This window comes from Fibrobacter sp. UBA2449 (assembly GCF_002342555.1).
Lineage (GTDB): Bacteria > Fibrobacterota > Fibrobacteria > Fibrobacterales > Fibrobacteraceae > Fibrobacter.
Map to the genome: position 1 here is coordinate 1 of NZ_DDQF01000017.1, position 50,552 is coordinate 50,552.

The 50,552-nt window shown below is 49.1% G+C and carries 48 protein-coding genes; 20 read left to right on the top strand and 28 right to left on the bottom strand.

What is annotated here, in order from left to right; translation table 11 throughout:
* Window positions 1–573 precede the first annotated feature (573 nt).
* Together B4B27_RS11010 and B4B27_RS11015 are read left to right on the top strand one after the other, a co-directional pair.
* Window positions 574–2,034, top strand: a complete 1,461-nt coding sequence (locus B4B27_RS11010) for a glycosyl hydrolase family 5 (RefSeq protein WP_290726445.1) — start codon at window positions 574–576, stop codon at window positions 2,032–2,034.
* A gap of 133 nt (window positions 2,035–2,167) precedes the next feature.
* Window positions 2,168–3,085 carry a D-alanyl-lipoteichoic acid biosynthesis protein DltD gene (locus tag B4B27_RS11015; protein WP_290726447.1) on the top strand — a complete coding sequence of 306 codons (918 nt, stop codon included), beginning with the start codon at window positions 2,168–2,170 and terminating at the stop codon, window positions 3,083–3,085.
* Window positions 3,086–3,093: 8 nt separating this feature from the next.
* On the opposite strand, the gene B4B27_RS11020 is transcribed toward B4B27_RS11015, so the two are convergent.
* The 3 genes from B4B27_RS11020 to B4B27_RS11030 form a co-directional block, all read right to left on the bottom strand.
* Window positions 3,094–3,249, bottom strand: coding sequence for a hypothetical protein (locus B4B27_RS11020; RefSeq protein WP_173366476.1), 156 nt, complete (start codon window positions 3,247–3,249; stop codon window positions 3,094–3,096).
* A 105-nt stretch (window positions 3,250–3,354) separates the two neighbouring features.
* On the bottom strand, window positions 3,355–4,377 hold the full coding sequence (locus B4B27_RS11025; protein ID WP_290726450.1) for a M48 family metallopeptidase: 1,023 nt from the start codon (window positions 4,375–4,377) through the stop codon (window positions 3,355–3,357).
* A 100-nt stretch (window positions 4,378–4,477) separates the two neighbouring features.
* Window positions 4,478–5,038, bottom strand: coding sequence for a LemA family protein (locus B4B27_RS11030; RefSeq protein WP_290726452.1), 561 nt, complete (start codon window positions 5,036–5,038; stop codon window positions 4,478–4,480).
* Window positions 5,039–5,126: 88 nt separating this feature from the next.
* On the opposite strand from B4B27_RS11030, the gene B4B27_RS11035 reads away from it, so the two are divergent.
* The 3 genes from B4B27_RS11035 to B4B27_RS11045 are packed head-to-tail and all read left to right on the top strand — an operon-like array spanning window position 5,127 to window position 7,198.
* Window positions 5,127–5,684, top strand: a complete 558-nt coding sequence (locus B4B27_RS11035) for a flavin reductase family protein (protein WP_290726454.1) — start codon at window positions 5,127–5,129, stop codon at window positions 5,682–5,684.
* 16 nt (window positions 5,685–5,700) lie between these two features.
* Window positions 5,701–6,345 (top strand): hypothetical protein, encoded by a 645-nt coding sequence (locus B4B27_RS11040; protein WP_290726456.1) that lies wholly within the window; start codon window positions 5,701–5,703, stop codon window positions 6,343–6,345.
* Window positions 6,346–6,358: 13 nt separating this feature from the next.
* Window positions 6,359–7,198 carry an MBL fold metallo-hydrolase gene (locus B4B27_RS11045; RefSeq protein ID WP_290726458.1) on the top strand — a complete coding sequence of 280 codons (840 nt, stop codon included), beginning with the start codon at window positions 6,359–6,361 and terminating at the stop codon, window positions 7,196–7,198.
* 56 nt (window positions 7,199–7,254) lie between these two features.
* Here B4B27_RS11045 and B4B27_RS11050 read toward each other — a convergent pair whose 3' ends face one another.
* Complete coding sequence (locus B4B27_RS11050) at window positions 7,255–8,235, bottom strand: hypothetical protein (RefSeq protein ID WP_290726460.1); 981 nt, start codon at window positions 8,233–8,235, stop codon at window positions 7,255–7,257.
* Between the two features lie 96 nt (window positions 8,236–8,331).
* On the opposite strand from B4B27_RS11050, the gene B4B27_RS11055 reads away from it, so the two are divergent.
* The gene (locus B4B27_RS11055) at window positions 8,332–9,693 is read left to right on the top strand and encodes a sodium:solute symporter family protein (RefSeq protein ID WP_290726462.1); all 1,362 of its coding nucleotides are present in this window, start codon (window positions 8,332–8,334) and stop codon (window positions 9,691–9,693) included.
* A 31-nt stretch (window positions 9,694–9,724) separates the two neighbouring features.
* Complete coding sequence (locus tag B4B27_RS11060; RefSeq protein WP_290726464.1) at window positions 9,725–10,534, top strand: hypothetical protein; 810 nt, start codon at window positions 9,725–9,727, stop codon at window positions 10,532–10,534.
* Window positions 10,535–10,574: 40 nt separating this feature from the next.
* Here B4B27_RS11060 and B4B27_RS11065 read toward each other — a convergent pair whose 3' ends face one another.
* Complete coding sequence (locus B4B27_RS11065; protein ID WP_290726466.1) at window positions 10,575–11,123, bottom strand: M48 family metalloprotease; 549 nt, start codon at window positions 11,121–11,123, stop codon at window positions 10,575–10,577.
* 7 nt (window positions 11,124–11,130) lie between these two features.
* Window positions 11,131–13,002 carry a DUF4954 family protein gene (locus tag B4B27_RS11070; RefSeq protein ID WP_290726468.1) on the bottom strand — a complete coding sequence of 624 codons (1,872 nt, stop codon included), beginning with the start codon at window positions 13,000–13,002 and terminating at the stop codon, window positions 11,131–11,133.
* A gap of 30 nt (window positions 13,003–13,032) precedes the next feature.
* On the opposite strand from B4B27_RS11070, the gene B4B27_RS11075 reads away from it, so the two are divergent.
* The 3 genes from B4B27_RS11075 (at window position 13,033) to B4B27_RS11085 (ending at window position 16,298) form a co-directional block, all read left to right on the top strand.
* Window positions 13,033–13,545, top strand: coding sequence for a hypothetical protein (locus B4B27_RS11075; protein ID WP_173381377.1), 513 nt, complete (start codon window positions 13,033–13,035; stop codon window positions 13,543–13,545).
* Between the two features lies 1 nt (window position 13,546).
* Window positions 13,547–14,752 carry a glycosyltransferase gene (locus B4B27_RS11080; RefSeq protein ID WP_290726471.1) on the top strand — a complete coding sequence of 402 codons (1,206 nt, stop codon included), beginning with the start codon at window positions 13,547–13,549 and terminating at the stop codon, window positions 14,750–14,752.
* 139 nt (window positions 14,753–14,891) lie between these two features.
* On the top strand, window positions 14,892–16,298 hold the full coding sequence (locus B4B27_RS11085; RefSeq protein WP_290726473.1) for a transglutaminase family protein: 1,407 nt from the start codon (window positions 14,892–14,894) through the stop codon (window positions 16,296–16,298).
* 10 nt (window positions 16,299–16,308) lie between these two features.
* Here the strand turns inward: B4B27_RS11085 and B4B27_RS11090 are convergent, their stop codons facing one another.
* Window positions 16,309–17,421, bottom strand: a complete 1,113-nt coding sequence (locus B4B27_RS11090) for a metallophosphoesterase (protein WP_290726474.1) — start codon at window positions 17,419–17,421, stop codon at window positions 16,309–16,311.
* A gap of 75 nt (window positions 17,422–17,496) precedes the next feature.
* Here B4B27_RS11090 and B4B27_RS11095 point away from each other — a divergent pair, with 75 nt between their 5' ends.
* From B4B27_RS11095 to ahcY, 3 genes are read left to right on the top strand one after another with little or no spacing between them, the layout of a single operon-like run.
* The gene (locus tag B4B27_RS11095) at window positions 17,497–19,356 is read left to right on the top strand and encodes a DUF4153 domain-containing protein (protein ID WP_290726476.1); all 1,860 of its coding nucleotides are present in this window, start codon (window positions 17,497–17,499) and stop codon (window positions 19,354–19,356) included.
* A gap of 34 nt (window positions 19,357–19,390) precedes the next feature.
* On the top strand, window positions 19,391–21,205 hold the full coding sequence (locus tag B4B27_RS11100; RefSeq protein WP_290726478.1) for a DUF4153 domain-containing protein: 1,815 nt from the start codon (window positions 19,391–19,393) through the stop codon (window positions 21,203–21,205).
* Between the two features lie 56 nt (window positions 21,206–21,261).
* Window positions 21,262–22,722, top strand: a complete 1,461-nt coding sequence (gene ahcY / locus B4B27_RS11105) for an adenosylhomocysteinase (RefSeq protein WP_290726480.1) — start codon at window positions 21,262–21,264, stop codon at window positions 22,720–22,722.
* A gap of 94 nt (window positions 22,723–22,816) precedes the next feature.
* Here the strand turns inward: ahcY and B4B27_RS11110 are convergent, their stop codons facing one another.
* Both B4B27_RS11110 and B4B27_RS11115 read right to left on the bottom strand, forming a co-directional pair.
* Window positions 22,817–24,046 (bottom strand): TonB family protein, encoded by a 1,230-nt coding sequence (locus tag B4B27_RS11110; RefSeq protein WP_290726482.1) that lies wholly within the window; start codon window positions 24,044–24,046, stop codon window positions 22,817–22,819.
* An 80-nt stretch (window positions 24,047–24,126) separates the two neighbouring features.
* The gene (locus B4B27_RS11115; RefSeq protein WP_290726484.1) at window positions 24,127–24,363 is read right to left on the bottom strand and encodes a hypothetical protein; all 237 of its coding nucleotides are present in this window, start codon (window positions 24,361–24,363) and stop codon (window positions 24,127–24,129) included.
* Between the two features lie 61 nt (window positions 24,364–24,424).
* Here B4B27_RS11115 and B4B27_RS11120 point away from each other — a divergent pair, with 61 nt between their 5' ends.
* Window positions 24,425–24,943 carry a hypothetical protein gene (locus tag B4B27_RS11120; protein ID WP_290726486.1) on the top strand — a complete coding sequence of 173 codons (519 nt, stop codon included), beginning with the start codon at window positions 24,425–24,427 and terminating at the stop codon, window positions 24,941–24,943.
* Between the two features lie 14 nt (window positions 24,944–24,957).
* Here the strand turns inward: B4B27_RS11120 and B4B27_RS11125 are convergent, their stop codons facing one another.
* Both B4B27_RS11125 and B4B27_RS11130 read right to left on the bottom strand, forming a co-directional pair.
* Window positions 24,958–26,265: a hypothetical protein gene (locus B4B27_RS11125; protein ID WP_290726488.1), complete on the bottom strand. Its 1,308-nt coding sequence runs from the start codon at window positions 26,263–26,265 to the stop codon at window positions 24,958–24,960.
* A gap of 14 nt (window positions 26,266–26,279) precedes the next feature.
* The gene (locus tag B4B27_RS11130) at window positions 26,280–26,453 is read right to left on the bottom strand and encodes a hypothetical protein (RefSeq protein WP_290726490.1); all 174 of its coding nucleotides are present in this window, start codon (window positions 26,451–26,453) and stop codon (window positions 26,280–26,282) included.
* Between the two features lie 49 nt (window positions 26,454–26,502).
* On the opposite strand from B4B27_RS11130, the gene B4B27_RS11135 reads away from it, so the two are divergent.
* The 4 genes from B4B27_RS11135 to B4B27_RS11150 all read left to right on the top strand — a co-directional run bounded on the left by B4B27_RS11135 (window position 26,503) and on the right by B4B27_RS11150 (window position 29,431).
* Window positions 26,503–27,591 (top strand): polysaccharide lyase, encoded by a 1,089-nt coding sequence (locus B4B27_RS11135; protein ID WP_290726492.1) that lies wholly within the window; start codon window positions 26,503–26,505, stop codon window positions 27,589–27,591.
* A gap of 87 nt (window positions 27,592–27,678) precedes the next feature.
* A complete protein-coding gene (locus tag B4B27_RS11140) occupies window positions 27,679–28,734 on the top strand; it encodes a helix-turn-helix domain-containing protein (RefSeq protein ID WP_290726494.1) in 1,056 nt (351 codons plus the stop codon).
* Entirely contained in the window at window positions 28,731–29,249 is a 519-nt protein-coding gene (locus tag B4B27_RS11145; RefSeq protein WP_290726496.1) for a hypothetical protein, read from the top strand. Before B4B27_RS11140 ends, B4B27_RS11145 begins: the two co-directional genes overlap by 4 nt.
* On the top strand, window positions 29,246–29,431 hold the full coding sequence (locus B4B27_RS11150; RefSeq protein ID WP_290726498.1) for a hypothetical protein: 186 nt from the start codon (window positions 29,246–29,248) through the stop codon (window positions 29,429–29,431). Before B4B27_RS11145 ends, B4B27_RS11150 begins: the two co-directional genes overlap by 4 nt.
* 2 nt (window positions 29,432–29,433) lie before the next feature.
* Here the strand turns inward: B4B27_RS11150 and B4B27_RS11155 are convergent, their stop codons facing one another.
* Entirely contained in the window at window positions 29,434–32,481 is a 3,048-nt protein-coding gene (locus tag B4B27_RS11155; RefSeq protein WP_290726500.1) for a type III restriction-modification system endonuclease, read from the bottom strand.
* Between the two features lie 15 nt (window positions 32,482–32,496).
* Between B4B27_RS11155 and B4B27_RS11160 the strand changes: the two genes are divergently transcribed.
* Window positions 32,497–32,703 carry a hypothetical protein gene (locus tag B4B27_RS11160; RefSeq protein WP_290726502.1) on the top strand — a complete coding sequence of 69 codons (207 nt, stop codon included), beginning with the start codon at window positions 32,497–32,499 and terminating at the stop codon, window positions 32,701–32,703.
* An 18-nt stretch (window positions 32,704–32,721) separates the two neighbouring features.
* Here B4B27_RS11160 and B4B27_RS11165 read toward each other — a convergent pair whose 3' ends face one another.
* The 11 genes from B4B27_RS11165 to B4B27_RS11215 all read right to left on the bottom strand — a co-directional run bounded on the left by B4B27_RS11165 (window position 32,722) and on the right by B4B27_RS11215 (window position 43,628).
* Window positions 32,722–33,201: a DUF3990 domain-containing protein gene (locus B4B27_RS11165; RefSeq protein ID WP_290726504.1), complete on the bottom strand. Its 480-nt coding sequence runs from the start codon at window positions 33,199–33,201 to the stop codon at window positions 32,722–32,724.
* A complete protein-coding gene (locus tag B4B27_RS11170; protein ID WP_095879321.1) occupies window positions 33,198–33,413 on the bottom strand; it encodes a DUF3791 domain-containing protein in 216 nt (71 codons plus the stop codon). The genes B4B27_RS11165 and B4B27_RS11170 overlap by 4 nt, the downstream gene beginning before the upstream one ends.
* A gap of 154 nt (window positions 33,414–33,567) precedes the next feature.
* The gene (locus B4B27_RS11175; protein WP_290726509.1) at window positions 33,568–34,113 is read right to left on the bottom strand and encodes a Panacea domain-containing protein; all 546 of its coding nucleotides are present in this window, start codon (window positions 34,111–34,113) and stop codon (window positions 33,568–33,570) included.
* A 458-nt stretch (window positions 34,114–34,571) separates the two neighbouring features.
* Window positions 34,572–36,899, bottom strand: a complete 2,328-nt coding sequence (locus B4B27_RS11180; RefSeq protein ID WP_290726511.1) for a DUF262 domain-containing protein — start codon at window positions 36,897–36,899, stop codon at window positions 34,572–34,574.
* Window positions 36,896–38,197, bottom strand: coding sequence for a putative phage abortive infection protein (locus B4B27_RS11185; protein WP_290726513.1), 1,302 nt, complete (start codon window positions 38,195–38,197; stop codon window positions 36,896–36,898). Before B4B27_RS11185 ends, B4B27_RS11180 begins: the two co-directional genes overlap by 4 nt.
* Before the next feature lie 202 nt (window positions 38,198–38,399).
* Window positions 38,400–39,152: a PIN domain-containing protein gene (locus B4B27_RS11190; protein WP_290726515.1), complete on the bottom strand. Its 753-nt coding sequence runs from the start codon at window positions 39,150–39,152 to the stop codon at window positions 38,400–38,402.
* 3 nt (window positions 39,153–39,155) lie between these two features.
* The gene (locus tag B4B27_RS11195) at window positions 39,156–39,890 is read right to left on the bottom strand and encodes a hypothetical protein (RefSeq protein WP_290726518.1); all 735 of its coding nucleotides are present in this window, start codon (window positions 39,888–39,890) and stop codon (window positions 39,156–39,158) included.
* A 33-nt stretch (window positions 39,891–39,923) separates the two neighbouring features.
* Window positions 39,924–40,745, bottom strand: coding sequence for a hypothetical protein (locus B4B27_RS11200; protein WP_290726521.1), 822 nt, complete (start codon window positions 40,743–40,745; stop codon window positions 39,924–39,926).
* Window positions 40,746–40,749: 4 nt separating this feature from the next.
* Window positions 40,750–41,043, bottom strand: coding sequence for a hypothetical protein (locus B4B27_RS11205; RefSeq protein ID WP_290726523.1), 294 nt, complete (start codon window positions 41,041–41,043; stop codon window positions 40,750–40,752).
* A 12-nt stretch (window positions 41,044–41,055) separates the two neighbouring features.
* Window positions 41,056–43,131, bottom strand: coding sequence for a site-specific DNA-methyltransferase (locus tag B4B27_RS11210; RefSeq protein WP_290726525.1), 2,076 nt, complete (start codon window positions 43,129–43,131; stop codon window positions 41,056–41,058).
* A 71-nt stretch (window positions 43,132–43,202) separates the two neighbouring features.
* Complete coding sequence (locus B4B27_RS11215) at window positions 43,203–43,628, bottom strand: hypothetical protein (RefSeq protein WP_290726527.1); 426 nt, start codon at window positions 43,626–43,628, stop codon at window positions 43,203–43,205.
* A gap of 69 nt (window positions 43,629–43,697) precedes the next feature.
* On the opposite strand from B4B27_RS11215, the gene B4B27_RS11220 reads away from it, so the two are divergent.
* On the top strand, window positions 43,698–43,856 hold the full coding sequence (locus tag B4B27_RS11220) for a hypothetical protein (RefSeq protein WP_290726529.1): 159 nt from the start codon (window positions 43,698–43,700) through the stop codon (window positions 43,854–43,856).
* A 58-nt stretch (window positions 43,857–43,914) separates the two neighbouring features.
* Here the strand turns inward: B4B27_RS11220 and B4B27_RS11225 are convergent, their stop codons facing one another.
* The 5 genes from B4B27_RS11225 to B4B27_RS11245 form a co-directional block, all read right to left on the bottom strand.
* Window positions 43,915–44,799, bottom strand: a complete 885-nt coding sequence (locus tag B4B27_RS11225) for a hypothetical protein (RefSeq protein ID WP_290726531.1) — start codon at window positions 44,797–44,799, stop codon at window positions 43,915–43,917.
* A gap of 5 nt (window positions 44,800–44,804) precedes the next feature.
* Window positions 44,805–45,317 (bottom strand): ImmA/IrrE family metallo-endopeptidase, encoded by a 513-nt coding sequence (locus B4B27_RS11230; protein WP_290726533.1) that lies wholly within the window; start codon window positions 45,315–45,317, stop codon window positions 44,805–44,807.
* 139 nt (window positions 45,318–45,456) lie between these two features.
* Window positions 45,457–46,314, bottom strand: coding sequence for an HAD family hydrolase (locus tag B4B27_RS11235; RefSeq protein ID WP_290726536.1), 858 nt, complete (start codon window positions 46,312–46,314; stop codon window positions 45,457–45,459).
* Window positions 46,315–46,317: 3 nt separating this feature from the next.
* A complete protein-coding gene (locus B4B27_RS11240; RefSeq protein WP_290726538.1) occupies window positions 46,318–46,992 on the bottom strand; it encodes a DUF4391 domain-containing protein in 675 nt (224 codons plus the stop codon).
* Entirely contained in the window at window positions 46,989–50,291 is a 3,303-nt protein-coding gene (locus B4B27_RS11245; RefSeq protein ID WP_349678250.1) for a helicase-related protein, read from the bottom strand. Before B4B27_RS11245 ends, B4B27_RS11240 begins: the two co-directional genes overlap by 4 nt.
* Window positions 50,292–50,552 lie beyond the last annotated feature (261 nt).

Below are 50,552 nucleotides of genomic sequence, written 5' to 3' on the forward strand. Positions count from 1 at the left end.
CTGTCAAAATGTTCTTTTGCCATTTTATTCCTCTTCTTCAGCAGAAGGTTTATCGCTTCAAGTCAAGAAGTCCCAATGACTTCCGTTACATCGGAAAGCATAGGAAGCGGTACTCTCCGAAATTGAGCCACAAATTTAGTAAATGCCAATAATTTTGCAAGTTTTTTTCTTTGATTTTTTGCGAAAATCACAAAAAAGAGGGAGTTATCAACAGCCCGCGCGGCTTTCGCGAACCGAAAAGCGGAGTCATCAGGAGCCCGTTTCGAAAGTGGCGAAATTCGCCGAATTTCAAAGTTTCAATGTTTTTAAACAAAGGATACCTTCAACTTATCAACAAACAATTCACCATTGTGGTAAGAACCACAAAGCCCGCAACGCAAGCAAGCACTAATTTTGTAATTTTATTTTTACAATAAATAATTTTACATTCAGTTTACATTTCAGTCCGAGCATTGCGAACGAGAACAATGCAGGAACGCCTAAATTGTTGTTACTCCATTTTTTACAAGCATTATTCGGTCACATAAACTATTTTTTGTCTCGGTGTGGAATAGGGATAAGAAAGGAAAACCCATGAAGAATCTAATTTTTAAGTCCCTCATGCTGGCCGGCGCCCTCACACTTGCCTGGAACTGCTCCGACGAACCCCCTTCCGGCCCCAAGCAGCCAGAATACCTAGTCACCTCGGAAGCCTGGCTCCTGCAGACGGATGCCGACTATATTATTTACCCTGACGGACGCGTGACGAACGCGCAGGGCGACCTCATCGGCACAATCAGCTTTCTCGAGGGGACCTCCATCGGCGTGATTTCCGACCTGCAGGGGACGCCCATTTCCGGCAATGTCGATGTCGCCACGCTCGCCAAGCTCGAAAAGAACACGACGATCTACACCATCGCGGGCCCCGTCTGGCACCTGATCGACAACACCGGCGACTACCTCATCTACCCCGCCGCCGAAGGCGCCACCTCCTGCGTAGTCACCGACCCGGACGGCAACTATATCGCAAACCTGGATCTCGCCACCATGAACATCATCTCCCTGGACGGCGTCACGGTGCTTACGGCCGGCGGCGACATCGGAGCCCTCCCGGTCCTGAACCCGGGAGACAAGTTCACGAAACAGCCCGATCCCGTCATCGTGTCCAGTTCCAGCGAAGCACCCATCATCGAGTCGAGTTCAGCGCTTCCGCCCTCCTCGAGCAGCGTAGCCTCTTCCAGTTCCGTGCAGTCGTCGAGCAGCGCGAAATCCTCCTCGAGCAGCGCAAAGTCCTCCAGCTCCGTACAGAGCAGCTCCTCTTCCAAGCCCGCCGGCGGATGCCCGAATATCCAGAAAAAGAACGGCGCCAAGGGTGAGGGCTGGGCAACCCGCTACTGGGACTGCTGCAAGCCCCACTGCTCCTGGCCGGAACACGCACACGGCAACTACTCCAAGCAGTGCACCAACAAGGGCAAGACCGAAAGCACCGACTGGGGTGGCGGAAGCGTATGCAGCGGCGGAGGACTCATGACCTGCACGAGCCAGGTTCCGTTCACTGTCGACGGCTGCGACGAAATGGGCTTCGCCTTCGCGGCAGTGCCCGCAAGCAACGGCGGTGACTGTGGTAAATGCTTCCAGCTCACCTTCACCGGCAAAGGCAAATATTCCACCGATGCAAACCACAGGGCCATCAAGGACAAGAAGCTCATCATCATGGTGACCAACATCGGTGGCGACGTGAACCAAGGCCAGTTCGACATCATGATCCCGGGCGGCGGTTTCGGCGCGTTCAACGGTTGTGGCCAAATGGGCTGGAACATACCGGGCAACTCCGAACAGTATGGCGGCCTGCTTTCCGACTGCGAAAAGGAAACCAAGTACAACGCCTCGAAGACCCTCACCTGCCTCCAGGAAAAATGCAACAGCGCATTCAGCAACGACAGCCAGGCCAAGGAAGGCTGCCTGTTCCTCGCCGGATTCATGCATGCGGCGGGCAACCCCCTGCACAACTACGAAGAAGTGGAATGTCCGCAGGTCCTGAAGGATAAATACTAATCGCCACCACGGCCTAGACCTTTACGAAGGGCTCCGCGATGCGCGGGGCCCTTGTTGTACATGGCACACCGGCGATTTGCGGGCCGCATCGTTCGCCGTGGCATTCCCGCCTTCGCAATATTATATTATGGACATGATGTTTGGAAAGAATTATAGGGCCATGATGGTCGCGCTCGCGGCAATCGCGGGATTCACGTGCACCGCAAGCGCGCAAACGCGCGTGGCGTGCGTCGGCAACAGCATTACCGAGGGATACGGAATCTGGGACCAGAAAAAGTACCCCGACCACCTGCAAGAAATGCTGGGCGATAGCTACAAGGTGCAGAACTTCGGCGTTTCTTCCATGACGTTCGCGAACAAGGGCCCAAGCGACAACATGAGCTACTGGAACACCGACAAGTTCAAGGCGGCCCTCGAGTTTAACCCCGAGATAGTCGTGATAGAGCTCGGGACAAACGACAGCAAGTTCTTCACGAATAACTGCATCGAGAACGGACAGCCCCGATACAACTACAACTACGGGCAGTACGAGAAGGAACAACTCTACAAGGATTACGAGGCGCTGCTCGACACCTTCATGCACCTTACGACAAGCCCGAGGGTCATTGCGACGCTGCAGCCCTATTCCAACAACTGCGAGTGGGGCATCATGGACACCGCAATCGTGAACCAGATCAACCCCATCATCGAGGAAGTCGCGACCCGGAAGGGCGTGGAGATTATCGACCTGCATTCGCAATTCAATACGCCCGAATGGTTCCTTGCCGACAGCGTGCACCCGAATGCGACCGGCGCGAAAGAACTCGCGAAGATTATAAAGGAAGGCATCTTGAAGGTGCCCGAGGCAAGCGATTCCACAACGGCTATTCGCGGGAAGGGATTCGTGCGGAGTGCCGGCAGTTCTCGGGAACAGGATGCGCGCGATTTCGCGGGGCAAGATGCGCAGGGTTTGGAACAGCAAGATGCCTGCCGGTTCGACGTGCAGGGCCGAAAGCTAAATGCCAAACCGAAGCGGTTCACACCCGCGATAAGGCAAGTCAAGAAGCGCTAAGCCCTGGGTCAGATGCGGGCGACCTCGTACACGTAGAATGCGCTCGCGAGGATGCCGAAAATCGCACTCTCGAAAGCGACATTCGCGGCAATGAAGACGAACGACGCAAGCGCAATCAGTGCGACACGGAAAATACCATCGGTCAACTTTTTTTCTTTAAACATAATGAACCTCTCTTTTCACGCAAAGAAAGATACATTTATTATGTGTCAGAAAATGACAATTTTAAAGATAACCCAAAAAATTTTTTAGCCATCCCGACAGCAGCACTAGAACTGTTCCAGAAGCTTGATGCGCTCCGGAGTGTCGGGGTGCGTGCAGAACAATATGTTCGCCTTCGCGACGAGACCCTTGAGGCCCATCTCGTTGTCGAATTCCTCGTCCGGGTGAATCACGTAGAGCTGCGCGATATCGTCGCGTTTTACATCGGCAAGGCCCGGATCCGCAGAAATCTTCCTTAGGGCAGAAGCGAGCGCGAGCGGGTCGCCACAAAGTTCGGCGCCACCCGCATCGGCGACGTACTCACGCTTGCGCGAGATGGCAAGGCGCGTCATGGTGCTGAAAAAATAGCCTATAACCGACCACACCAGGACGACAAGCAAAACGATAATAATGCCTCCCCCGCCATTCTTGCGACTACTCCTGCTACGCGGGGCGCGCATGGCACTGCTCAGGAGCCGCAGGGAGACATTCATGAGCATCGAGAAAATGCCCACGAAAACAATGCACACCACCATCAGGCGCGTATCGCGATTCTTGATGTGCGTGAGCTCGTGCCCCACGACCGCCGAGAGTTCCGCATCGTCCAGCTTGTCTATGATGCCCGTGGTCAGCGTGATGGTATACGACTTTATATCGATACCGCTCGCAAACGCGTTGAGGCTCGAATCCTCGACGATGTTTATTCGCGGCATCTCGATGCCACCCGCGATGCAGAGGTTTTCCACGATGTTGTAGACGCGCACGTTCTCCTTGCGTTCCAGCGGGCGCGCATGCGTCGCATGCCGGATAATGAAGGTGTTCGTGAAATACGCGATAACAAACCACGTTCCCGTCACCGCAAGCGTGTACGGCACCGCATCGAGGAAATACTGCCAGACGACATCCCAGTGGAACTCGGTCGCCTGCAGGCCCTCGGGACAAACGCCGTTCCAGCAGAAGAACCCGAGCCAGTCGAGCACCATGATGGTCGCAAAGACCATCCCCAGGAGGAGCAGCGGGAACATGAAAAGCAGGATAACCGTATTGCGGTTATTCCGCCAAATCTGGGTCTGGATACCGACGTACTTCATAGCTTAGACGATAGGCGAAAGACGATAGACGAAAGACAAAGGCTTTTTTACATCGTTCCTTTCGTCTTTAGTCTATAGGACCGTAAGTCCGTTCTTTCGTCTAAAATTTCACCTCGGGAGCCTTGTTGAGGGTCTCGCGGCCTTCGGACGCCTCGTACATGGGAGCACGCCTGAAGTTGAACATGCCGGCGATGATGTTGCTCGGGAACACCTCGCAGGCGTTGTTGAACTCGCGGGTGGCGGAGTTGAAGAAGCGGCGTGCGGCAGAAAGCTTGTTCTCGATATCGGAAAGTTCCGTCTGCAGCTGCAAGAAGTTCTGGTTCGCCTTGAGTTCCGGGTATGCCTCGAGGGAGACGCGGAGCCCGGCGAGCGCACCGGTAAGGGCCTTGTCGGCGGCAACCTTCTCGTCGACCGTGGTGGCACCCATCGCGGCGGCACGGGCGGATGTCACCTTATCGAGAGTTTCCTTCTCGTGGGCGGCATAGCCCTTCACGGTGCTCACGAGTTGCGGCACCAGGTCAAAGCGCTGCTTGAGCTGCACGTCGATATTCGCGAAGGCATTTTCGCGGTTGTTGCGGAGTTTCACGAGGCCATTGTAGATGGAGATGAAACACACGACGAGAATGACCACGATGACGGCGATGACAATTCCGATAGTCATAAGAACTCCTTTGAAAATCGTTTTAAGAAAAAAGTATATAATTTTTTCGCAGATAGTTTTATATCTTGTAAAAAAAAGGAGTTTTCAAATGCGCAAAGATCTCGGAGTAAAAACCTACCTGTACCCGCAACCCACGCTCGTCATCGCGACCTACAACGAAGACGGCTCGCCGAACGCGATGGTCGCCGCATGGGGCTCGGTGAGCGACTCGAACCAGGTGGCCATCTACGTGGCCGCATCGCACAAGACCGTGCCGAACATCAAGGCGCGCAAGGCATTCACCGTGAGCATGGCGACCGCGAAAGACATCAAGGCCATCGACTACCTGGGCATAACCAGCGGGAACAAGGTTGCCGACAAGTTCGCCAAGTCGGGACTCACCGCCATCAAGAGTGCTCACGTGGACGCCCCGCTCATCGCGGAACTCCCGCTCGCGCTCGAATGCAAGATGGTGAGCTACGACGACGATTCGGAACTCCTGCTCGGCGAAATCGTGAACGTGACCGCCGACGAATCCGTGCTGGACGCTGACGGCAAGCTCTCCGTAGAAAAACTCGCGCCGGTGTGCTACGATTCCGCAGGCCACGGCTACTACGTGATGGAACGCCGCGTCGGGAACGCCTTCAGCGACGGGAAGACGCTTTAAGGAGGCGGGAGTGCTTGTGAAGAAGTTTCTGCACGGCATGAACCCTGCCGCTTTTACGGGTTTCGCGCTTGCGGGCTTGCTCGCGGGCATGTTCGCCGCCTGCGGTGACGACAGTTCCAGCAGTTCCCCCACACCGGAAAGTTCCAGCGCAGCCATCGAATCGAGCGACGCGCTTCTGCCGGAATCCAGCGAAAGCGGGCCCGTTCCGGAATCCAGCAATGCGGCCTTGCTCGCATCGAGCTCCTCGGCGGAAGCGGTTCCTGGCGATACCGTATGGAACAAGGCAAACCTCACGTGGTACACCTCGTGGCCGGAGCCCGGCAGCGAGGAATGCGAGGACTACAACGGATGTACGTGGGCGGGCTGGTTCGCAGGTCTCGAAGACCAGCAGACAGAGGAATGGGTCAGCGAGCACAACATCATCGCCATCCACGAGAAGGACTGGGACACCTACAAGCTCAAGACATTCAGGCTGCGCAAGAACGGCTACACCATCGACGCCGTCGTCTACGACATGTGCGCCGACAGCGACTGTGACGGTTGCTGCACCAAGAATGCGGGCAAGGTCGGGTTCCTCATCGACATCGAGAGCTACACGCGCGCACGCTTCAACAACTACGGCTCGGGCACGGTGGAATGGACTTGCCTCGACTGCGAATAGGGCGCAAACGGCAATGAAGGTCCAGATTCTCATCGATAACATCGCAGGAACGTGCGGCCCGCGCAAGTTATTCGGCGAATGGGGACTTTCCGTGTACGTGGAATATGACGGCCACAAGGTGCTGCTCGATACGGGTGCATCGCACCTGTTCACAAAAAACGCGAAAGTGATGGGCATCGACCTCTCGCAGGTGGATATCGGCGTGTTGAGCCACGCGCATTACGACCACGCAAACGGCATGGCGAAATTCTTTGCGCTCAATAAGACCGCACCCTTCTACCTGCGGAAGGGCGCAGGCGAAAACTGCTACCACACGCACAAGCTTTTCGGGCGATTTACCTACCACGAATACATCGGCATTCACAAAGGATGGCTCGAGCGATTCGCGGGCCGCATCCGCTATGCGGAAGGCAATGCCGAAATTGCGCCGGGAATAACGCTCGTGCCGCATTCTACCACGGGGCTCGAACGCATCGGCGAGATGGCGCACCTGAGCGTCAAAGAAAACGGCAAATACCGCTACGACAGTTTCGCGCACGAGCAGAGCCTGGTGTTCGATACCCCGCAGGGGCTGTTCGTCATGAACAGCTGCAGCCACGCGGGAGCAGACAACATCGTGAAAGAAATCGGGGATGCCTTCCCCGGGAAAATGATTTACGCACTGCTCGGCGGGTTCCACCTCTTCCGATACCCGGATGCACGCGTGCGCGCCTTCGCCGAAAGGCTACGCGAACTCGACGTGCAGAAGATTTACACAGGGCACTGCACCGGCGACCGCGCCTACGGAATATTGCGGGAAGTTCTCGGCGAGCGTGCAGAGCAAATGCACACCGGAATGACGGTGGAGATTTAGGGGCAGCGGATGCTCGGCATGGCGCGCTATTTTTTCGCTGCGCTTTCCGGATTGTCTTACTTGCGCTGGGCGCGAACGGCATCAACAGCGGCTTTGAGCTCTTCCTTCTTGGCCTGTTCCTCTTCAGGCGTGGGCTTCGTTTCTTCGAGCAGGCGGTCGGCCCATTCGTCCCAGAACTTGCAGCGCTCGCCTTCGAGCTTCATTTTCGCAAACTTCACCGGCTCGGTCTCGACGGCGAGTGTCACGACCGATTCCTTGTAGGCCTGCGGGAGGCCCGCAACATGCGACATGCGCTGCTTGAGCTCGGCGACGGTCGCATCCAGGATATCCACGTCGAAACGGCGTTCAATGTAACGGCGGGCAATGAACCCGAGCGCCATGAAGTAGTCGCCCTGGTTGCCTTCGGCGAGGTAGTTCTTCTGCCTGAGTTCCTTGAGAGCGAGTACCGCCTCCTCGTACGGCGGGAGTCGCGGAGCCTCGCCCTTCTTCGCGAATTTCTTGTGCAGGAACCACCCGAGGAACACGAGCAGCACCACCCCCAGCACGATCAGCACGATGTAGAGCCACTGCGGCAGGCGCGGGTCATCGAGCGGGTCTTCCGCTTCCAGGATATCCGTCTCCTCGCCCGTAGTGCGCATGGAAACCTTCACTGCCACCGGGTCGGTATTCACCTTCACGGTATCGCTACCCACCACGGCGTTCACCTGCTGCGGCGCGATGAGAAAATCTCCGCTCACGAAGGTGTTGAGCGTCGCGAGCCATACGAATTTCGCGGTGCCCTTGGGCATGCCCTCGGTCACCTTCTCGTTCTTCATCTCCTTGACTTCAAAGCTGCCAAGGTTCCCGACAAAGCTAGGCAAGTCCACGATGGCGTTCTCAGGTGCCGTCACCTGGATTTCGTAATTGAACATGTCGCCCACGAACACCTGGGCGTTATCCACGTTCGCCTTGACACTCACATCGAAGGCGAAAGACGGAACGGCACATAATGCGAGAATAGCTATAACGGAAACGAAGGAACTATAAAGTCGCAACATATAAACCTCTATGGCGAAGAATATACAAAAAATGGAAATCGTAGAACAATCGACAGGGGCAAGGCGCCGAAGCAAAAATCTATCTTTGCCTGCGACATGACCACCGCCCTCGTCATCTACCTCGTCATCCTCGTGCTTATTGCGGCCCGCAGCGCGCGCAAGGTCAAGGACATTCCCGACTTTTTCGTTGCCCGCAAGGGTGCCTCCGCATTGGCGGTTGCCGGGAGCCTGGTGGCAACGATTCTCGGCGGGTCGGCCGTTATCGGCGCCATTGATTCCGGGATGAAACTCGGCGCTGCCGCGAGCTGGTTCATGCTTACGGGAGCGATCGGGCTATTCGCGCTCATCCCGTTTGCAGCACGCGCCTACAAGCACGGGAAATACACGCTCCCCGACCTGGTGGAGAACCTGTACGGAAAGGGGCCGCGGACTGTCGCCTCCATCGTGATTCCCATTGCATGGACAGGAATCGTCGCGGCGCAGATTATCGCGGCGGCGAAACTCCTGATGACGTTCACCCCGATGGAATACACCACGGCCGCAATCGTATCGGCAGCAGTGTTCACGGGCTACACGCTCGCGGGCGGGCAGCTTTCGATTTTGCGCACGGACTTTTTCCAGGCATGCCTGATTGTCGCGGGGCTCGTGCTTGTCGCGGGCTTCGCGCTCGTTAACGGCGCGGGCGATGCGGGCGTGCTCCCGAGTAGAGACCTTCCTTTCCCGTTCAACGAGGGTTTTTCGCCCTTCGACCTCTTCCTGCTCATCCTCACCTACGGAACAACGTACACGGCAGGCCCCGACATCTTCAGCCGCGTGTTCTGCGCGAAGGACGTACATAGCGCGAAAAAGGCCATAGCGGTTGCCGCCTGCGTGCTCATCCCCGTCGCATTCGTCATCGGGATCCTCGCTCTATTCGGCACAAGCCTCGGTGATATACAGGGAGCCCGAATCACGGCCATTGCGAATGCAGTCTTGCCACCGCCGCTCGTCCCGCTGGTGGCACTTGCGCTCCTGAGCGTCGTCCTCAGCAGCGCCGACACCACATTGCTGAGTAGCTCGGTCATCATCTGCAGACTGTTCAATATAGGCGGCGAACCGCAAGCCGCCGCAGGGTCTGCAAACAAGGCGCTCCTCAAGGCGCGCATCATCATTTTCCTGAACGGCATCGTGGCCCTGCTGCTCGCGCTCATGTTCACCGACATCATCGGCACGCTGTTGCTTGCACTTGCCGTCTATGCGGGAGCCTTCACCGTACCCGTGTTGTGGGGACTTCTCGGACTCAAGGCAAAACCGAAGTTCGTCGCCGCGGCAATCGTCGCGGGCGGCGCGCTCGCACTCGCAGGCAAGCTCTGCCCTCCTCTGCCTGGTACGCTCGGCACGCACACGGGCGACTTCCTGATGATCGCCGCTTTCATCGTAAATGCAACATTCCTTGCCATCGGGCGCATCAAGAAATAAACGGACCGGACAAAAAAAGTATCTTTCCAGCATGGGATTTTTGAAAAAGCTTCTGATGATTCTGTCCGTCACAAGTGCGGCAATCGCCCTGAGCGCCTGCGCGAGCACCAAGATGGAATATGCGGAATCGGCAACCATCGACATCTACCCCGGCCCGAGCATGCAGGGAATCAGCCGCCCCCTCCCCGAAAACACCATCGGGTCGCGCCTGCGCGGCGGTGTCGCCATCGGGGCATCCGAAAAAATCGGGCTCGACAGCGTCTACAATAAAGGCGACTGGGACAGTGTCGAGGTCGATGCGCGCTACAAGATAAAGTATCTCCCCGTGTGGGGATCCATCGACAAGTTTGTCAAGGGCAAGCTCTTTACCATGAACATCGGGTTCGGAATCTATCACGGCATCTACGCCTCCACCGGTTTCGGAATCAACACGAAGTATTTCGAGCTCGGCGTGCAATCGTTCCAGAGGTTCACCTACGAATCCTTCAACTACCATGCCTACGAAAAAACAGAGGACGAAAGCCTCGAAAAAATAGAGGACACCAATAACAACGACAAGCTCGTGTTCCAATACGGCGCGGGTGCCTATGCAAGCCTGTTCATCAAGAGCGTGACACTCAGCTACAACGGCAACGTCTACAGGCCTAACAAGTCCATCGTCATCAACGACCCGATTCCGAAAATCAGCTTCGCGACCCCGTACGTGTTCACGAACAACTTCCTCATATCGTACTGGTATTCGGACACGATAGAATTCCAGCTCGGAATCACGAACCTGCTCGTAGATTTCAACGGCGGGAACTGGTCCCTGATGGCGGGAGTTTCGCTCTGGACGTTCTAGCGGCCAACACCCGGAAAATTCAGGCTTCGAAATCCTTGTCCTACTTGTTCAGGAGGCGCTTGCGGCGCAATGCCACCGGCGGGTGTTCCCTGTAGATTAGCGCAAACAGCAGCGTGCGGGGAATTTCACACAGCGAGAGGTCGCGCATGGCCGCCTTCGCCATCTTGCGGTCGGTCTTGGAAAGCGCATACCTGTCAGCTTCGCATTCCTGGTTCCAGCAGTAGTAATGGAAAAAAGTGCGGAACGGGATAGCCGCCAGATGCAGCCACAGGATCGCCTGCCAAATCGGCATCTGCATGCGCACCAGGAGTGACGCGAGGAACCATACGGCGCACATCAAAAAAACAATCTTCACCAGGTTACGGAGGACCGCATGATGCAGGGCCCTGTGCGCTTCCTCGTGAAAATTCACAAACCGCGATTGCGGCACCTCCGCGCGGCTCTCGGGCAGGGGCACGATATCGTTCACGAGCGGGAGCAGGCGCAACACGGCAAAAAAGCCGAACCGGCAACCCGTCAGCCTGCACTCGCGCACTTCGAGAACGACGCGTGCGACAATTTCAATACAAAGTAATGCGTAGAGCAGCAAGCGGCACCTAGTCGATATTCTTGAGGACGTTGTTGAGCCGCTTCACGGATTCCTCGAAACGGGCACGTTCCCACTCCAGGAATCCCTTGTCTACAGGGTGCGCGCTGTCGTAGTCATCGAAAATCTTGCGGCCGCGTTCGTTGTCGCGGTCAAGGCCGTGGAACACGTTCTCGAACCAGTCCTTTTCGAGCTGGCGGAAACGCTTGACCAATTCGTCCAGCGTTTCGGGCATGCGGACCATCCTCGAAATTTCCTTGTTCAGGTCTCCCGTCAGGAGCTTGCGGATTTCGCGGGGAGACTGCAATTTCAAAGCCGAGTCGCTTTCCACAAGCAAAATCATCTGGTCGAGGATGTAACGCTCCAGGTAATCTTCGTAAGCGGCAATCGCACTCTGGCGCACACGTTCGCGCATGAAGTTTTCGCCAAGCCCGTCGATATGTTCCTGCGTGTACACGTCGCGCACCTGTTCCACCTGCAGGCGGCTGCGGGCATCAAAAACCTGACGCACCGTCTCCACGCTGAAAATGCCGAAGAACGAGCAAGGCACGAGTCCCTTGCCGCGCGAGGAATACTTGTAGAGGTTGCGGTCGAGCGCGTAGGCATTGCGCGAATAGTTCCAGCCGGGAACAATCTCGTTCAGGCGTGCAGGGACACCCATGAGCTGCGGGTCGCCCGGACGGATCAGCGAGAACGGGAACTTGAGACGCTGCGGAAGCGTCGTCACTCCGCTTGCGACAATCGTGAACGGGGACTCGCGGTAGTTCGCCGGGAACTTGACGTTCACGCCGAGGCCAAAGAACATTCCCTGGCCGGGCATCACTTCCTGGTCGGGCATGCGGCCGGTGTGGTTGCTGCCCACATTTGCGCCGTAACCGATATTGCCGCAACCTTCGGGCCAAAGTGCCGCAATCAAAAGCGAATGGTGGTGCATCTGCGTGAGCGGGCCCATGTACGAGCTGTTGACCTCGCCTTCCTCAATATGGCAGCAGGGCGCAACGATCGACGACTTTACGATTGCCTTGCTCCCCACCTTCACGCGGCCCATGAGCACGCTGCCCTGCACCTCGGCACCGGTATGCACCTTCACGCCCATCTGCAAATTCGAATTTTCAAGAATCACGGAATCGTACACGTGCGTCGATTCCTCGAGCGAACTGAGGATGACGGAATTGCGCACCTTCGAGGCGCCCTCGATTCGCGCATGCGCGCCGATCCAGCTGTTGCGAACGATGTTCGTATTGCTCACCACGGCTCCCTTCCCCACCACGGCGAACGGAAGCGCGGTCTCCTCGCGGAACTGCCGCAACTGCTCGTCGAACGCGGCTTCAACATCGGGTTCACCCTTGTGGAACAGCTGCACGTCCACAAGGTCTGTCGTGATGTCGGGGAACACGCGCACCTGGCGCGCACCCATCTCGTTACCCACCGTGACTGTCGAGCCGATCATGTAGTTGATCTTGCCGCTGCTCACCAGCGATCCCACGTTGTGCACCACGGCACTGCTGCGGACCAGCACGTTCGAAAGCATCGCCACCTTGCACACGAGCGCGTTCTCGACAATGCAGTTGTGGACGAGACTGTCGTAGATCCCCGTCGGGAACGACACGTCGCCCGGCAGGAGGAGTGTCCCATAAAAGGCAGGCAGGCGGACATCACCCATGAACACGGAATTATGGATGCGGTCGGGAGTAAAATTCGGTTCAACGAGGATGCGGTTCCAGTCCTCACAACGGTTGCCGTTCTTTTCCAATGCGGCAATCTCGTCGGCATTCAGGGGGCGAAACTTTCCACCCGTGGCCTTGGCCGCCTTGAAGCCTTCGGCCAGGGAAGCCAATACGCTGTTCTTCAGCACTTTTTTGAGTTTGAGCAATCGTTGCATACCCAAAAAATAGACTAATTTTGAGGAGCGATGAAGCAAGAACTCTTCAAACTGATTAGAAAGCACCACTTTAATATTTCTATCTACACGGAAGAAATATTCGAAAGACGCTGCCAGGAAGAAATTATCCGCAGCGACGAGGACCAAAGTTCCTTCGTCTACCTCGAATTCGACTTCGAGGCCATACGCAAGATCCTCCAGGACGAAAGTGCGAACATCCAGTTCTGGGAAGTGTTCCTCACCGCCCTGAACAAGAACAACCGCGGAAGCGACATCATCGGGTTCCTCGAGAACGAGGCCGGACTCGGCATGCTGCTGCTCGACTCCAAGATCGAGGGCTGGATCCGCGTGAGGGGCAGAATCCTGCAGACCGCGGCCAGCATGGGATTCAACCCGGCGGCAAGCCTCATCTCGGCGACCGTGCGCCCCATCGTCTACCCCGCATGCATCAATGACGCGCAAGACCTGAAAGCCATCGAATCCGTATCGCAAGAACTCGTGACACCCGGAGCCGGCAGCGCAGAACCGGCAGCCGCAATCTAAAATGAAAGTCCTCGTCATCGGTTCCGTCTATCCGCGTTTTCACGAAGACGCCGAGGTTCCCTGGCTACGGACCTCCATTGCGCACCTCAAGAAGGCGGGACTCGGCATCCAGGTTCTCGCACCCGCATACAAGGGACTCAGGACCCACGAAATCGACGGCGTGAAAGTGAACCGGTTCCGCTACGCACCCGCAAGCTGGGAAATCCTCACGCACGAAGAAGGGGCCCCTTCCAAGATGGCAAGCAGGCCGTGGCTCCAGCTGCTCGCCATCCCCTACATCATCAGCGGGTTCTTCAAGTGCATCGGCATCTGCCGCAAGTTCAGGCCGGACGTGATCCATGCGCACTGGCCGTTCCCGCATGCCTACATCGCGCTCGGCGCCGCTAAGTTGTTCAAAATACCGCTCGTACTCAACTTCCACGGGGCGGAGCTCCTGCTCATCCGCAAGAAGAAATGGGTGAAGCCGCTCCTGAAATTTGCTATCGGGCAAGCGCAGGCCGTATTCGCGAACTCGAGCTTTACCGCAGGCAAGATCAAGGCGCTCCGGAACGTGGACGTGGAATGGAGCCCCTACGGGACGACGCTCGAATCCGGATCAACTTCCGCAGGCAATGGCGGGACATCGGCAATCGTGCCGCACCCGGTAAACGGCAAATTCAAGATACTCTTCGTGGGCCGCCACATCGAGCGCAAGGGAATATGCTACCTCATCGAGGCGGCGAAGCACCTCCCGCGCGACCAGTTCGAAATCCGCATCGTGGGAGTCGGCGACCTTACGGACAAACTAAAATCGCAGGCCGCAGAAATCGAAGACGCAGCCGAAATCATCTTTACCGGGAAGCTTTCGCCCGAAGAACTTGCGAACGAATACAGGACCGCGAACGTATTCACGCTCCCCGCCATCGTCGACAGCAAGGGCGACACCGAAGGGCTCGGCGTCGTGCTCATCGAGGCGATGGAGCTCGGGCTTCCCGTCGTCGCAAGCAACGTGGGCGGCATCCCCGACGTGGTCGTGGACGGCGTTTCGGGCATACTCGTCCCCGAAAAAGACCCGGAAGCCCTCGCCGGCGCCTACCGGCGCCTCGCCGCCGACCCCGGACTCGTGAAACAGCTGCTCGAAGGCGCGCAGAAGCGCATCGCCGAATGCTTCAGCTGGGACAAGATTGTCGAACGGCAGATTGGCGTATACAAAAAAATAACGAAATAGCCGACACTGAATTGCGCGTAATCGTATTATTTTAAAAACTTTTCTATAAAAAAACCACAAAACAGGCATGCCCACAAAGCGTTCGCCGAAATTTATATTACTTTTTTTGCGAGAAATGCATACAAAAGAAGGAGACAAAATGAAATTCTCACTCCAGCGTTTTTTTAACGGAATGCTCATCGCCGGAACAGCCATCGCCATTTCCCTTGCAGGCACATCGCTTACTGCATGCAGCGGCGAAGACGGCGTCGACGGCAAGGATGCCGCCGAAGTGAATGTCGATTCGCTCGCAAACGTGCTGCGCGACGAAATCACCGGCACGCTCTGGGACAGCCTATATGCCGAACCCTATGTCGACACCGTCTACAACATCCTCTTCGACAACGCATTCGCGACCGCATGGATGGATTCGGTCCGGAACGCGCTTCTCGACAGCCTCAAGCTCGCCGACTACGACTCGCTCTATGCAAAGCTCTACGACAGCGTCTATGCCGACATCTACTCGCAGTCGGTCATCCGCACGCTTGACGCCTGGACCTGGAGCGCAAAGGATGATATCTACGGGGCATTCGCCAACCTCTACCCGCTGATGTACAAGGACTACACCGCCGAAGGGGAGTCCGTGCCGCAGCCGGTTTCCATCAAGGTGCGCAACATATGCGAAAAGGGCAATTCCAAGGTTCCTTGCCGCTGGAAGAAAATCATGGTCAAGTCGTGGATCGAAGGTTTCACCGATACCGCCACTACGACGGGGAACGTCAACCCCGATACGACAGCCCTGTTTGCGACCTCGTTCAAGTTCGACAACGAAGCGCTGCTTGCCCTCACCGCGCCGACAAAGGCGAACATCCAGGTGCGCGCATACGCCCTCGAGAACGACCACGAAATCCCGTTCTTCGCGACATCGGAACCGACCACCATCCACCCCATGCAGGTCAACGGGGCAGAACTTGCCGGAGTCAAGAACCGCATATGGTACGATGGCGTGTGGGTAACGCCGAACATGGATTCCATCCCCGCAATCCTAGAAGAGATGGCCGAACTTCTCCCGGACAAGGTGCTCAAGGTCTACCAGAAATACGAGGGTGACGAAAGCATATCGGAAAGTTCCGCCCGCGTGGTACAGGCCCTGTTCAAGGTGCTCCAGAAAAGGAACCTAAAGTACATCGAAAATGACGGCGCCGGAAGCAGGGGGCAAAAGGTAAACTATCCCGTCGAAGTGCTGCGCACCAGGCAGGGCGTATGCAACGAGCTCTCGTTCCTCGTGGCGTCCATCCTTGAAGCGGCCGGGTTCGACGTCTACCTCGTTGTCCTCCCGACTCACATGTTCGTGGGCTGGGCAGGCGAAGTCGGCACGAATTCGCTCGGCTTCCTGGAAACCACGATGCTCGCACAAGAAGACGCGACATTCGGCGGAGCCTACCTTGCGGGCGCCGAAAAGTTCAACCAGCAGCTCGAAGCGGGCAATTTCGAAAACGGCACGAGCCAGATCATGGAACTTGCGGAACTCCGTGCATACGGGATTACCCCGAACGACATTCCGTAAATCCGCCACTCTACCTGACGAAACGCACGACCCACATGTCTGCGTCGGTCCCTACGCGCACCGGCGGACCCCAGCAATCGACACCCGCGCTCACGAGCCAGCGGACGCCATCGAGCACGCCCTCGCCATAGGCAAGGCGCCACACGAGATTGATGACAAAATTGCCCGGGAAAAACTGTCCGTTGTGCGTGTGCCCCGAAAGCGCGAAATCCGGAAGACGTCCCGAATATCCGGGCTCGATTCCCTTGGGCTGGTGGTCAAGCAGGATCCATGGCCGCACGGTTTGCACGCTACCGGAATCGGCCGGGACCTCGACGGGCACAAGTTCCGCAAGCGGCCTGCGCTCCACGCCACGGCCACGCGCCACCTGAAAATCGGTCCGCCCCGTGAAACACGCCTGCCCGATACACGCCGAGGAATCGTCCAGCACGACAAAGCCCACCTTGCGCATCCAGTCGTTGGGACTCGAACCGGGAAATTCCTGCATCCCTTCGTGGTTCCCGTTCACCGCTACCGCAGCGACTTTCGCTCCCGCCGTGAGTTTCTTGAACAAGGTATCATAGCCCCACTCATCGAGAGTCGCGGACGGCACATCGGCGAGGTCGCCACCGAACAGCAGGTAGTCGGGAGCGATGGAATCCACATCGGCAATCATGCGCTCGAGCTTTGCACGGTCGAATAGCGGATCCACGTGGATGTCGCTGAAGAACACCGCCGTAAAGCCGCCGGCAGGCAGATTCACCGTAGTCTCATGCAAAACGTATTTCGCATTGTGTGGGACACCGTAGGCGCACAACCCAAGCGTCATCGCGACCGTCGCCACGAGCAAACCGCGGCAAGCGAGCATTACCGAACGCCCGTCAAGTGCACGACGCGTCACAACCCTTCGCACTACCCTGAATACACCCCAGGGTATATAAAGCAGCAGCGCCTGGCATAGCCACACCGAAAGGAACGCTACAGCGAGGCTTCCGACAAACGTGCCCCGCGCCGACATGCCTGCAAAAATCGAGACAAGCACGCCGAGCGCAAGCAGCTTGCCCCTCCTGCCCGGCAGGACCGGACTCACGTTGATATAAATCAGGACAAGTCCCGACAACAGAAGCAAAAGGAAAAAGACCATGGGAAAAAAATTAATTTTTTTGTTTTCATGTTTTTGTATCTTTTTAACCGTGTAGGGAGTTCAAAGAGGAAAATCATGGTACTTGACGCTTTCAAGAAATACCCGAGCCAGATTTCGAGCGCGTTCAGGCGGTTCCCCGTCGCATCGGCGCTCGCCTTCTTCACATTCTTCGCATACGTCGCCTGCACAGAGCTCACAGGAATCATCACGGACTTTTCCAGGGACAATTCCTACATCGAACACATGCTCCTCCAGTTCATATTGTGGCTGGGCACCTTTCCCGTAGCGGCGATGCTCATTTCCCTCACGACCTCGCTCGTCCAGGAATCCCTCAAAACAAGCAGCAAGGTTCCCCAGATTGTCGCAAACATCGCCTGGTTCATCCTCTCAGGATGGCTTTTCTTTTGCGTTTTCAACGAACAGCAAAAAGACTTCAATTTTTTCAGCGCCGAATTCATATTCAGCACCGTTCTTGTCGTGTACGTGACCGCCACGCTCGCCCTGTTCATCGCGCCGTTCTGGAAAAATAAAGACGAAAACGCATTCTGGATTTTCCTGTTCAGGAACCTCAAGGCGCTGGTTGTCGGCGCGCTCATCGCAACGCTCCTGCTCGCATCCGTAGAAGCGCTCGTCTTCTGTTTTGGTGCACTTTTCGAACATGAATTCGATGAGAAGGTGTATTTCTACATTTTCTACTTCTGCGCGAGCACCGTCTTCCCCATACTCTACTTCAGCGGCATCCCTTCCATCGAGGAATGCCACAGCGAAACACCCACGCTGAACAAGTTCGCGACAAGCACCATCCGGTTCCTCTTCGTGCCGGTGCTTTCGCTCGCCATACTCCTATTCTACGCCTACATCGTCAAGTTCGTCGTGCTGTGGGACATGCCGCAGGGAATGGTATCGTATTTCGTTTCCGGATTCATGATCTACATGCTCGCGCTCGTCACCGTCCTGTACCCCGCGCGCCTCGCCCCCGGCAGCACCTTCGAAAAGAAGCTCCTGAAAATTTTCCCCGCCGCATGCATCCCCCTCGTGGCCATGATGTCCGTCGGCCTTATCCGCAGAATCAGCGACTACGGCATCTCGATGGAACGCATCTTCGCCGTGACCATCAATATATACTTCTACGTCATCATCGCAGTCTTCCTCGTCGACAAAATCAAGTGCAAGTCGCGCTACATCGCCATCGTCTTCTGCGCACTGCTGTTCATCGTCACCGACAGCCCGCTAAGGGCATCGAAAATCTCGAACGACATCTGGATGGGGAGCATCAGGGGAGCCCTTGCCGAAGCGGGCTACACGGAGTTCCCGCTCAGCAAGGATGACGCCCGGAAATTCGTTATCGACCTGCGGAAAAAAGACGACGAAAACTCGAAGCTACTTGTTTCGCGAATGCTCGAGCTTGCCGAAGCACACAACCCGGAATTCACCGGATATCTCCCCATCACAGGATACGACTATGCATTCACCAACGACTTCACCGAAAACGTGTGTTGCGGGGAGGGTTCGGACAGCACCGGCGAAGAACTGTTCGACCAGTTCGAGGTCAGCATAGAGTACCCCGACAAGGCGATGCTCCAGGTGCCTCCCGGCACAAAGGGCGCCGTCGCCATAGACCATTACTTCAACAACGACGAATTCGAATTCGCGGGCGACACGCTCACGTTCCGCATCTCGCTGAAAGAAGACAGCGGCTGCAGCTGCAACAGTGACGAGAGCGACGCATGCGCCGACAGCACCGCAGGCCCGGCAGGCGAAAGCGCAACCAGGACCGTCTACAGCTTCACCATCGACAGGCAAGCGCTCAAGCAGGACTCCACAAGGCAAATCAAGACCGACGGGGCTGCAATCGCGATAAGCTACCTGCACGCGGAAGAAGAATCGAAGGATAGCAAGTCCCTACGAATTAAGGGAATATTGTTTACGGAATAGTTGACGCGCACCGAAGAATCCAAAGAGGAAAACCATGGTACTTGACACATTCAAAAAATATCCGAGCCAGATATCGGGCGCATTCAGGCGGTTCCCCGTCGCATCGGCGCTCGCCGTATTCTCGACCCTCGCGTTCATCTTTTCAAACGAAATCGCCCCCTCGCGCATTGAACAAGAGGGACACAGTTTTTTCTTCTGGCTCGTTTTCTATCCCGTCGGAGCGATGCTCCTTTCCATCATAACGACGCTTGTGCAGGAAGCCCGTAAAAATACAAGCAAGGTTCCCCAAATTGCCACAGGCATTGCATGGTTTGTCATCTCCATAGCCCTGATTCTCTATTATCCCGAAGAACCCGATTACTACAGGCATACCTATCTTTTTGGCGCAATCTATTCGATTTACGCAACACTCATCTTGGGCCTGTTCGTCGCGCCATTTTTCAGACAAAATAACGAAAACCAGTTTTGGATTTTCCTGCACAAAAACCTAAAGGCATTATTCATCGCCATCGGCATCACCGGAGCCCTGACGCTCGCTATCGAAGGTCTTATCTATGGTTCAGTCTCGTTGTTCGACCTGGGCAAAATTTCAGGAAAGCCCTACCTGTATGTTTTCTTTTTCTGCCGTAATACCATTTTGCCGATGCTCTATTTGGCAGGGCTCCCCTCCATCGACGAACGCCTCGACGAAACGCCGACATCGAGCAAGTTCACAAGCGGAGTCTGCAAGCTATTCATTGCCGTGTTCACGCTATACGTAGCACTCCTGTATGCCTACATCGCAAAGATACTTGTCCAGTGGGATCTGCCGAAGGGAATGGTATCGTACCTCGTTTCCGCATCCATGCTCATCATGTTCCTGCTCGTAACGGAGATGTATCCGGCGCAACTGAACCCGGTAAAGAAAATTGAAAAGAGACTCCTGAAAATATTCCCAGCGGCATGCATTCCCCTAGTCATTTTAATGACTTTCGGAATCATCCGCAGAATATCCGATTACGGGATTTCCGAAGACCGCATCTATGTTTTCGCCATCAACATCTATTTCTACATCATCATAGCAATTCTGCTCATCAATAAAATCAAGTGCAAGTTCAGGTACCTCGCCATCGTCTTCTGCGCAATGTTGTTTGTACTGATGACCGGACCGTTCAACGCGACAAAAATTACGCGCGGCATCTGGATAGACAGCATCAAGGCAACGCTTGCCGAAGAAGGCTACACGAAGTTCCCCCTGAACGCGCAAGACACAAAATCATTCCTCAATACCATCGATGACAAGTCCCCCATCGTTTATTCGCGAGTGCATATTATCCAAAACAGGTCTAAAAAAGAACTGGCCGAATTTTTCGAGACTGACAGCATCTATACGGACTACAACGCAATCCTCTCAACACCCCCAAAAGACGCGGACAAGAATAAGCCGAAAACACTGCTGCATGGCAGTTACTCCACGAACAAGACTTACGACATTCCCCCATACGCCACACGAATGGAACATATCGACAAAAAATTCAGCAAGGACGAATTCGAATTGCGGAACGACACGATATTCTTCCAGATTACGCCCATGAAAAGCGAAAAGGCTTTCCACTTCGCATTTCCCTACAAGGCGCGGGCACCCGAGGTTCCCTGCACGCCGGAGCAAATCGAAAATTCAAGAAAGCGAATGGGCGAGAACTTCAACGAAAAAGATGTCCGTTGCTGGGACATGACCTTTAGAGGCGATATAATCGAAGCAACCGACAATGCCAGGATTTTCAAGGAGATGGTCCACCTCGACCGCAAAATCGTCGACGGCGACACGATCCTTAATTTTGAAATCAAGGGCATCATATTCATGGAATAGCGCTTGACCTTTTTTATGCGTATAACTATATTTATGCATAAATAAGGAACATAACCATGGAATACAAAATTAAGGATATCAACCTTGCAGTGGAAGGCCGCAAGGAACTCGACCTCGCTGAAACCGAAATGCCGGGCCTGATGGCTCTCCGTAAGGAATATGCTGGCAAGAAGCCGCTCGCTGGCGCCCGCATCATGGGTAGCCTCCACATGACCGTGCAGACCGCCATCCTCATCGAAACGCTGGTGGACCTCGGTGCCGACGTGCGCTGGGTGAGCTGCAACATCTTCAGCACGCAGGACAACGCTGCCGCAGCCGTCGTGGTAGGCAAGAAAGGCACCGTAGAAAACCCGCAGGGCGTGCCCGTGTTCGCCTGGAAGGGCGAAACCCTCGAAGAATATTGGGAAAACACCGCCCGCGCCCTCGTGTGGCCCGACGGCAAGACTGCCGACCTCATCGTGGATGACGGCGGCGACGCCACCATGCTCGTGACCTGCGGCGCCGAATTCGAAGATGCCGGCAAGGTGCCCGAATTCAACCCCGCAACCGACAGCGAAGAATGGGGCGTGTTCCTCGCCACCTGCAAGAAGATTTTCGAGAAGGACCCGAAGCAGTGGACCCGCGCCCGCGAAACTCTCCGCGGCGTTTCCGAAGAAACCACTACCGGCGTGCATCGCCTGTACCAGATGGCCCAGGCCGGCCGCCTCAAGTTCCCGGCAATCAACGTGAACGATTCCGTGACCAAGTCCAAGTTCGACAACCTCTACGGCTGCCGCCACTCCCTCATCGACGGCATCAACCGCGCCACCGACGTGATGATGGCAGGCAAGATTGCAGTCGTGTGCGGCTACGGCGATGTGGGTAAGGGCTGTGCACAGTCGCTGCGCGGTCAGGGCGCCCGCGTGATCATCACCGAAATCGACCCGATTTGCGCACTCCAGGCCGCCATGGAAGGCTACGAAGTCAAGACCCTCGACGAAGTTGTGAGCTACGCCGACATCTTCGTGACCACCACCGGCAACACCGGCATCATCAGCGCAGCACAGATGAGCAAGATGAAGCACCGCGCCATCGTCGGTAACATCGGCCACTTCGACAACGAAATCGACATGGCCGGCCTCAAGAAGATTCCGGGCATCAAGAGGAACGAAATCAAGCCGCAGTACGACGAATGGATTTTCCCCGACGGCCACAGCATCCTCGTACTCGCTGAAGGCCGCCTGCTGAACCTCGGCTGCGCCACCGGTCACCCGAGCTTCGTGATGAGCGCCTCCTTCACGAACCAGACCATCGCGCAGATCGACCTCTGGCTCAACGCACAGGGCAAGCAAACTGTCGCCGGCATCAAGTACGAAAGCGGTGTCGTCTATACGCTCCCGAAGATTCTCGACGAAAAGGTCGCACGCCTGCACCTCGAAAAGCTCGGCGTCCACCTGACGACCCTCACCAAGGCCCAGGCCGACTACATCGGCGTGCCGGTCGAAGGCCCGTACAAGGCGGATCACTACAGGTACTAATCCCTGATTTGTCATCCTGGAGGGTTCGCAGAACCCGATAGGATCCAAGGCAATCGAACTTAAAATCCCTCGGCACTCGCCGGGGGATGTTTTTTCACTGGTAAAACGTAAGCGGGACAACCACCTTCGTGCTTCCGGACTCCACCTCTCCAAACGGTATCCCACCGACATAGTCACTGACCGCATTATCGAATTCCTCATAGCCGGTCGAGGAATACGCGACGGCCGTACGGACAACTTCACCGCTCGGGGCAATCTCAAATCTCAAAACAACGCGGCCATCGAATCCGGATTTCTTCTTCAGGAAATTGTTATAGATATCACACAATTCCGGCCCGCGACGTCTTATGGTTTCCAGGACATCTTTGGCGGAACGGGAGCCGCGCACCTTGATATCATCGGCCCGCCACGGAATAAAGACTTCGCCAGATGGCGTGTCACTGTCGGCTTTCGACAAACCAGTTACTTCCCCAAGAAGTTTGTCGATATCATTGTTGAATTTTTTCAAAAATTTCATCGCGTGCAAGCTCGCCTGTTCCATCTTCAAACTGGGCGCAACCAGCCTTCGAAAGCTGCGGGGATTATCCATTTGAGGCGCCAAACCGGACAACCGGTAAATTTCCCGATAGGCCATTTCCATCGAACGAAGGCGAAAAGCATCATCCGAGTCATCGACATCGACCCAGACATACCTGAACCCTATTTCCTTCAACGCAATTATCAAAGGGTGCAATTCATGGAACTTGTTCTGTCTAAAGAAACTGCCATCAATGTATAAAGAAATTCTGTCAACATCCCACCTGTCAGCATACCACTTGCGATAACGAATCAAGTTTCTGACAATAACATCAAATGCAGAAAGCGGAGCGATAGCGGCATCTCCCCGCCAAACCCTTCGCATAGAATTCGGGGAAAGTGTGGCAAGCGAATCCCCTTCGGCAGGCAATTTCAAGCCCCTCGGCGGAATCATGCCCAAGTCGCCCTCCCCCTCCACGCTGAGAAAATCACCCTTGCCATCAACATAGACGCTGTCCGGTGCTGCGACCATGGCCGAATACAAATAACGGGGGAACGGATAATGGACCGCCCAAAGGACACGCCCCGGATCCTCTTCGAAATCCTTCTCAATTGCCGCATAGCGGGCCGTATACGGATAATCGAGAACCCTATAATACACCTTCGGGTCAAATCCGCCACGAGCGCCGATAACAAGATGGTCGTCGTTTATGCCAAGGGAAAACATCAAGTCCTGTTCCCAGCAGTGACCGTAGCCAAAGCAAAGCGACACCACAAGGGCAAAGGTAAAAAGAATCCGGTCCGTCATTTTACTTCTCACAAAAATCTCGCATCGTCGCAGGGGAAAGAACAAGCGGCTATTCCTAATATATATTTTTTTATCTTATATTATATCATGAATCTCGCCTTGCTCAGAGTTTGCGCCATTATGTTGATTGCGAATGGATTGAAGAACATCGCAGGAACACTGCTGCAATCGTTCACTCTAGAAGCAGAAGAGCCGTTCTTTTCCAATTCTGGACCACAAATTCTATTAAGTAGTATTTGCATTATTGCAGTGGCAATCGCGCTCGTAAAAAAGAGTCCGCGACTTTTAAAAATCTTTGCGGTTGTTGCAATAATCATGATTCCTATTGGCGCAATTTTTTATGCAGTTCACTTCTACAAATATCTTTTACCTTTAGGCATGGGATACCATCACCTCCTTGAAGCGCTCTCCGACATTTTCGTGAATCCGTCTCTAGTCGTCTATATTGCCGCATTTTTTATCACATCGTCAATAAAAGAGACCATCGACACCAATCAAAAAATCAACATGGGCCTGCTCCGGTTCTGCACCGCATACTTTTTGGTCAATGCTGCAAACAACCTAATCAAAACGATATTGAATTTTTCTCTCTCCGCAGACATCATCTTCATGATTCTCATTCCCATCGCAGCGGGAACATTCGCCCTCATCAAGAAGAACACGCTAGTCTTGAAAATCTATTCCATAATAGCGTTCGTCTATATTTCATGGAGCACCTGGGATTATGTTCGCGAAAACATGTTCGGCACATATTATGTATGGGGTGCGGTTCTCGGCATGATTTTCAATCCGTTCTTCGTGGTTTGCGCCACGACATTCTTCGTGAATCCGGAAGAGACCAGGCTCTACGCCCAAAAATTGAAGAGTCTGTTTTTCAAGTGGAAAAAACTCACCTAATTTAAAGGGTTAATTCAGCCTTTGACGCCTTGAATTTCCTTGACAAGGGCGGCTGCGCAATCCATAAAGATGTCAAAGAAGCGTTCGACATTGTCATGGTCGCGGTCATTCCCGCGGATGCACATCGCAACCGTCAGGTTGTCGCCGAGGGTCGACACAGAAAGCAAGGTGTAGGGCTTGTACTTTATCGCCCCCGTAATGAATCCGTCGACAGGTTCGCGCCCCTGCAAGCCGAGCGCCCGGCTATCGAGACGGCCGATATTGCTCATGGAACAGGGCGGGTTGGAATAGACCTTGAATATAAGGAACTCGGCAATAGCCCGCGGGAAGACGTTGAAAATCGTAGCGACAAGCGGAAGCCCGTGAAGACCCATGTAAGGGTCGCTTTTGAAGGAGGCTACCGACCGGCTGACAGACGACAACGTTTCCAACATCGTGCGTCCCTTTTGGGGCACGCTGCTCTGCATCCACGCCGTGTGATTGGTGACGCTTTCCTTTGCGGCACCTTCCAGGTGACGGCGCAAGTCTATTGCGCAGGATATGGAAGTTTTCTTGCTCTCGGGGAATTGCGCGATGTCGTACAGCGCCTGGAAATAACAGGCCAAGAGGAAATCGTTCACCGTCACTCCGGCCGCCTTGCTAGCGGAGCAGACCTGCGCAAGCATGTCGGGCGAAAACCTGCGGCGTATAAGCTGGACGCGGTCATCGCCGGAATCCGGCGTGAAGGGGAAATAGCTGTCATCCTTCTGGTTGATATTCTTGAAAAGCCGCCTTGCGACCTTCCTTGCAGAAGAAGGAAGACACGCGTAGACGGCAGTGTAGGAGCGGTCACCCATGCGGAAACTCGGCATCGCGCCGGTTTTCCCGCTCGCGATGCAATCGTAGACATCGCAAAACCGGGGCAGAAAATACTTGAGGGACCCCGCATCCATGCACATGTGGTTCACCACCATGCACAGCGTGGTCCGCGTACCATGATAGAAGACAGCGACCTTCATCTGCAAAGATCCGGTAGGTTCTATGTAAGTCGTCAGGAAATTATCTTGTTCGCAATCAAGTTCCGCAGGGTCGATTTCCTTAAAGGCAACCACGTCTTCGATGCGGTAAGGCTCGACAATCCAGCGGGCATGAAAGAACCCGGGCTTGAACGATGCATGAAGAATAGGGACATCGCGAAAGGCAACGCCTAGCGTCTGCTTCAATATCGAAGGATCCAGCCTAAAATCGTAAGTGAGCGAAACATGGACAACACGGTCATTGATATCGCGGAACAAATAGTGCATATTGTCCCACAGCTCGGCGCGCAACGTATCTTTTTTCATTTAATTCTCGGTTTTTACCGGTTCCAGCCGGAATGCCCTTCGCCGTAATAGAGGGCGGCATCTTCGGGGCCAAAGTCGTCGGCCACAGTATCACGCGGAGAAAGCCACCCGCGCATCTTCTTGATGCGGGCCTTGCGTTCCTCTGCGCGACGCTCTTCATTGTGCTTTTCGTCAAGTGAATCGGCCATACATTAAAAAGATAGTTTAATACCAGCCAAAAAAGATTATTTTAAAAGCATGAGCGCAAAATTTCAGTACATCCTTTCTGCAACAGTGTTCACTGCCGCGGCGGTCGCCTCGATTGCCCCGGCCGCCTTTGCACAGACGGCATCCGACACCGTCTCGTTCGTGAACTTCGAGAACCGCGAAGTCGGCGTGTACGGCAATGCGGAGGCCAAGGAAGACTTCAAGCGTAACGACTACGACAAAAGCTGGTGGTACGCCATGGACAAGAACAATGGCGAAAATTCCAAGGTCGTGTACGACGGCGAGGAACACGGCAACGTACTGCAGCTCAAGTACCCCAAGGGTTGCGTAGGCCCGAACGACAACGACACCCCCGCCTGCGCTGCACAGATAATACAGCCCCTCGTGAAAACCGCCGACACCATGTGGAGCGCCTACGACATATTCTTCGAAGACGGATTCGAGTTCCAGCTCGGCGGCAAGCTCCCCGGCCTATGCGGCGGCAAGTGCTACACCGGCAACGCCATGCCCGAAACCGGCGACGGCTGGAGCGCGCGTATTATGTGGCGCAAGGACGGCAACGCCGTGCAGCTCATCTACTTTATGGGGCAAGAGTCCGTATATGGCGACGACTTCAAGTGGGACTTGAACGGCACCATCCCGCAAAAACAGTTCACCACCGGCACCTGGCACCGCATTATAAACAAAGTAAGTATGAATACAATAACTGCGCCCGGCAATGGCAACAAGAATGGCCGCGTGCAGACCTGGCTTGACGGCGAACTCGTGCTAGACGTAGATACCCTCAGGCTCCGCGACTACGACACCGTGAAAGTCGACAAGTTCTACCTCTCCACATTCCACGGCGGAAGCAGCGCCGAATGGGCACCCACCCACGACTGCTTTATCCGCTACGACAACTTCACCGTATCTACCGACTCCATCGCGGTAAAGGCGGGCGCACCGGACACAACCGCCCCGGGCACCGACCGCATTGGGGCGCAACGGCAAGACCGCGCCACGGTCGCCCCCGTTGAAACCTACCGCATCGACGGCACCTTTGTCGGCCGCAAAAACACCCTCCCCGACGCCACCACGCACCAGCTCAAGAACGGGAAACGGGTGAAAGTTGGGAGGTAGGGATGAAGAAGAAATAGCCATGTATGTACCACCACTTAGTTTACAAAATCTATAAAAATATATATATTTGTAAACAACGGAGGCGCTATGGCAGAACTTTCCATTTTCTCAGCTAGGCTTAAAAATGCCCGAATTATGAAAGGGCTCTCAATGGACGAACTTTGCTCGGCCATGGGGAATATCGTCTCAAAGATGGCGATTTCAAAGTACGAAAACGGCCTACTGGCACCGAACAGCGGTGTCATCATCGCACTATCCAAGGCGCTGGGCCTGCCCATTGACTACTTTTTCAGGCCCTTTACGGTGCAGGTGGATTCCGTGAGGTTCCGCAAGAAAAGCACGCTCCCGCAGAAAAAGGAAAACAGCCTCCGCGAAACCATCGCCGACCTGATGGAACGCTACATCAACATCGAGGAAATCTGCAGCAGCTCTGCCGCGAAACACCTTATCCCCCAAATCAGAGCCAACTCCGCCGAAGAAGTCAAAATGGCCGCAGCGATTGTCCGTAAAGAATGGCGGCTCGGCCTCGCTGGCATCGTAAACGTCATCGACCTGCTCGAAAACCACGGCATAAAGGTTATTGAGATCGACGCCCCGGAATCCTTTGACGGCATGAGCAGCCTAGTCAACGAAAAATTCCATGTTGTCATTCTGAACAAGGCTTTTTCCGTCGAGCGGAAACGCTTTACCGCGCTTCACGAACTCGGGCACCTCGTACTTCGCTTCCCCAAGTCCATCGACAAAAAGCAAGAAGAATCTTTCTGTCACCTGTTCGCAAGTGAAATGCTTGTCCCGGAACCCGAGCTCAAACGGATTCTCGGCAGGGCCCGCAGGGACATCTCGTACCAGGAACTGAGAGCCATCCAGCTCGGCTACGGAATCTCCTGCGACGCCATCATGTACAAGGCGAAGGAATGCGGCATTATTTCGGAACAGCGCTACCGAACCTTCTGCATCCAGAAAAACAAGGCGACGAAATTCAAGGCCCTTATCGAAAAGTCGCTATACCACGACGAAGAATCCACCAGGTTCGTAAGCCTGGTCTATAAGGCGCTGAGCAAGGAACTCATTACCATATCCAAGGCGGCAAGCCTGCTGCATCAGGACATCGAGCAAGTCCGTAGAGATCTCGCGCTGGTATGATTGAAGAACGGATTGTCATCAGTGACGCGAACGTCATATTTGACTTACTTTCAGTCCAATTGCTGGAAGCGTTCTTTGCCCTACCCTGCGAAATTTGCACAACCGATTTGGTAATTAGCGAAATTGAGAGACCGGAACAACAACAGATCATTCAGAAGTTTATCAAGTCGAAAAAGTTGGGTGTCGCGACATTTGATTTTGACGAATTTAGCGAAATTTTGCTTTTGCAGTCTACCAGCAAAAACAACACATCTATTGCGGATTGCTCCGTTTGGTATTATGCCAAAAAGGTTGATGGACGGCTTTTGACGGGTGACGGCAAACTTCGTTCCGCAGCAGAAAAGGACAACGTGAAAGTCTCCGGCATCCTTTACCTGTTTGACAATTTCGTTGAATATGGATTATTGTCGGCTTCGGAAGCTGCGGAGAACCTGAAAGCCCTGATGACCATAAACATGCGATTGCCTAAAACAGAATGCGAAACGCGAATTGCAAAATGGAGAAAAAGCCTATGACCCAAAAACTCTGGAACAAATGCAAAAAGTGCGGCTGCGACAAGCCCGAAGACACCGAAAAGCTTTGCGAGCAGTGCAAGGCAAAGCGTCGGCAATTCTGGAGCGACATCAAGAAGGTCGGCGGCGTAGCCGCTGGCGCGTTACTGGTGGTTATTGCCGGCGGGAAGATGAGGAAGAAGTAGATTTACTTCACTAAATCCAGCAGTCGTTCGTAGGAATCCACCACGTCGTAGGTGACAGAGTCGCTGGAGATGGCAGCGAAATGTTTACGGGCGCACTTGATTTTGGCGGATTCGATTTCGCGGAGTTCCATGGTGCTCATGGAGCCCTTGGTTTCGGCGACAAAATACACGTGCTTGACTTCGCCCTCATGAAAGGCAATTGCCCAGTCGGGATTATACTTGCCAACGGGCGTATTGATGAAGAATCCCTTGGGCAGTTTGATGTAAAGCGATACTTCCTTGCTCGTTTCCAGTTTCTGTGCGAAGTCGCGTTCGTTACTGGAATCATAAATCAGGTGGTCGTATAAATGCTGGTGCGTTTCGCATGCATTCATGCCGAGGCGGCCCTTCATCGTGTTGTCTGTAAAGATGCTCGTCTCGTAACTGGATTCCAGCTTGTTATACGTGATATGCTCGATGATGACGGTCGCCTTCTGTTCGTTGATTAAGCGGCTCGCCTTGATGATAAACTCTTCGGGGTTTTCCTGGAACTGCTCAAAGACGGGCTTCTGGATTTTGCCCAGAATTTCGCCAACGGTCTTGCGGGTAAGTCCCGTATCTTCAACAATCTTTCCAATCAAGTCGTACTTGACGCTGGAATTTGCAGTGGCGACGGCAGCCCTAGACTCCGTAGTTTCCATCTTAAAGGCATTGCCTGCTTCCAGTTGTTCTTTGGACTTGATTTTATCCAGAGAGCCCTGCGACACCCTGAAGAAAATCTTCGTCACACGCAAGTTCGCATTCAGCGCATCGACCGATTTACGGACAAGTTCATCTGTCTCGAAATCCACCACGTAAGCAGACTTCGCGTTAATCTTCTGCCAGAGTTCCTTGAACTCCTTGGAATTGTACTTGCTCTTGTTCAGGCGCAGTTCCACGTTGTTCTTACGGGCATCTTCGGGCTTAATCGCATCGGCATCGTAAAGCGTATCAAGAACGCCACAAATGCTTGCAGAATAAGGAGCAACTTCTTCGCAAAGGCATAGCGTACCTGCGGCCTTGTCCGTGCGATACTTATCCGTCAATGCCCCCTTCTTCACATAGCCGCATTCTAGCAAAGCATCGTAAACCGTCTGCGCAAAGTCATCCGTTACAAACAACTTTTCGCCGGCTTCCGACGTAAAAGACTTTCCCTTGAACAGGTCTATCGTCACCTTGACCGGGCGGCTGCCAATCGTTTCGGCCATTTCGGTTTGCAACGCCTTCGCGAAATCCTCGTAACTCTCGTTCGCAATAACCGTGAGCACGTTCACCGAATGCACGTCACCGCCCAAGACGCTCTCGTCCATGCGTTCGCCGTTCTGGTTCACGCACAAACGCAATCCGCGGCCCACTTCCTGCCGCTTGCGGACTTCCGAAGCGCTGCTCTTGAGCGTACAAATTTGGAACACGTTCTGGTTATCCCAGCCCTCTTTCAGTGCAGAATGGCTGAATATAAACCGCACCGGCTCTTCTCGCGAAAGCAAGCGTTCCTTGTCTTTCATGATCAAGTCGTATGCATCGATATCGTCGGAATCCGACGACCCGCGTGCAACCTTGCTATCGACAAAGCGACCGCCGCCCTTCTTGCTCTTGTCGATAGAGAAATACCCCGCATGCGCCTTGTGGGCATCCGTCTTTTCCAGAAATTCAAAATACTCCGGGCTCTCCAGCAAATCCTGCTGCATCGACTTGCGGATGGAATCGTATTCTTCTTCGAACATTCTGGCGTAAATGCCCATCTCGTCCGGAGCGTCGTAATCGCGATACTTCTTGACCTCGTCGATGAAGAACAGCGAAAGCACCTTAATGCCCTTGCCGAAAAGCGCCCGCTCGCGTTCAAAATGCGAAATAATCGTTTCGCGAATCTGGATGCGGCGCAACTGTTCCTCGTTTACCACGCCTACGCAATCGCCGGCATAAATCTTCTTGCCGTTCATGAAGGTCACGGACAATTCGTTGCCGTTCACTTCGGTAACAGTATAGCCGTCCTTGTATTCTTCGAGACCGCCCGACTGTTCGTAAAGATTAAAACCCTTCGTGACGTGGGCCTTTTTCTTGAGCAAGCCACTCTTGCCCTTGCAATCAAATTCAAGAGTCGCGACAGGAGCCTTGTCCGTAAACACCTGAACGCCTTCCAGGTACAAGTAACCCTCGGTCGCCGTAGAACCGCTCACCGTAATGCCCTTGACGCTAATCTTCTTGATCAGGTGCTTGTTGTAGGCATCCATCGCGTCAAGGCGGTAAACCATGTTGTAGATGGCGTCCTTGCGGTGCGTCGCCGAATAACGCAAAGTCAACAGCGGCTGGAATTCCGCCAGGCCCTCTTTCGTCTTCTTGCCCTCGACACTCTGCGGCTCGTCAATAATCAGAATCGGGTTCGTGCTCGCGATAACGTCTATCGGGCGGCGACTGCGGAACTCGTCCAGCTTCATGCGGATACGGCGCGCGTCCTTGCCCGTGGCGTTGAACGCCTGCGAGTTAATAATCATCACGTTGATGTGGCTGTCCGACGCAAAGTGATCAATCTCGGTCAGGTTCTGCGAATTGTAGATAAAGAACCGGATGGACTTGCCGTATTCTTCCAGAAAATGCTCCTGCATAATCTGGAACGACTTATAGACGCCCTCACGAATGGCGATACTCGGCACCACCACAATAAACTTGGTCCAGCCGTAGGCACGGTTCAGCTCGTACATCGTCTTGATGTAGGTGTAGGTCTTGCCCGTACCCGTTTCCATTTCGATGGTCAGGTTGTAACGGCCTTCCAGTTTTTCGGACTGCGGTAAAAGATTCGCCGACTGCACCGCCTGCAAGTTCGCAAGCACCTTGGAATCACTCAATTCAGGCACCAGACGCTGGTTACAAAACCCGGTCACGCCCCTCTGCGCAGGCACACTGCCGCCAAAGAGCTTGGTCGTACCCGAATCCATCAAGTAGCTCGATTCCAGGTAGGGCTGCCCCGCGAAAACATCGCAAACGGCCTTCGCGGCATCTGCTTGGAACTGCTGGTACTTGAACTGGATTTTCATAGTGTAAAATTAGGAATGTTTTGCAGAAAGTTCTGTTTCTTCAAGTATCTGTACAAGGACTTTGTAATCAAGATACTGGATGCCTTCAACGCCCTCATGGATTTTATCGGCAAGCTTGCTCTGGTAATAAAGATCCATAGCTTCTTCCAGCGAACACTTACGCACCTGCGCCAAATGCGCTATAATCCGTTCTTCCAGGCGTTCCTGATAAACCTTCTCTAGAACTTCGCCATCCATAAGCTAAACCTCTTCGCCAGAAACAAACGTCAGCAACGAATCAATCGCTTTCTGCGTAATGAAGGCAATCTGGTCGTAATGCGGATACACCTTGATTTCTCTCAAGGCACGGTCTAAATCCCAGATTCCCGAATGATACATATCTACCACACGGAAAACCTTGTCGTTCGCAACCTTGCCTACGATAACATCGTAATCCCTGTAATCCAAAGCCCCATCGCGGCACTTGCAGACAAAATTTATCCATTCGGTCAAATCTTCTGGAAAAGTCTTTACCGATAAATCGCTTGTAAAATCCGACATCTCGTAGATGTTCAAAACAGGACTTGCACCGTCATAAATTTTTGACTTTCTTTCGGCCCAACGGACAGCCTGCTCGCGAACGGTAGTCACATAGAACCCCATTCCAAAATCAAGGGGCCTGTAGGAATGGTTGATATCAGGCTTCTGCACGACCTGTATTGAACCATGGTAAACAATCATATAGCCACCTTGCGGACTTTCAAATATTCCTCGATATCGCTCACGACAAAATCAGTCCCTTGCGTGTGCATTATCTCGTAATTGGGGACAAGGAACTTTTGGATACAACCAGAATCCCTAAGTTTTTTATATACGGCGGACGGCAGCTGATTCCACTTGTTCGCGCAAGCGTGAATCATGTACACGACAAATTCGAAAGAATCCTGGATCATAATGCCTCCGTATAATTTAAAAGATACTTATTTTTCATTAAAGAAGATAATATCCGGCGTTCTTTGGAGGTGCCAAATATGCTATGAAAATCTATTCACAGAACGTATTTCAACAACTTTCTCGGGAAAAAGTCCGATTTATAACAAAAAATGGTTACGCAAACTCTTTTTCGTAGATTTCTCTTTCTGCAAGGACCGTGTCAATTTCTTTTTTGTCCTTGCCCAAGGCTTCCATAATCTTGCGTAGCGGCAACGGAATAGAAGACCCCTGCGGATCTTCCCATTCGGGGAGCTTGTGCGCAACATTGTTCACAAGATCACATTTGTCCATCCTGCCGTATTTGGCAACAATCTCGCCAATGGTATTCTCTTCGGCACGGGACAGTTCAAGAATCTTTTCGTTGACCGAGGTATCCCTTATGGCGATATCGTATCCAACCCGCAAAAAAAACTTGTCCCATTCCCTTTGAAACTTGTCGCAGGACTCGTTCATGATAAGATTGTAAAGCCTAGAAAGAACAGGGCCATACGGCATCGAATAATACTCGTCGTTTGAAATCGACGAATCGTATTTATCAATATGCAACCTGTCCGAAAGATACATCAACTTGATGACCTTCATGTAATTGATGGATTTCACGTCCATCCGTTTCATAATGCACGCGATTATGCCCATGAGTTTTTCTACGTTAAAAAGCATAATGCCTCCATCAAGTTGCAGTGAAAATATACATAACTCGGACTCACTTTCATATACTCCTTTCCTTGCAGACAAGCCAAAAACAACCGCAAGGCACTGTTTGTTATATAATTATTTTAGATCATCGTCAAGGGTAATAATCAGCGTGAATAACATCTAGCGTTTTTTCGGAGGACAATGAAATCACATTTTTCCATTCAATAATTGCGGTTTTACCACAAAATTCCAGACTTTTTCGGTCGTTTAATCACATTTTCCTTAAAATGAATCAGACGCATTGACAGTCAGTGTTAAAATTTACATCGCTACTATTTTTAGGGGCGAAGCAAATCCAGAATATCGAATGTCAAGCAATCTTCGATCAGCGCCATCAACAACCAGTTCAGCGTTGTTCTCTAGAGATTTTTATTTAGGTGAAATTTTTTTTTATTAAAATAGATTTTTTTTGCGAATCCTTGTTATGGTTTACTTTTCGTCACACGATGTATTTCATCCATAAAGTTTGAGTAATATTTTTCATCCACATTTTCGTTGTTTGCATTTCTAAGCAATTTAAGAATGGCGCTAATATTATTTTTTATTACATCTTTATTTCGATCATTGCAATCAGCATAGTGAAGAACCAGCCAAATAACATAAAAATCTTGATAGGACCTTCTAAACGTTTTAGCTTTTTTCACATTAAAAAATTCATTAAGGGAAGCTTTAGAACCACCATCATCAAATAAACTACCGAAGAACCTGATTCTATCGTCAGTTTTGCTTAATGTTGTTAAAAACAATTTCTTTTCGGCATCATCACTTTCAAGACTATCTAAATATTCCGTTATTGCCTTTTTATCTTTTACACGACATGTGATGCGATCAATTCTTTTAAACATTCCCAAAACTTTTTCATAGGAATTATCTTTGGTAAGGATAAGATCTATATATGTAAGGAGTGTTATCAACTCTTCATTTTCCATTCGATCAGTTCTATTAGCAACATCTTCAATATCGTTACTAAAGAACCAAGCAGAATGTTTCCGCGTAACTTCTTTTACCCGTTCAATAACATCTTTATCAATATATGAATTCCACATTTCAAAAGAATTCTGTTTGATTGGATAAGGCTTTTGGTTCAATCTAATAAACAAATCTATCGGATCAAATTTTTCATTCAATTTCGCATCAATAACAATTTCATCTAAATAGAAGTCTAATATTTGGTCATGGTCATTTTCGTTCAATGCTGATACATTTTGACCATTCAACTCTTTGCGAATAGCCAAGTTTTTCAATTTAAAGTTATTGTTTCTAGAATAATCCGTTTTCCCGTTTTCATTCTTGTATCCCTTTCCAAGGAAAGCAAGAATAGAAAGAAGTCGCTGTTGCCCATCAACAACTTCTTTAACACCATCTTTTCTAAGATATACAAAAATTGGGGGAAGCGGTATTTTCAATAAAATACTCTCAATAATTGAGGATGCTTTATTTAGACTAATTTTTTCTTGTCGTTGATATGAAGGACGAATTAAATATTTATCCGAAATTAAGTCCGACAGAACATCTTCTACTGTTTTTGAAATCGGAGACGGTTTATTCGTTCTTAAGCTTTCTAATTCTTGCACAACATTTTTTACATCTTGTTTAGACTGACTTGAATCAATTATTTTTTGTTTAAAATCGTCATTTCGAATATACTCTGAAAAATCAAAATTATAAAGTTGTTTAAATAATTCTGCAGTAGCATTAAATCTTCCAAAGATACTTATATAGAAAAAAGAATTTTCATCTGAATATACAGCCTCATTCTTTTTATAGAAAGTAAATATTTCATTTATATTTTCTACTAAATTGTATTGAATATTTTCTTGCTCTAAAATGAGGGATGCCCAAATTAAAGTTTCATAAAATAATTTATTTTTTAGTCCATCGCCATCTTGCGATTCAATAATTTCATACAAACCAAAAACATTGTTTAATATTTTTTTGTATTTTTTAACTTCGTTACTAACATCATCCGATAACTGCTGCATCGCAGATTGATACAGTATTTCGCTTATATTCGCTCGATTAACACCTGTTGCATATATAGAAATCGGAAATTTTGGCAAAACATATATTTTTCTAAGTTTATCGACCATTATTTTTCTTAAATCAGCCACTTCCTTTGTCCGATTTGTTGGGAACAAACATTTTTTCACATGTTCGAAAAAATTTTGATCCTCAACTAAATGAAGCTCAATTTCATTCGAAAATTCATCATCAGAATACTTCGCCCCGTCCACCTCTACCATAGTTAATGGCGTCACTCCGGTGTTATAGCGTCGAAAAATTTCTTTTTTTAATTTATCTTCAACATCAGGAGCAATTTCACCAATGACCTCAAATTCAAAAATTCTTATATTAGCATTAAGAAAGACCTCTTTGATATCATCCTCTAACCTATTGAAGGTCATCTTTTTCAATGCTGGCAAAGCCACCAAACCTTTGTCATCCAAACCAAAATCATTTTCCTTAAATCGTTTTAGAGTCTCAAAACGCTGACGACCATCGATAACTTCCGTTTTCATCCCCGACTTATATAAGATAAGTGGAGGTATTTCTGTCCCAAGTAAAACGCTTTCAATAAAGAAAGACTGCTTTTCGGAATCCCATACATAATTCCGTTGATAATAAGGTTTATAATCAATCTTTTTTATATTTCGGTCGCTTAAGAGTGTTTTTACTGATAATGTTCTTGACTCTGTTTTCAGTCCATTTCTCATAACAGCGACAAAATCTTTTTCTTTCTGATAATTCATAGGAGATCTCCCCAATTAGTTGAAACTACAGACACTTTTCTAAAATCCAAATCGATATCTACATGTACAGCAAATACATTCTCTTTTGGTTGCTTATATTTAGATAAAAAGAAAATATCATAAAAAAGAAATTCTGTCAAATATGCAATAGTTTTATCATTAATCAATTTGGCATATTTCCCATATGTAAGTGACGCAGAAAATTTCTCATCCGTAAGAGTTAGCTGAAAGTCTATTTTTTCATCACCAGAACTAATAGTTTCATTTTTAATTAGAGAATTTTCTGTATAATCAAGTTCATTAAATGTACTACACGCATCCCTTGTTATTTTGTCGATTTGATCATAAAAATACGACAACAGATTTCTTGTAAAAAAGTCTTCAATGTACGCACATTCCAATTTATCAAGTACACCAACTTTGAATAATTTTTTGTAGCGCACCATAAGTATTCTGTCTTTCACAGAAGCCCTTGTTCGAGTATAATAAAAAAGTAAAATCTTTTCATTTTTTGTCAATTGTGAATGTAAAATTTTCAAATAATGCATCCTAGTTTTTCTTTCAAATTCCGTTTCCTTCAGTAGATTTAGCGCACGAAAAAAAACTTGCGTATAATTTTCCAAATATTCACTTTTTTGAAGAATCTTCAATTCAAAAGATTTGTCAACATCTCTAAGTCGCTCTTTGATCGTTTTTTCATCTATTGCCGTTGTTCTTGCGACAAATTGCTTAAATAAATTATCATCCGTGTTAAAAAATTTTTTTTGCTGCTCACTAAGTAATCTTATTAATGCAAAAAAACTCGATTCAAATTGCTGTAACGCTAGAACATTTGTTTGTTTTTTATATTCTTTAGCTTGTTCTTCATAAAATTTCGTCTGTTTTTCAAAAAGTTTAGTCTGTTTTTCATAAACTGCTCTTGTTTCTCTAAGCTCTCTTTCTTGAGCTTTAAATTCCTCTACCTGCTGATTTAATGCTTCTGTTTGAAGGCTCAGAGAATTCTGATTCGTTTTTAAATCTTTTCTTTGTTCTTTTAACGCCACATAATAAAGTATTACACCAACCAACGCAAATAAACTTCCGATTACACCACCAACAAAGTCACCAAATTGTCCTATTTTTTCTTCATTTATTTTTCCAAAGAATGTAAAATTCCAATCACCACAAATAAAATTTAACGCAACAAATAAGAAGAAAAGAACTATACCAAATAACGATAAACGATATGCATTACTTTCCGAAAGAAAAGTCTTTCGAAATATGGATATTTGCCTTTTTTTGCGGAGAAAGAAACTCATAAAAAATTATACTACCTTGATAGCTGTATTGGTACTTATTGTTTTGAAAATTTCGGTGATGTTGATTTTGGGGGAGTCGCTTTTGACATTGCAATCATAAAATTCGGCACGAGAGAACTCGGCCGTATTCTCCGAAAATTGCAGGCACTTGAACATGTTTTTCATCACATTTCCTAAGTAGTTTGTTTTTAATATACCTTAATTATTTGTATTCGACATGGACTCCATCTTTGGAAAGTTCTAAAAAACCGCTTTTTTGAAGATTTTCTATTAAACTTTGCAAATCTGTATCGGTCGGGTTTTCCGCTTTGAACCAACTCTTGAGTGAATTTTGCAATCTCTTTATTGTTGTCGGTTTATTTTTCGACATTCCCTTCAAAGTAGATTTCGCTTTTTCAAGCGCCTTTTGCAAATCAAAATTTTTTGATACAGGCTGATTTTTCTCCGCCTTAGACGGCTGGACGGTTAGCTTTTTTGGAAGCTGAGGCTTTTTCTCTTCTTTCGGTTTTACATCTATAGCCAGTTTTTTCGCCAAGGCTTCGTAAGATTCTACCCGTTCACAGCGATCCTTGCCGAATACTTTTTGAACATGCAAAACAAGAGGATCGTAATCATGGTCCTTCGAAAGAATTACGCAATGGCTATTGAATGGCTCATACGGCATCACTTGCCCCATATAGAAAGCGATATAAAAGTCCAAAGCGTTTTCAGCTTGTTTCTTTGTCATCTTCTCGGGGATAGCCAATTCGACAAGTTCTACACGATCTTCATTGAGCGCATAACCAAAATCCTTCAATTGAGTAAGAGAAAGATTTATCCGATTCGTAGAATTATGGAAGAGAATAAACTTTAACGGCGTCCCGTCTGTATTCACGACCAAATCTGCCAAGCCACCTAGGCCGACATTTTCACAATCAACAAGAACATGGGATATGGGAAATTTTAAAGCAGACATAATTTACTCATCCCCTTCAAAATCATTCTTTAGCAAACTCACCGCATGACAAGCAAAGAAAATTTTATTCTGTTTATACGTTTCAAATATGTCATCACCCCCAAGTTCTTGATAGGCGGTTTCTACTTCTGGATATCTATTTAAAAGATCGTCAATTTTAAACATTCCAGAAATTCGGCTCATCGCATTTGGTGAAGGATGCCTTAATTCTTTTAGTTTTTCTCCTGCGAAATTAAAAACAGACAATGCTTTAGTTCCGCAACATACAACTTTAGTAACATAGGAATCTAGGTCAGTCCACATATCCTCCCATAAATCCTTTGACCGAACCAGCATTTCATTATTCGGGTTCTTATTTCTATTACCAACCCTTCTTGACCATAGGCATGCGTTACAAACAGCGATTTCATATGGATTTAAACCAAGAGCAGCTTTTAACGCAAGAGGTATAGAACCATCTTCCCATGGCTTAACATCCATTTTGGGGAAAGGGCCCTCAATAGCATAACTCTTTGAACCATCATAATCGGGATACAGCCTGCAAATTTTCTGCACATCAGAACAATTCGCATAAGCATTCGCTTTTAAATTTTGGGCTTCGGCAATAACAAGAACGCCATTCCAATTTTCAGGAATATACGGAATGTAAGGGATGTCAACAACTACAGAAGTTTCTCCAGTAAAATTGTTTCCCATACAAATATTAATCAATTTTTGTCTTAGTCGCAAGGCATCCATGTTCATGCAATTTCTAGATTCAAAGCAAAAAAATTACTTTTTTTCTTCAATCACAGATTCTTCCGGTCGAGAAATGTATTTCCCATATAACTTATTTACATTCGTTTCCAATTCTGATATGCTTTTATCATCCATAAGTTTAATTGTTTTTGAAGATTCACCATCATATTTTATCACTAAAATTTCATGATGCAAATATTCTAAATTTCCATAAAAAGCATCGACATCTTCTATAACAAATTCTTCAGACAACATTTCTTGAGTTAAAGCCAACAAAAGATTTATCGATTTTTCAAATAAGTCAAAATTTTTTCCATGCGGTCCATTCTTTATTTTTTCCACAACCAAATTGAATATTTTTCTTGCAAAGATGTACAATGGTTTGCCATTTAAACTTGATTTCTGCGCATCAAAAAGTGTTTCTAGGAATTCGATATGAAGATAGGTTGCATATAAACCATATCGATCGACCATCATATCTTTCAAAGGCTGGATAACTTCTTCTTTATTATTACAAACATATTCTTTTACTTTTTTTGGAAGAAGCTCTTGATTTATTTTTGACACAACCTTTTCTTGAATAGTGCTATTTTTATGTTTGATACGTTTTAATTCGCTTTCCATTTTTTGAAAATCATTTCGATCCCACCACTTTTGAATTGTAAAAAGAGCGACAAATACTGTTATTAACGCACCAAACAAGGACGCATAAGAAGCAAAAAAATTATTCACATCCGCTTTTTCACCATCATATAATAAGAATACGCCTTTTTCATATACATAATAAAAAAGGACTGCGCAAAATACAATAAGAGCTATTGATAGTAAAATTGATTTAAATTTTGAACAAAACATTCAACTAATACCTTTGTTTAAATATGGGTTTAGATCCAACTGCTTTTGTTATTCTTTCTATCAATTCATCTGCAGCTTCCGATGCATCACCTCCCGGTTTGAAATAAAATGATTTATCCAACCGAATTTTTCTAGCATTATCAGAACGCATAAGAATTGAGGCCAAGCCATTGGGAATGACATAAGGTTCTCCAATTAACTGATCCCAATTATCAATTTCATTCGCATTTGATGATGAAATTATATAAAATATCTGGTCATCAGCGTATTCAACTCTTAATCGAATTTTATCATTCATACAGATTCTCCTTTACACCACCTTTACTGTAGTGTTGGGGCTTATTGTTTTGAAGATTTCGGTGACGTTGATTTTGGCGGAGTCGCTTTTAAAGCTGGAGTCGCGGAAGACGGCGCGGAGGGGCTTGGCGGCTGCGATTTGGCGGATGGCGGCTTCGGGGATGTCGTTTGCGAAGCAGGCGACTAGGTCGCCGTCGTTGACGTTATAGACTTGGAGGTTTTCGATGGTTTCGGTTTTGATGGGGAGCGAGAGCGGGACGCCCCAATCGACGAGGCAGCCGAAGAGGAGGTCCATGTCGGTGCGGCCGTCCTTGATGTTGCTGATTTGCTCGACGAGGTCTTGCTGGGAGATTTCGCCGGCGGAGTAATAGACGTCCTTCATGTTGGAGTCGTCGATTTTCAGGACGCGGAAGCCGATGTCCAACGGTTTTGCGGCTGCGGGCTTGTCGCTTGTGCTATCGAACAGGTCCGTTTTGTCGGCGGCAAATTTTTCTTTGGCTTGTTGTTCTGCGAGGATTTTGTCGCCTGCGCGGCGGATGCGTTCTTTGCCGATTTCGCAGATGGTCTTGTAAGTCGGAGACTTGGTTTCTTCAGGAACTTGAACCAATATAAACTTACGGTTTCCACCATCTTCCGCATTTTTCTTAAATACAGAATGAGCCGTTGTTGCAGAGCCTGAGAAGAAATCAAGAATTACTGAATCCTTGTCTGTCGCAATAGTCAACATTCTATCAAGTAAACGAGTCGGCTTCGGAGTATCAAAAGGAGCTTTTCCATCAAACAATGCTAAAATTTCTTTTTTCGCTTCGTCGGTGTGACCTGCGTCTTCAAAAGACCAAAAATTCGTCGGCAATTTTCCACCAACATCATCTAAATATATTTTTCTAGCAATTCCGCCAAATCCATTTTTTGTGAAGTAGAATTTAGGCCATGGTCCTTTTTCCAGTACCTTCTTAGCCTTTTCTTTTGAGATTTCCAAAGACTCTGAAAGAACGATACTCATCACATTTTTTCGTATTTCAGAAACGGACACCCCACATACTTCAGCTCTTTTCTCTTCATCATGAAGATCGCGCAATTCATAACTGCACCAACCTTGCATAATTTCAAGCATTAAATCCTGTCCAAACGCCCAACATCTTCCATTAGAGGGATACAAATATTCTCCAGTTAACGGGTGTTGAATTGCATATACCATTCCTTGGTGGGTTGCTGCACCAGGTGCGTTCGCATCTGAACTTTTCCATAAAGCTTTGTCATTATCGGGATTTTTGTATTTTGCATCCATCTCTCCCGTTCTCGGTAACGCGTTCGGCATCCAATCCTGTTGACGGCTATAAGACAATATATGTTCTATTTCACGAACAATTCCTTTTGAATCATTCCTTGGAGCATATGTTCTTTGCCAAGCGATATCGCCAACAAAGCAATCTCCGCCAAACACTTCATCGCAAATCTTTTTCAGATTCGCTTGTTCGTTATTGTCGATGCTGATAAATATCACGCCGTCGTCGGTGAGCAAGTTGCGGGCGAGCAGCAGGCGGCTGTAAATCATGGAACACCAGTCGGAATGGAAACGGCCGTTGCTGTCGGAATTCTGCACCATGCGATTTCCTTCGTCGTCCACGGCGCCGCTTTCTTCGGCGTACTTGGCGCTGTCCATGCGGAAGTCGTCTTTGTAGATAAAGTCGTTTCCGGTGTTGTAGGGAGGGTCGATGTAAATCATCTTGACCTTGCCCAGGTAGCCTTCTTGCAGGAGTTTCAGGGCTTCGAGGTTGTCGCCCTCGATGTAAAGGTTCTCGGTGGTGTCGAAGTTCTTGGATTCTTCCACGCAGGGGCGCAGCGTCTTGCGGATCGGTTTCGCGGCCTCCACCATGGCATCGCGCTTGCCGACCCAGGTAAATTCGTAGGACTCATCGCCTTCCGCGACACTCTCGCCGAGCATCTGCTTGAGCGCGTCGAAATTCACCGCCTTCTTCAGCTTGCCATCGGCGGCCTTGCTCTCGGTCACGCAATTCGGGAACAACGCGGCAATCTTTTCGACATTCATCTGCGCCATATCGGGAGTTTCAAACTTCATCTTTTCCATGGGATACCTTTGTCCGAAATATATATTTATATCGGTTGTTGATGGTCTAATTCTTTATGATTTCCCTTCAATTATTCAACATTAAGTTTCAAATCACCATCGGCAAAGCCTTCTTCGGCGAAATCAATCAATTTGGGCTGGGAAGCAACAAAACGAATTAAAGCCAAAACAGCTGCGGATATTTTCTTCCCTTGTTTCCAGCGGTTCACGGTATGGGGCGCCAGATCAAGGGCGCGTTCCAGGCGGGCATCAGAATAGCCAGCCTTGTTGATTTTTTCAATCAACGAAGGCATGCTTTCGTTTGCTTTTTCCTTTATTCTCTGTTCAACAATTTTATGTGAATCAGAACTCAGACGAATATCTGAATTGCAGTCGTTGCAGTGGCAAAATCGAACTTTTTGCAAAGCAGACTTTGCCATCGGGACCAAAACTTCCTTCAATTTTTCTTTAATTTCGATATTCCTGGAATCACAGATAGGGCATTCCGACACGTCCATACAAGACCTCGACATATTACACACTGTGTGTAATATAGGTTGTTTTTGAAGGAAAAACAAGAGATTTGAATGAAAGAAAACTTCTTTCCGATTAAAATGGAAAAAATGGCGATTTTAGCGAAATTTCGCCATTTTCCGGCAAAAATCGCGTCGCATGTTGAAATTTCTATAATTTTGACCAAATTTTATGTTGAAAAAACTATAATTTTTTTGAAAATAGAAATATAAACCATAACCGTTTGCATTGGAAAGGATGTAGGGAAAAAAAGCCTTGCAAACAAGATGATTATTTTATTTTAATGTCAGCCAAAGTCTTACTTATGTCAGCAGGCTCATTCCCTGCAGATATGTTGTTTTGTCCAGATATTTTATCGACAATAGCACACGCAGCATCATACAACGGAGCAAAATCTTCGTCCGCTTTCATTTCATCAGAATTGGCAAAAAATTTTCGTTCCCTCCAAATTTTCGACTGTTCAAAAAATGCTTCTAAAAAAATTTTCAATTCGGAGCATTCTACATCTCTTTTCATTAATTTATCTTCTTTATCTTGCAAACAGTCATCATTTGATGTAGAAAGAAAAACTACAGGAATACCTCCATCTTCAACAATGCCTTTTAAGTCCCTCCGACCATAAAAGAACCATTTTAAAGCCTGATCAGAATCATCTGGTACACTTAGTATTCCTAAAGCCAATTCTGGCGATATAGCAATTCTATTTTTACTAGCCAATCCTGCAATACGAAAACCCATATCAATATCGGGACCAATAAAATCAACAATCTTACTATTAGGAATAACAGGTTCCTGTAATATGAAATTTCTTACAGGAAAACCAGCTGTCCACACCGTTCCCTTTACGGGCATTGAGTTTGGCAGCGAATTATTCTTTTCAATAACATCTCTAAATCGTTTTACTAGACAAAGAGCACGGTTCCAATCAAAAATCTGTGCAAAAAAGAGAATCTCGTCTCCATTATATTTCCACAAATTCACATCTTCTTTAGCAAATTGTTCTACAAATAAATTGTAAAAATTAAATACAACATTTTCAATCCAGGAACTTATGCACAATTCTTCCTGAGCATCTTGTTTTTTTCGTGTGCTGCCAATAATATCGGCACTAAAAAACAGATATACTCTTGGCTCTTTAAGATCGAATTCTGCCATAAAAATTAAAGCAAGTTCAAAGAAGTAAGGCGAACACTGGCGGCAGTAAATGACACATGATACATCTGCGCCATTCTAGATATTTTGCCATCTTGATCGAGATCATTAGACAACGAATTAAAGTCTTCTCTAAACATACTTTCTGGCATCAAAAGTTCAGCCGCAAAATAATTTGCTTCCTGTTCTGCCATACTAGTTCCTAAGCGAAATGCCTGCAAAGGTTTGTCACCTTGTCGAGAATGCAAAAAATAATGACCTAATTCATGAGCAAGAGTAAATCTCTGTCGTTCAGTAGTTGCTAACGGATGTAATTTGATGGTAAAATCAAGTTTCCCATGAACTTTTATTGTATCGCCGAAAAAGACATCCTTATCTTCTGAAACTTTTCCACCAAATGCTTCAACTACACTTTTAAAATCAGTTGTTTTCTTGGGATCAAAACCAGAAACTTCGCGAACTTTATCCGCGATTCTTTTAATTACAGTTTTGCCCCATCCGCATTCTGTTATTTCAGACACGACAACTCCTTGTTGGTATTATAAATATACTCAAATCACAATTTTAAGGCAAGACTAGCGGTGCCAGTTTGTGCAATTACACACATGGATAACTTCTATTTTGTTATTCTTCCAGTATCATTCTTGTTTTGAAACTCTTTTACTTCGCCAATTTTTTGTGTTTTTGCAGAAGTGTATCAAAATCATAGTCTCTTTTAATCTTTTCCAAAATTGTAGTTACCACCTCATATATATCAGACGTTTTTTCATAATTGGCAGGGCAAACGAAATTCACGCGGTCTTCTGAAATCAATTTTTTTGCAATATCCTTTTTCCCTTTTTTACTCGGATTATAAACCGCTATTGAATATCCGCCATTTTGCTTAACCATTTTCATGCAGGGAATATCCGTTTCTCCATCACCAAAATAAATCATCCTTTTAAATGGAATCGGACGATCTTCTTCTGCTACATATTTATTCACTTCTTTAGAATCGTATACTTCTTTAATTCCTTTGTTTATTTTGAAAATAAACTGGGTTTTAGTTGTAAAATCAACAGCAACTCCAGGCCATTCAGCAACTCCTGAAGCATCATATAAAAAAGAACAAGCGTATATATGTTCAAATTCCTTTGCTATTGGAGATCCTTCAATCATCTCTTTCAAGCCTGAGGAATTTATATAATGTTTTATATCTAGTCCTAATTTTTGTCCATATTTGTTTACTAAAGAAAACCATTTTTCTACACCAGAATACAATTCTATTTCTTTTCCAAAATCACGAAAAGACTTTTTTGTTATTGAAACTTTTTTATATTGCGCTTCCGATAGCATCAACTTCATATAGCATAAAATGCTACTAGCATCATTATCTTTTGACAACGCAGCACTTTTCGTCCAAAAATCCTTTTCGTTCATTCCCAAGGCTTTGATGAAGCCAAATTCTTGCATATTTCCAGGAGACAGAGTCCCATCGAAATCATAGATTAATGCAACTTGCGGTTTTTTAGGAGACATCTGTTACCTCACGAAATGTTTTTTCAGTTTCCTTATCTCAGCCCTAATTTCCACCTGGCGATTAAACTGCTTTTCGTTGGCGAGTTTTTTCTCCAGTTTTTCGATTTGGGCTTTGATTTTGGCGTGTTGTTTACTTTGTACAATATAGTCTTTTAGAGACGGCTTGGGTTGTTCTGCTTCTCCCTTCGGCAGGCTCAGGGAACTTAAACTCGCAACGGCATTTGAGGAATCTGCACCGCGGACGATGGATTCGTAGATTTCGTCCATGTTGCTGCCGGACAAATTAAATACGGACTCGTCGGCAGGTTTCCATGGAGTTTCGAAGGCATCCAAGAAGGTTTCGTCCTTCTCTTTTTCCTTGAAGTTCACGAAGAGTTTTGCTTTGTCGTCATAGGTCAAGACAAATATGTTGTGGTGGTGCAAATTCTGGTCGATGAACTCGAACAACTTGCTCGGGCACTCGAACGACTTCATCTTGACTTCAAAGACATCGATTTCGTTTACCAGCAAACCCTTTTCTGCGGCCATGGTCTGCGCGGTCAGCTTATTTTGCCAGACAATCTGTTCTACATACTTGACAAAAAGGTTCTTGGTCGCCGTATTCACGGCGCACTTGCTGTAGAATTTTTCCTTGGGCACCACCTTGCCCACGAATGTCGAAGAGGGCAGGTTTATCATTTGACTACCAGGAACGTCACGAGTTCAAAATCGTCCAGGCCGCGGATTTCGCCGGTGAGTGCGGTGGTCTCGCCTTCGCCAAAAAGGCTGTCGATATCGGATTCTTCCTTGACTTCGATAATCGAGGCGATTGCCTGCTGCAAAAGGTCGCTGTACTTGCCCATCTTGCGGCCGTCGGCAGTTTCCTTATTGAAGGCCTTGCAGAGTGCTATGTCGGGTGTGGCAAGCCCGCGGCAGGCGTGACGCATCAGGTCAAGAATCTTCTTCGGCGAAAGGTGATTGCAAACGACGCTACCATCTTGCCTCAGATAAACCATGTAGAAGGGGTGCAGACGATTCTTGCTGCGGATATTCACGGCATTGTTGCGGTTGCGCAAAATGTAAATCACGCCGGGCGGCAATTCGCCTGTTTCGTCGGCATGCACGAGCGCATAAATTCCCGTGGGCGCATTCTCGACTTCTTGATGGGTTTCGCGATATTGCAGCAAGTCCATTCGAAAATCGTTCAGGCCCAAATCCACGATGTTCACGCCGCCCTTCATGTCTTCAAGGTCAACCACGTCTTCTTTCAACTTGCGCAGTTGTTCCTTGCGGTATTCCAAGTCGCCCTTCTCTTCGGCGCTGATGGGGTTGTCGTCGCCGGTCGCGGTCATCACCGATATTTTCATGCGGGCAACCACACGCGATTTCAGATTGATGTATTCATCGAGGCTCACGTTGGGCCAAAAGTTCACCAGCTGGATTTTTGCATTCTTGCTGCCGATACGGTCTATACGGCCAAAGCGCTGGATAATGCGCACCGGGTTCCAGTGGATATCGTAATTGATCAGGTAATCGCAATCCTGCAAGTTCTGGCCTTCGCTAATGCAGTCCGTCGCAATCAGCAAGTCGATATCGCCCGGAACAATATTCCTAAGCAAATGGCGTTCCTTGGACTGCGGCGAAAAATAGGTCAGCATCGTATCGTAATCGGCGCGCAACTTCGGAAGGTTCGTGCGGCCGTCCATATCGCCCGTTACAAGTGCAGAGTGGATTCCGTATTTCTGGAGCAGTTTCTCGGCAAGTTGTTCGTAGAGATATTTTGCCGTGTCAGCAAATGCCGTGAACAGGATTATCTTCTTGTTCCCAAAATTGATCGGATTCTCGATCTTGTTGCAGATTCTCGCAAACAGGGTCTGCAACTTGGAATCGTGTTCAGGCGAAAGTTGCCCGGCTATCTTTTGCAACTGCGCAAGTACACCCAATTCTTGGCGGAGTTCGTTCAGCCAGCCAATGTAATCCATATCGGCCAAATTGAAGTGTACATCCTTGCCGACGGTAAATTCGTCATCTTCTAGAGTCGCGCTATCGATATCATAAATAATATCTGCATCCGCAGTCGCGTTGCCAGCATCAATACTCTTCTTGTACTTCTCAATCTTGTCAACTGTTTTTTGAACCAGTTCGTGATAACGGTCCAATGTCAGCTTGAACGAATAGACGGAACTTTCCAGGCGCTTGAGCATGTTGATGCTCATGAGTTTCCGAATGCCCATTTCGCGGCCAAGCAGCAAATCCTTTTCTTCGGAACTGTCGATGTAGCCCTCGATACGGCTCGGGTGCACAAATCGCGCCGGGCTATACACACTCATCTGTAACTGACTCAACAGCAAGTAAATACTATCGAACGAAATTCCCGCCACGTCGGTCAAGTCGGGAGATTCCGAAATGGGCGGCAGGCGTTCTGGGAACTTGCCCACTTCATTGATATCGTAGAATTTTTCAATATGCTTGCGGGAACGTGCAATCGTCACCGAATCAAGCAGTTCAAAGAAATCAAAATCCAAAGTTTCAAGCAACGCCTGCGTAGTTCGCTGAGAGGCCGGGAGTTTTACCCACGCATTGTAGGCACTCTGCGCCTGCTTGAAAATGGAATCAATGCCATTGTTCAAGTTCAGCAAAGAATCCATCTTTTCCGAATCATCTTCGTAAGCCAAGCGCAACTGATTCTTCAAATCGTTGAAGCGATTGTTCACCGGCGTTGCCGAAAGCATCAGCACCTTCGTCTTCACGCCCTTGCGGATGACCTGATTCAATAAGCGCTGGTAGCGGTTTTCCTTGCGGTCGATATCATCGTCAAATTCATCGGCAGAAAAATCATCGCCTGTGGCCGTACCGCCATTGCGGAAATTATGCGATTCGTCAATCACCACAAGGTCGTAGTTGCTCCAAATAATGCGGCTCAAGTCAAGGCCATTCGTGCTCCCCGAATCACGCGACAAGTCCGAATGATACAGCACATCGTAACGGAAACGGTCCGTAACAAGCGGATTGTTCGTCTGGTTATTCTTGAAGGTCATCCAGTTGTTGTTCAACTTCTTGGGACAAAGTACCAGCACATTCTTGTTGCGGTTCTCGTAATACTTGACCACCGCAAGTGCAGTGAAAGTTTTGCCGAGACCCACGCTATCGGCGAGAATGCAACCGTTGTATTTTTCCAATTTGTTGATGATAGCAAGCGCCGCATCCTTCTGGAAGTTGTAAAGCTTTTGCCAAATAGCGCTTTCCTTAAAACCCGTCGCCGAATTCGGCAAAACATCTTCGCTGATGTCGTTCAAGAATTCATGGAAAATATTGTAGAGCGTTACAAAGTAAATGAAGTCGGGAGAATTTTCTTTATAGACCGTAGCGATGCTATCCATGACCGCCTGGGTCACTTCTTCAAACTGCGATTCATCAAACCAGCATTCATTAAACTTGTTGATATAGTCATTGGAAAGAGGCGCCGAAACCCTCATGCTAAAATTGGAAATGTTGTTGCCTTTTTCTACACCGAGTCCCACCGCCGAAAACTCGCTGAACGGCGTATAAAGCGCGTCGTCATCGGGCTGCTTTACATGCATAAACGTCTGATAGTTCAAGTCGGTTATGTTCGTCCGGAATTTTACCTTCTGGCGAATCCACTCGGCGCATTCCACCGCAATCGCTTTCTGGTTCAGCTGGTTGCGCAACTTCAATTCAAATTCACTACCGAACAGCGAACGCTCGCGGGCAGACTGTTCTTCGTTGAGTGCTTGTTCTCGTGCGTTACGGGAGATGTCAAATTCGCGACTTTCTTTTGAAACCTGTTTCTTGACAAATGTCCTTGAAGTAAAAATGAACCGCAAGGAATCAATCTTCCAGAGTTCATCCTTCAAAGTCTCGAAAGCATATAGAGAAAAGCTTGCTGCGGCAATAGACAGGCGGGAACCAGGAACGACCGTTTTACGAAGGTCATCGACGACCTTCTCGGACATATTATTAAAAAAGCACTGTTCCATATAAAAATCAAACACCGCATTGTGCGGTACATAAAGGAATATAAACTATTATGGGGATAAGCGCAAACACAAATGCTCGAAATCGCCCCTTATCGAGGTCAAAATTTTTGATCTCGATGCGGACCTGTTAATATTACGCAGCCAATTTTTCACCTTTCCAAAGCATTTTTCGATATTTTTTATATCGTTTTTGTGTTTGATATTGACTTTTTTTGGGGGCCGAACCCAACAGATTGTCCCGGCGCACTAAATTTTTGTATA

Bases quoted from the DNA above. Each gene is read 5' to 3' on its own strand.
- B4B27_RS11010 (WP_290726445.1), top strand. From the start codon at position 574: ATGAAGAATCTAATTTTTAAGTCCCTCATGCTGGCCGGCGCCCTCACA.
- B4B27_RS11015 (WP_290726447.1), top strand. From the start codon at position 2,168: ATGATGTTTGGAAAGAATTATAGGGCCATGATGGTCGCGCTCGCGGCA.
- B4B27_RS11020 (WP_173366476.1), bottom strand. From the start codon at position 3,249: ATGTTTAAAGAAAAAAAGTTGACCGATGGTATTTTCCGTGTCGCACTG.
- B4B27_RS11025 (WP_290726450.1), bottom strand. From the start codon at position 4,377: ATGAAGTACGTCGGTATCCAGACCCAGATTTGGCGGAATAACCGCAAT.
- B4B27_RS11030 (WP_290726452.1), bottom strand. From the start codon at position 5,038: ATGACTATCGGAATTGTCATCGCCGTCATCGTGGTCATTCTCGTCGTG.
- B4B27_RS11035 (WP_290726454.1), top strand. From the start codon at position 5,127: ATGCGCAAAGATCTCGGAGTAAAAACCTACCTGTACCCGCAACCCACG.
- B4B27_RS11045 (WP_290726458.1), top strand. From the start codon at position 6,359: ATGAAGGTCCAGATTCTCATCGATAACATCGCAGGAACGTGCGGCCCG.
- B4B27_RS11050 (WP_290726460.1), bottom strand. From the start codon at position 8,235: ATGTTGCGACTTTATAGTTCCTTCGTTTCCGTTATAGCTATTCTCGCA.
- B4B27_RS11055 (WP_290726462.1), top strand. From the start codon at position 8,332: ATGACCACCGCCCTCGTCATCTACCTCGTCATCCTCGTGCTTATTGCG.
- B4B27_RS11060 (WP_290726464.1), top strand. From the start codon at position 9,725: ATGGGATTTTTGAAAAAGCTTCTGATGATTCTGTCCGTCACAAGTGCG.
- B4B27_RS11070 (WP_290726468.1), bottom strand. From the start codon at position 13,002: ATGCAACGATTGCTCAAACTCAAAAAAGTGCTGAAGAACAGCGTATTG.
- B4B27_RS11075 (WP_173381377.1), top strand. From the start codon at position 13,033: ATGAAGCAAGAACTCTTCAAACTGATTAGAAAGCACCACTTTAATATT.
- B4B27_RS11080 (WP_290726471.1), top strand. From the start codon at position 13,547: ATGAAAGTCCTCGTCATCGGTTCCGTCTATCCGCGTTTTCACGAAGAC.
- B4B27_RS11085 (WP_290726473.1), top strand. From the start codon at position 14,892: ATGAAATTCTCACTCCAGCGTTTTTTTAACGGAATGCTCATCGCCGGA.
- B4B27_RS11090 (WP_290726474.1), bottom strand. From the start codon at position 17,421: ATGGTCTTTTTCCTTTTGCTTCTGTTGTCGGGACTTGTCCTGATTTAT.
- B4B27_RS11095 (WP_290726476.1), top strand. From the start codon at position 17,497: ATGGTACTTGACGCTTTCAAGAAATACCCGAGCCAGATTTCGAGCGCG.
- B4B27_RS11100 (WP_290726478.1), top strand. From the start codon at position 19,391: ATGGTACTTGACACATTCAAAAAATATCCGAGCCAGATATCGGGCGCA.
- ahcY (WP_290726480.1), top strand. From the start codon at position 21,262: ATGGAATACAAAATTAAGGATATCAACCTTGCAGTGGAAGGCCGCAAG.
- B4B27_RS11110 (WP_290726482.1), bottom strand. From the start codon at position 24,046: ATGACGGACCGGATTCTTTTTACCTTTGCCCTTGTGGTGTCGCTTTGC.
- B4B27_RS11115 (WP_290726484.1), bottom strand. From the start codon at position 24,363: ATGATTATTGCAACAACCGCAAAGATTTTTAAAAGTCGCGGACTCTTT.
- B4B27_RS11120 (WP_290726486.1), top strand. From the start codon at position 24,425: ATGGGATACCATCACCTCCTTGAAGCGCTCTCCGACATTTTCGTGAAT.
- B4B27_RS11125 (WP_290726488.1), bottom strand. From the start codon at position 26,265: ATGAAAAAAGATACGTTGCGCGCCGAGCTGTGGGACAATATGCACTAT.
- B4B27_RS11130 (WP_290726490.1), bottom strand. From the start codon at position 26,453: ATGGCCGATTCACTTGACGAAAAGCACAATGAAGAGCGTCGCGCAGAG.
- B4B27_RS11135 (WP_290726492.1), top strand. From the start codon at position 26,503: ATGAGCGCAAAATTTCAGTACATCCTTTCTGCAACAGTGTTCACTGCC.
- B4B27_RS11140 (WP_290726494.1), top strand. From the start codon at position 27,679: ATGGCAGAACTTTCCATTTTCTCAGCTAGGCTTAAAAATGCCCGAATT.
- B4B27_RS11145 (WP_290726496.1), top strand. From the start codon at position 28,731: ATGATTGAAGAACGGATTGTCATCAGTGACGCGAACGTCATATTTGAC.
- B4B27_RS11150 (WP_290726498.1), top strand. From the start codon at position 29,246: ATGACCCAAAAACTCTGGAACAAATGCAAAAAGTGCGGCTGCGACAAG.
- B4B27_RS11155 (WP_290726500.1), bottom strand. From the start codon at position 32,481: ATGAAAATCCAGTTCAAGTACCAGCAGTTCCAAGCAGATGCCGCGAAG.
- B4B27_RS11160 (WP_290726502.1), top strand. From the start codon at position 32,497: ATGTTTTGCAGAAAGTTCTGTTTCTTCAAGTATCTGTACAAGGACTTT.
- B4B27_RS11165 (WP_290726504.1), bottom strand. From the start codon at position 33,201: ATGATTGTTTACCATGGTTCAATACAGGTCGTGCAGAAGCCTGATATC.
- B4B27_RS11170 (WP_095879321.1), bottom strand. From the start codon at position 33,413: ATGATCCAGGATTCTTTCGAATTTGTCGTGTACATGATTCACGCTTGC.
- B4B27_RS11175 (WP_290726509.1), bottom strand. From the start codon at position 34,113: ATGCTTTTTAACGTAGAAAAACTCATGGGCATAATCGCGTGCATTATG.
- B4B27_RS11180 (WP_290726511.1), bottom strand. From the start codon at position 36,899: ATGAATTATCAGAAAGAAAAAGATTTTGTCGCTGTTATGAGAAATGGA.
- B4B27_RS11185 (WP_290726513.1), bottom strand. From the start codon at position 38,197: ATGAGTTTCTTTCTCCGCAAAAAAAGGCAAATATCCATATTTCGAAAG.
- B4B27_RS11190 (WP_290726515.1), bottom strand. From the start codon at position 39,152: ATGTCTGCTTTAAAATTTCCCATATCCCATGTTCTTGTTGATTGTGAA.
- B4B27_RS11195 (WP_290726518.1), bottom strand. From the start codon at position 39,890: ATGGATGCCTTGCGACTAAGACAAAAATTGATTAATATTTGTATGGGA.
- B4B27_RS11200 (WP_290726521.1), bottom strand. From the start codon at position 40,745: ATGTTTTGTTCAAAATTTAAATCAATTTTACTATCAATAGCTCTTATT.
- B4B27_RS11205 (WP_290726523.1), bottom strand. From the start codon at position 41,043: ATGAATGATAAAATTCGATTAAGAGTTGAATACGCTGATGACCAGATA.
- B4B27_RS11210 (WP_290726525.1), bottom strand. From the start codon at position 43,131: ATGGAAAAGATGAAGTTTGAAACTCCCGATATGGCGCAGATGAATGTC.
- B4B27_RS11215 (WP_290726527.1), bottom strand. From the start codon at position 43,628: ATGGACGTGTCGGAATGCCCTATCTGTGATTCCAGGAATATCGAAATT.
- B4B27_RS11220 (WP_290726529.1), top strand. From the start codon at position 43,698: ATGAAAGAAAACTTCTTTCCGATTAAAATGGAAAAAATGGCGATTTTA.
- B4B27_RS11225 (WP_290726531.1), bottom strand. From the start codon at position 44,799: ATGGCAGAATTCGATCTTAAAGAGCCAAGAGTATATCTGTTTTTTAGT.
- B4B27_RS11235 (WP_290726536.1), bottom strand. From the start codon at position 46,314: ATGTCTCCTAAAAAACCGCAAGTTGCATTAATCTATGATTTCGATGGG.
- B4B27_RS11240 (WP_290726538.1), bottom strand. From the start codon at position 46,992: ATGATAAACCTGCCCTCTTCGACATTCGTGGGCAAGGTGGTGCCCAAG.
- B4B27_RS11245 (WP_349678250.1), bottom strand. From the start codon at position 50,291: ATGGAACAGTGCTTTTTTAATAATATGTCCGAGAAGGTCGTCGATGAC.